At 66.6% G+C, this 46,849-nt stretch carries 41 protein-coding genes; 11 read left to right on the forward strand and 30 right to left on the reverse strand.

The features are described from left to right. The 5 genes from E4L96_RS14155 to E4L96_RS14175 form a co-directional block, all read right to left on the reverse strand. The coding region (locus E4L96_RS14155; RefSeq protein WP_135207872.1) for a tetratricopeptide repeat protein at positions 1–1,718 on the reverse strand (1,718 nt) is incomplete at its 3' end. A gap of 11 nt (positions 1,719–1,729) precedes the next feature. Then, positions 1,730–2,446: a sensor histidine kinase gene (locus E4L96_RS14160; protein WP_135207873.1), complete on the reverse strand. Its 717-nt coding sequence runs from the start codon at positions 2,444–2,446 to the stop codon at positions 1,730–1,732. A gap of 79 nt (positions 2,447–2,525) precedes the next feature. Then, complete coding sequence (mnmC1, locus tag E4L96_RS14165) at positions 2,526–4,160, reverse strand: FAD-dependent 5-carboxymethylaminomethyl-2-thiouridine(34) oxidoreductase MnmC1 (protein WP_135207874.1); 1,635 nt, start codon at positions 4,158–4,160, stop codon at positions 2,526–2,528. Then, complete coding sequence (locus E4L96_RS14170) at positions 4,157–4,735, reverse strand: DNA-3-methyladenine glycosylase I (protein ID WP_135207875.1); 579 nt, start codon at positions 4,733–4,735, stop codon at positions 4,157–4,159. The genes mnmC1 and E4L96_RS14170 overlap by 4 nt, the downstream gene beginning before the upstream one ends. A 67-nt stretch (positions 4,736–4,802) precedes the next feature. Continuing rightward, positions 4,803–5,669, reverse strand: a complete 867-nt coding sequence (locus E4L96_RS14175; protein WP_135207876.1) for a LysR family transcriptional regulator — start codon at positions 5,667–5,669, stop codon at positions 4,803–4,805. 96 nt (positions 5,670–5,765) lie between these two features. On the opposite strand from E4L96_RS14175, the gene E4L96_RS14180 reads away from it, so the two are divergent. Further along, the gene (locus E4L96_RS14180) at positions 5,766–6,251 is read left to right on the forward strand and encodes a lipocalin-like domain-containing protein (RefSeq protein ID WP_135207877.1); all 486 of its coding nucleotides are present in this window, start codon (positions 5,766–5,768) and stop codon (positions 6,249–6,251) included. 10 nt (positions 6,252–6,261) lie between these two features. Here E4L96_RS14180 and pdxR read toward each other — a convergent pair whose 3' ends face one another. Next, positions 6,262–7,767 carry a MocR-like pyridoxine biosynthesis transcription factor PdxR gene (pdxR, locus tag E4L96_RS14185; protein ID WP_135207878.1) on the reverse strand — a complete coding sequence of 502 codons (1,506 nt, stop codon included), beginning with the start codon at positions 7,765–7,767 and terminating at the stop codon, positions 6,262–6,264. 105 nt (positions 7,768–7,872) lie between these two features. Here pdxR and E4L96_RS14190 point away from each other — a divergent pair, with 105 nt between their 5' ends. Both E4L96_RS14190 and E4L96_RS14195 read left to right on the forward strand, forming a co-directional pair. After that, the gene (locus tag E4L96_RS14190; protein WP_135207879.1) at positions 7,873–8,346 is read left to right on the forward strand and encodes an OsmC family protein; all 474 of its coding nucleotides are present in this window, start codon (positions 7,873–7,875) and stop codon (positions 8,344–8,346) included. Beyond that, a complete protein-coding gene (locus tag E4L96_RS14195; RefSeq protein WP_135207880.1) occupies positions 8,339–8,929 on the forward strand; it encodes an FMN-binding negative transcriptional regulator in 591 nt (196 codons plus the stop codon). Before E4L96_RS14190 ends, E4L96_RS14195 begins: the two co-directional genes overlap by 8 nt. A gap of 6 nt (positions 8,930–8,935) precedes the next feature. Here the strand turns inward: E4L96_RS14195 and E4L96_RS14200 are convergent, their stop codons facing one another. Together E4L96_RS14200 and E4L96_RS14205 are read right to left on the reverse strand one after the other, a co-directional pair. Continuing rightward, positions 8,936–11,761 carry a GGDEF domain-containing protein gene (locus E4L96_RS14200; protein WP_229414484.1) on the reverse strand — a complete coding sequence of 942 codons (2,826 nt, stop codon included), beginning with the start codon at positions 11,759–11,761 and terminating at the stop codon, positions 8,936–8,938. Positions 11,762–11,936: 175 nt separating this feature from the next. After that, positions 11,937–12,728, reverse strand: coding sequence for a DUF4142 domain-containing protein (locus tag E4L96_RS14205; protein WP_229414486.1), 792 nt, complete (start codon positions 12,726–12,728; stop codon positions 11,937–11,939). Positions 12,729–12,936: 208 nt separating this feature from the next. Here E4L96_RS14205 and E4L96_RS14210 point away from each other — a divergent pair, with 208 nt between their 5' ends. From E4L96_RS14210 to E4L96_RS14225, 4 genes are all read left to right on the forward strand, one after another. Next, the gene (locus tag E4L96_RS14210) at positions 12,937–14,019 is read left to right on the forward strand and encodes a hypothetical protein (RefSeq protein ID WP_135207881.1); all 1,083 of its coding nucleotides are present in this window, start codon (positions 12,937–12,939) and stop codon (positions 14,017–14,019) included. A gap of 7 nt (positions 14,020–14,026) precedes the next feature. Beyond that, complete coding sequence (locus E4L96_RS14215; RefSeq protein WP_135207882.1) at positions 14,027–14,206, forward strand: hypothetical protein; 180 nt, start codon at positions 14,027–14,029, stop codon at positions 14,204–14,206. A 61-nt stretch (positions 14,207–14,267) separates the two neighbouring features. Then, positions 14,268–17,570 (forward strand): tetratricopeptide repeat protein, encoded by a 3,303-nt coding sequence (locus tag E4L96_RS14220; RefSeq protein WP_135207883.1) that lies wholly within the window; start codon positions 14,268–14,270, stop codon positions 17,568–17,570. Positions 17,571–17,595: 25 nt separating this feature from the next. After that, a complete protein-coding gene (locus tag E4L96_RS14225) occupies positions 17,596–18,882 on the forward strand; it encodes a beta/alpha barrel domain-containing protein (RefSeq protein ID WP_167758693.1) in 1,287 nt (428 codons plus the stop codon). Positions 18,883–18,889: 7 nt separating this feature from the next. Here E4L96_RS14225 and E4L96_RS14230 read toward each other — a convergent pair whose 3' ends face one another. After that, the gene (locus E4L96_RS14230; protein WP_135207885.1) at positions 18,890–19,771 is read right to left on the reverse strand and encodes a helix-turn-helix domain-containing protein; all 882 of its coding nucleotides are present in this window, start codon (positions 19,769–19,771) and stop codon (positions 18,890–18,892) included. 31 nt (positions 19,772–19,802) lie between these two features. Next, positions 19,803–20,633 (reverse strand): alpha/beta fold hydrolase, encoded by an 831-nt coding sequence (locus E4L96_RS14235; RefSeq protein WP_135207886.1) that lies wholly within the window; start codon positions 20,631–20,633, stop codon positions 19,803–19,805. 251 nt (positions 20,634–20,884) lie between these two features. On the opposite strand from E4L96_RS14235, the gene E4L96_RS14240 reads away from it, so the two are divergent. Both E4L96_RS14240 and E4L96_RS14245 read left to right on the forward strand, forming a co-directional pair. Next, entirely contained in the window at positions 20,885–23,866 is a 2,982-nt protein-coding gene (locus E4L96_RS14240; RefSeq protein WP_135207887.1) for a TonB-dependent receptor, read from the forward strand. 112 nt (positions 23,867–23,978) lie between these two features. Continuing rightward, the gene (locus E4L96_RS14245; RefSeq protein ID WP_135207888.1) at positions 23,979–24,584 is read left to right on the forward strand and encodes a transglutaminase-like domain-containing protein; all 606 of its coding nucleotides are present in this window, start codon (positions 23,979–23,981) and stop codon (positions 24,582–24,584) included. On the opposite strand, the gene E4L96_RS14250 is transcribed toward E4L96_RS14245, so the two are convergent. After that, a complete protein-coding gene (locus tag E4L96_RS14250; protein WP_135207889.1) occupies positions 24,581–26,701 on the reverse strand; it encodes a TonB-dependent receptor in 2,121 nt (706 codons plus the stop codon). The genes E4L96_RS14245 and E4L96_RS14250 overlap by 4 nt on opposite strands. A 94-nt stretch (positions 26,702–26,795) precedes the next feature. On the opposite strand from E4L96_RS14250, the gene E4L96_RS14255 reads away from it, so the two are divergent. Beyond that, positions 26,796–27,965, forward strand: a complete 1,170-nt coding sequence (locus E4L96_RS14255) for a PepSY-associated TM helix domain-containing protein (RefSeq protein WP_135207890.1) — start codon at positions 26,796–26,798, stop codon at positions 27,963–27,965. Between the two features lie 41 nt (positions 27,966–28,006). Here E4L96_RS14255 and E4L96_RS14260 read toward each other — a convergent pair whose 3' ends face one another. From E4L96_RS14260 to E4L96_RS14325, 14 genes are all read right to left on the reverse strand, one after another. Then, positions 28,007–28,414, reverse strand: coding sequence for a DUF1801 domain-containing protein (locus E4L96_RS14260; protein ID WP_135207891.1), 408 nt, complete (start codon positions 28,412–28,414; stop codon positions 28,007–28,009). Between the two features lie 51 nt (positions 28,415–28,465). Beyond that, the gene (locus E4L96_RS14265) at positions 28,466–29,245 is read right to left on the reverse strand and encodes an enoyl-CoA hydratase (protein WP_135207892.1); all 780 of its coding nucleotides are present in this window, start codon (positions 29,243–29,245) and stop codon (positions 28,466–28,468) included. 81 nt (positions 29,246–29,326) lie between these two features. After that, a complete protein-coding gene (locus E4L96_RS14270; protein ID WP_135207893.1) occupies positions 29,327–30,523 on the reverse strand; it encodes an acetyl-CoA C-acyltransferase in 1,197 nt (398 codons plus the stop codon). Between the two features lie 33 nt (positions 30,524–30,556). Beyond that, the gene (locus E4L96_RS14275) at positions 30,557–32,956 is read right to left on the reverse strand and encodes a 3-hydroxyacyl-CoA dehydrogenase/enoyl-CoA hydratase family protein (RefSeq protein ID WP_135207894.1); all 2,400 of its coding nucleotides are present in this window, start codon (positions 32,954–32,956) and stop codon (positions 30,557–30,559) included. 88 nt (positions 32,957–33,044) lie between these two features. Beyond that, positions 33,045–34,826: an acyl-CoA dehydrogenase C-terminal domain-containing protein gene (locus E4L96_RS14280; RefSeq protein ID WP_135207895.1), complete on the reverse strand. Its 1,782-nt coding sequence runs from the start codon at positions 34,824–34,826 to the stop codon at positions 33,045–33,047. Positions 34,827–34,895: 69 nt separating this feature from the next. Continuing rightward, positions 34,896–35,507 (reverse strand): TetR/AcrR family transcriptional regulator, encoded by a 612-nt coding sequence (locus tag E4L96_RS14285; protein WP_135207896.1) that lies wholly within the window; start codon positions 35,505–35,507, stop codon positions 34,896–34,898. Between the two features lie 350 nt (positions 35,508–35,857). After that, entirely contained in the window at positions 35,858–36,241 is a 384-nt protein-coding gene (locus tag E4L96_RS14290; protein WP_135207897.1) for an RNA-binding S4 domain-containing protein, read from the reverse strand. Positions 36,242–36,275: 34 nt separating this feature from the next. Then, positions 36,276–37,436, reverse strand: a complete 1,161-nt coding sequence (clsB, locus tag E4L96_RS14295) for a cardiolipin synthase ClsB (protein ID WP_135207898.1) — start codon at positions 37,434–37,436, stop codon at positions 36,276–36,278. A gap of 67 nt (positions 37,437–37,503) precedes the next feature. Continuing rightward, positions 37,504–38,316 carry an endonuclease/exonuclease/phosphatase family protein gene (locus E4L96_RS14300; protein ID WP_135207899.1) on the reverse strand — a complete coding sequence of 271 codons (813 nt, stop codon included), beginning with the start codon at positions 38,314–38,316 and terminating at the stop codon, positions 37,504–37,506. A gap of 68 nt (positions 38,317–38,384) precedes the next feature. After that, positions 38,385–39,113: a substrate-binding periplasmic protein gene (locus E4L96_RS14305; protein ID WP_135207900.1), complete on the reverse strand. Its 729-nt coding sequence runs from the start codon at positions 39,111–39,113 to the stop codon at positions 38,385–38,387. Next, the gene (gene nudB, locus E4L96_RS14310; RefSeq protein WP_135207901.1) at positions 39,110–39,556 is read right to left on the reverse strand and encodes a dihydroneopterin triphosphate diphosphatase; all 447 of its coding nucleotides are present in this window, start codon (positions 39,554–39,556) and stop codon (positions 39,110–39,112) included. Before nudB ends, E4L96_RS14305 begins: the two co-directional genes overlap by 4 nt. A 69-nt stretch (positions 39,557–39,625) precedes the next feature. Continuing rightward, on the reverse strand, positions 39,626–41,422 hold the full coding sequence (gene aspS / locus E4L96_RS14315; protein WP_181017618.1) for an aspartate--tRNA ligase: 1,797 nt from the start codon (positions 41,420–41,422) through the stop codon (positions 39,626–39,628). Positions 41,423–41,486: 64 nt separating this feature from the next. Then, a complete protein-coding gene (locus E4L96_RS14320) occupies positions 41,487–42,110 on the reverse strand; it encodes a DUF502 domain-containing protein (protein ID WP_135207903.1) in 624 nt (207 codons plus the stop codon). 17 nt (positions 42,111–42,127) lie between these two features. Next, on the reverse strand, positions 42,128–42,430 hold the full coding sequence (locus E4L96_RS14325; RefSeq protein WP_135207904.1) for an FmdB family zinc ribbon protein: 303 nt from the start codon (positions 42,428–42,430) through the stop codon (positions 42,128–42,130). Between the two features lie 250 nt (positions 42,431–42,680). Here E4L96_RS14325 and E4L96_RS23750 point away from each other — a divergent pair, with 250 nt between their 5' ends. Next, a complete protein-coding gene (locus tag E4L96_RS23750; RefSeq protein ID WP_167758694.1) occupies positions 42,681–42,842 on the forward strand; it encodes a hypothetical protein in 162 nt (53 codons plus the stop codon). A gap of 43 nt (positions 42,843–42,885) precedes the next feature. Here the strand turns inward: E4L96_RS23750 and E4L96_RS14330 are convergent, their stop codons facing one another. The 5 genes from E4L96_RS14330 to E4L96_RS14350 all read right to left on the reverse strand — a co-directional run. Continuing rightward, a complete protein-coding gene (locus E4L96_RS14330) occupies positions 42,886–43,206 on the reverse strand; it encodes an EthD family reductase (protein WP_135207905.1) in 321 nt (106 codons plus the stop codon). A gap of 26 nt (positions 43,207–43,232) precedes the next feature. Continuing rightward, positions 43,233–43,835, reverse strand: coding sequence for a methyltransferase domain-containing protein (locus E4L96_RS14335; protein ID WP_135207906.1), 603 nt, complete (start codon positions 43,833–43,835; stop codon positions 43,233–43,235). A gap of 19 nt (positions 43,836–43,854) precedes the next feature. Further along, complete coding sequence (ubiB, locus tag E4L96_RS14340) at positions 43,855–45,408, reverse strand: ubiquinone biosynthesis regulatory protein kinase UbiB (RefSeq protein ID WP_135207907.1); 1,554 nt, start codon at positions 45,406–45,408, stop codon at positions 43,855–43,857. Further along, positions 45,405–46,073 (reverse strand): ubiquinone biosynthesis accessory factor UbiJ, encoded by a 669-nt coding sequence (locus E4L96_RS14345; protein ID WP_135207908.1) that lies wholly within the window; start codon positions 46,071–46,073, stop codon positions 45,405–45,407. Before E4L96_RS14345 ends, ubiB begins: the two co-directional genes overlap by 4 nt. A 66-nt stretch (positions 46,074–46,139) precedes the next feature. Then, positions 46,140–46,849: Tim44 domain-containing protein (locus E4L96_RS14350; protein WP_135207909.1), on the reverse strand; the 710-nt coding region annotated here is incomplete at its 5' end.

Raw genomic sequence — 46,849 nt, forward strand, 5'->3', positions numbered from 1 at the left:
GCCGGTGCCACGGCGGCCGGTGCGCCAGCACTCGCCGCGGCTTCCGCCCCTTCGGCCGCAGTCGCTGGCGCGGCCCCGGCCTGCCGCGCGGCGATCATCGCCAGCTGCTCCATCAGCTGAGCAAAGCGCTGCTGCCCCGGGGCGATGCGGTCGACGTGCATCAGCACTTCGGTCGCTTCCTCGTGCAGCTGCTTGCTGTAGCCCTTCTGGTGCATGTGCGAGATCAGGATCTGCGCCGCATTGAAGAGGATGCGCAGGTTGTTGGGCAGCTGCGCGCGTGCCTCGCGCATCCATTCGATGGCCTGCTCCACCTTCCCGGTCTTCCACAGCAGCACGCCCTGGTTCATCAGGTTGGACGCCTCCTTCTTCGACGACATGATGAGCAGGTTGCCCTCGTCCCCCATGCGCGCCTTGTCGAAGATTTGCTGGATCTCGTCCAGCAGCAGCGTGTTGTCGTGGTTGTTCTTGATGACGTAGCAGAGCAGCTCCACTGGTGAATCCTTGACGCCGACCGCAAACAGCAGCGTCGCCATCTCCAGGCAGGTCGGCACGTCCGGCCGCTCGCCGTTCATCTTGAGCAGTTCTTCCAGCTCGTCGCCCGCACGGCGCGCCCGCCGGTAGTCGCCCGACTCGTGGTACACCAGCCCCTCGGTGATCTTGGCGCGCAGCTGGATCTGGTCGGTGGCGAATTCACGCAGCGCGGTGTGCAGCAGCACCAGCGCTTCCTTCGGATCGTTCTTGCGGCCGCAGACGCGTGCGAGGCCCAGGTAAGCATCCGGCGTCTTCATCACCGAGTACTCGCCGATGGCGATGCACTTGCGGAAGGCCTTTTCCGCCATGCCGATGTTGCCCAGCCGGAGGCATACATTGCCCAGGTTGCGCTGGCGCCCCACGGAATTGGGCGACAGCTTGGTCGCGCGTTCCAGGATGCTGCACGACTCCTCGTGCATGCCCATGTTCTGGTAGGCCGCCGCCAGCTGGTCGTAGGCATCGATGTAATAGCGGTTCTCCGCGATCACGCTCTGGAAAATCTGGCGGGCCTGTTCGAACTCGCCGTTGGCCATGCGGATCTTGGCGATGCCCGAGCGCGCCCACTGGTACTCGCGCTGCTCCAGCACGCGCTCGTAGACCTGGCGCGCCTTGTCCGGCTCGCCCGCCTTGGTCAGGAGGTTGGCCTTCATGCGCAGCAGGTCGATCTCGTGCACGCGGTTCAGCGGGATCTGCTCTTCGCACAGGCGCGCGGCGCGCAGGTAGTCCTTTTCCACGTAGGCCTGGTCGATCTCGCGGAACACCTGCTTCTTGTGCCACACGCGGTTCAGGCGCGTGAGCAGCACACCCTCGGTGATCGGCTTGATGAGGTATGCGTCCGGCTGATGCTCGGCCGCGCCCATCACGGATTCCACGCTCTTCTCGGCCGACACCATCAGCCATACGGACGAGGGCAGCAGCAGGTGGCGCAGGCGCGCTTCTTCCAGCACCTGCTGGCCGTTCTTGCCTTCGCCAAGGTTGTAGTCGCACAGGACCACGTCGTAGCGGGTCTTGGCCAGCAGCTGGATCGCCTCGCCGCCGGACGACGCCTGGTCGATGTTCTTGGCGCCCAGGTTACGCAGGCTTTCGCGCAGCAGCTGGCGCACGCCGATGAAGTCATCCACCACCAGGTAGGTTTTTTCACCCCACGAGACGTTGTGGATCGAGGTCGGAAGCTCGTTGTTGAACATGCGCGCACCTGCTAGGGCAAGGTGAGGACAAAGCAGCCGCCCCCAAAGGCGCCGCCATTTTCCAGCCGCAGATGGCCGGTGCGGCCGCGGTGGCGGTGCATCTTCGCCACCTCGCTGGAGAAGTACAGACCGAGGCCGGTGCTGTTGGTCAGGAAGTTCACGCCCTGGCGCTGCGCGGTCATCGCGGCGGCGGAGGCTTCCAGCATGGCGGGCGGGTAGCCACGGCCATTGTCCTCGACGCGGATTTCGAGGCAGTTGTCCACCACCGCGATCGCGAGGCGCACCCGGTCGCGCGTGTAGTGGATGGCGTTGTTGATGGCGTGGCCCACCACGCCGATGATCAGGTCTTCGTCAAAGTGCCACACCAGATGCGGGTCGTAGTCCAGGTCCAGTGCGATGTTCTTCGACTTGAGCAGCACGCGCTCGGCGGAGACCACCTGCTCCACCAGCGCGCCCAGTTCCAGCGGCTGCATGTCGAACGGGTACTCGGGCTTGCCGACCTGCTTGTACAGCGCGAGCAGCTGGATCAGGTTGTCGTTAAGGCGCTTGGTCTGGTAGAGCATGTGCGCCATCTGGGCGTAGTCCTTCGTGGCCGCTTCAGTCTCCGGTGTGGTGCGCGCGAGCAGCCCCTCCAGCGTGCCCGCGAGGACGCTGATGGAGTTCTTCATGTCGTGCGCCGTGGAGGCGAGGAACAGCGACAGGTCGCTGGAGCTTGTCGAATCGTCCATTATGGGAAGCGGCCAAGAAAGTTGCCGTATGCCAATTATATACGGGTGCGCGATGACTGTCGGTCAATACGGCGCAAATTCAGGGCGGAGTGTGGCGCTTGCGCTTCGCCAGCACAAAACGGCCGGGGTCGAGCGCGTCACGCAGCTTGTTTTCAAGGGGAAGTGGCTCGCCTTCCAGCTGCGCAGCAAGGATCTCGGCGCAGTACGGGGACCAGATCAGGCCACGGGAGGCGTAACCGAGCAGCGCGTACAGGCCGGGGTGGCGCGGGACGTCGCGCAGGCGCTCCAGCTTTTGCCCCGCGGCCGAGTCATGGTCGGGGACGGGGCCGACCAGCGGCAGCCGGTCCGGCGGGATGCAGCGGAAGCCCACGCGGCCTGCCAGCGGCGCCTCGGTGCCGAGCGCCGGTTCGCCGAGCAGCGAGCGGGCCTTGCGGATGTTCTCGTGGTGGCTGGAGGGGAGCAGCAGCGGATCGGCGATGTCGTCATAGGTGGCACCGGTGCTGACGACGCCCTCCACGGCGGGCGTCATGTAGGCTTCGCGGCAGACCACGCAGGGCAGGTTCGGGACGGTGGTGGCGTCGAGGTGGGTGACCTGGCCGCGCACGCGCGCCAGCGGCAGGCGTGCGGTCTGGTCCAGTTCCAGCGCGCCTGCGCCGTTGGCGATGATGACGGTGGCGGCGCTGGCGACGAGGTTCTTCTCTTCGTTCTCGATATGCCACTCGTCGTTGACGCGCTTCAGCGTGACGGTGCCGGTATTGAAGATGCGGGTGACGCGGTCACCGGCCGCGCTGAGCATGGCCTCGCACACGCTGGCGGGGCGCGCCCATCCAGCCTGCGGGAACAGCCAGCCGCCATCGGGCGCGGGGTGGCCGAGCAGTTCCCCGGCTTCGTCGCGCTCGAACCATTGGGCGTAGTCCGGCGGATAGCCCCAATGCTCGGCGATCTGGCGCTGCACGCGCGCATGCGCGGCGTCGCGCGCGACCTGCAGCACGCCGCAGCGCTGGCCCAGGAAGGTGTGCCCATCCGCGCCGATGTGGTCCCAGTAGCGCAGCGTGAACAGGAAGGCGGCGCGCGTCAGGCGCGTGCTGATGTTGTCGTCCCTGGACAGTAGCGGCATGAAGATGCCGGCCAGGTTGCCGGAGGCCTCGCTGGCCGGGAGCGGATGGCGTTCGACGAGCGTGACGTGCCAGCCGCGCGCCGTCAGGCGTTCGGCGATGGCGCAGCCGGCGATGCCGGCGCCGATGACGACCGCGCTGCGCTCCGGCAGTGGCGGCGCTGCCGGTTGCGGCTTGCGGCTGGTGTAGACGGCGTGCTGGCCGCCGCCGTTGCCGCTGTCGCTGAAGCGGAAGCCCGTGTCTTCGAACGCCTTGGTCTGCGCGGCGGTGAGCTGCTCCTGCGCGTGCAGTTCGGCGTTGGGCTGGCACAGCTTGGAGAGCCCGCGGATCCAGCCGGTGCCCGCTTCGCTCACGCCGTCCACGTAGAGCGCATCGAAACGGGTGCCCAGCTCCGGCACCAGTTTGTCGATGGCGGCCGAGAACAGATCGACGGTGATGCCGTCCTCGCGCAGCATGCGGTGGCCGCCGGGCAGCTTGCCGTGATCGATACCCACCAGGTGCAGGCGCTCCGCCTTGTGCGCATGCGCGGCGATATGGCGGTTGATGCGTTCTGCGGTGAGCTGCGCATCGAAGACGGTGAAGCGCGCGAGTCGCGTCACTGCGAGCGTCCCCGCTGGTCCACGTGGCAGAAGCAGGACGGATCGTGATCGTCCACCATGCCGATGCCCTGCATGTAGGCGTAGACGATGGTGGAGCCGACGAACTTGAAGCCGCGCTTGGACAGGTCCTTGGACAGCCGGTCAGAAATATCCGTGCGCGCCGGGCGCTCACCCTTGGCCCAGCGGTTGACCAGCGGCTGGCCATCCACCCAGCCCCACAGGTAGCTGTCCAGCGTGTGGCCTTCCTCGCGCATGCGCAGGTAGGCGCGGGCATTGGTGATGGCGGCGTTCACTTTGAGCTTGTTGCGCACGATGCCGGGGTTGGCGAGCAGCTCGGCGATCCTGTCGTCGCCATACTGGGCGATCTTGTACGCATCCCATTGGTCGAAGGCGGCGCGGTAGTTGGCGCGCTTGTTGAGAATCGTTTCCCACGACAGGCCGGCCTGTGCGCCCTCCAGGTTGAGCATCTCGAACAGCCGCAGTTCGTCGTGGCAGGGCACGCCCCACTCTTCGTCGTGGTAGGCGATATACAGGGGGTTGGCCATGTTGGCCCAGCTGCAGCGCGTCTTGCTCATGATGATTGGTGATGGAGATGACCGCGCTATTCTAGCTGGAGGCAGCGCGTCTTGCGGCCCGCCACCGTTACAGCAGCGTGGCCTGCGCGTCGAATACGCCGGTCAGCGCATCCGCCGTGGCGCGCACGCGCGGGGCGCGCCGCACATCCTCGTGCATCACGAGCCACAGCTTGCGCTGCACCGGGCACGGCACGTCCAGCTGCTCCAGGCCGCGCACGTGCTGCGCGACGTAGCTGGGCAGGACGGCGGCGCCCAGGCCCGCGCGCGCGGCTGCGGCCAGCGCCAGCAGATCGTTGGAGCGCATGGCGCAGCGCTGCCCTTGCGCATGGCGCTCAAGCCAGACGGACTGCGGGGCATCCTTCAGGCTCGCGTCGAATCCCAGGTAAGCCCAGCCGCCCTCGCGCGCGCGCCGGGCGGCATAGTGCGGGGCCGCGTACAAGGCGTAGTGCACGGTGCCGAGGCTCTTGGCCACCAGCCCCGGGGCGTCCGGTTTGCGGTAGCGGATCGCAATGTCGGCCTCGCGCCGCTGCACATCGGCGGTGCGGGTTTCGGCCAGCAATTCGAGGCCGATCTGCGGATGCCGCGCCAGCGCGGCGGGCAGCGCCTGTGCCAGCAGGCAGGAGACCAGGGCGGGCGGCGCCGAGACTCGGACCGTGCCCGCGAGCGGCACCTCGGCCTGGGCGGCGCTCAGCAGGGCGAACATCTGGGTCTCGACCGCGCGCGCCGTGGGCACGATGGCTTGCGCTTCCGCCGTCAACGCCCAGCCGCGTGGCAGGCGGTCGAACAGGCGCAGCCCGAGCTGCTGCTCCAGCGCGTCAATGCGGCGCGCCACTGTGGTGTGCTCCACCTGCATGGCGCGTGCAGCCGCGGACACGGAGCCCGCATCCACCACGCCGAGGAAAGTGCGCACATGATCCCAGTCATTCAAGCTCATGGTGCAATTATGCACGGGACCCGTGCATCGGCTGGGATTTTTTCGCGGGCGCGTCATGGCTAATCTGGGCACCTTTTCCCGACACGGAGACTCACCATGTTACGAACCCTCCTGCTGCTCGCCGCATGCTGCGCGAGCGCGCCTTCCTGGGCGGCCGATCCCCTTGCCAACACCAGCTGGACGCTGCGCCGCGTCGACAATATTTATCCCGATGGCCGGGTGCAGGCGCTGTACGGACCGCAGCCCGAGGGCCGCTTGCTATTCGACGGCAGCGGTCACTATGCGATGCAGATCTACCGCCAGCAACGCACCAGGATCGCGGCGGGCGACAAGGCGCACGGGACCCCGGACGAATATCGCGCCGCGGCGCTGGAAGCCAACGCGCATACGGGCAGCTATCAGCTCACGCAGGGCGGCGCGGCCATCGTCTTCCAGATCGCGCAGGCCACCTACGCCAACTGGAACGGCACGGTGCAGGAACGGCCGCTGGAACTGACGGGGGACATCCTGCGCTACACCGTGGCCGCGCCGACGCAAGGCGCCGGCGCGCGCGGTGAAGTGGAATGGCAGCGCGTGCGCTGATCCGGCCTGCTCAGCGCAGGCGGCGCGCGCCCTCCACCGCAGCTGCTGCATCGGCAAGCGCGCCAGCGAGGCGGGGCACGGCGTCCCGGATCGCGTCCGGCGGCACGGACGAGAAGCCCAGCAGGAGGCCAGGCGGGACGTCGCAGGCTTTCACGGCGTTCGGGTTGCGGTAGTAGGCCAGGCCGCGCAGTTCGATGCCGGCGGCAGCGCAGCGCCGCACCACGTCGGCCTCGTCGAGCGGGATGCGGAAGTGCGTGCACAGGTCCAGCCCCGCGTCGGACGGGCCGCACCTCAGCAGGTCCGGCACATGGCGATCGAGTTCGCGCAGCAGCACGGCGCGCCGTTCCGCGTAGGCCGCGCGGGTGCGGCGGATGTGGCGCGCGAAATGGCCTTGCGCGATGAAATCGGCCAGCGCCATCTGCGGCACGATGGGGCTGTGGCGGTCGATCACGGCCTTGGCGCGCGCGATGTCTTCCGCCAGGCCGGGCGGCACCACCAGGTAGCCGAGCCGCAGGCCGGGGAACAGCACCTTGGACAGGGTGCCCACGTAGATCACGCAGCCCGCGTGGTCCAGGCTTTGCAGCGACGGCAGCGGCGGACCGTTGTAGCGGTACTCGCTGTCGTAGTCGTCCTCCACGATCCAGGCGCGGTGGCGGCGCGCCCACGCCAGCAGCTCCAGGCGGCGCGGCAGCGACATCGTCACGCCCAGCGGCAGGTGATGCGAGGGCGTGGTGAACACCAGCCGCGCGGGCGGCAGGCGGCGCTCGGCCCAGGCGAGGTCCAATCCATCCTCGGCGACCGGCACGGTGCGGATGCTGGCCCCGGCCGCGCGCAGCGGTGCGCAGGCGCCCTGGTAGCCGGGCGACTCCAGCCACACTTCGTCACCTTCATCCAGCGTCGTTACCGCCAGCACGTACAGCGCCTGCTGGGAGCCGGAGGTGATGATCACCTGCTCTGGCGTGCATCTCACACCGCGCGCGGCGCCCAGGTATTCGCACAGGCGCTCGCGCAGCGGCAGGTAGCCGGCCGGGTCGCCGTAGCCGAAATGGTGGTCGGGGTGGCGCCGCCGCCGTGCCTCCAGCCGGTTCCACACATCGAACGGGAACAGCTCCAGCGCGGGCATGCTGGCGCGGAAGGCGCGCGCAGGCTGGTCGTGATGGCGCACGCCGCGCATGGAGGCGGCGAAGGCACGGCCACGCGCGGACAGGCCGCGCACCGCACGTGCCGGCTGGGTGGGCGCCTGCGTGCGGCCCGGCAGATGCGCGGCGACGAAGGTGCCACGGCCGACCGTCCCTTCCAAATAGCCTTCGGCGGTCAGCTGTTCGTAAGCGGAGAGCACAGTCTGGCGCGACACGCCCAGCAAGGTGCACAGGGTGCGGGTGGGCGGCAGGCGCATACCGGGCGCGATGGCGCCATCGAGGATGGCGGCGCGGATGCCCGCGCCCAGCTGCTGGAACAGCGGAGCGCGTGCTTGGGCGTCCAGCGGGACGCTGCTCAGGATGTCGGCGATATGCACGGATCGGTAACCAATGATTGGCCTGCCTGCATTGGCCAGAATTGGCTATTTGGACAAGCCAATCCGCAGCGTACCATGAAGGCACGATCAGCAAGGAGAACACCGATGTCCAAGCAGTTCACCGCCACGACCGTCTGGGAGCGTGGCGCCCAGGCTTTCACCGATCAGCGCTACAGCCGCGCCCACGAATGGCGCTTCGATGGCGGCGCGCGCGTGCCCGCGTCCTCGTCACCGCTGTCGGTGCCGCTGCCGATGTCGGACGAGCGGGCCGTCGATCCGGAGGAAGCCCTGGTCGCGGCGGCATCCAGCTGCCATATGCTGTTCTTCCTGTCGCTGGCCGCCGCGCGCGGCTTCGTGGTGGATAGCTATGTGGACGCCGCGGCCGGCACTCTGGATCAGGATGCCGAGGGCAAGCTCGCGATGACGCACATCGCCCTGCGTCCGCGTATCGCGTTCTCCGGCACGGCGCCCACGCAGGAACAGCTGGACCACCTGCACCACATGGCGCACGAGCGCTGCTACGTTGCCAATTCACTCAAGACCGTCATCACCGTCGAGGCACCCGCACACGATGTATAAGCCCGCTTTCACCCCGCACGACAGCGTGCCGGACATGCACGCGCTGATCGAAGCGCATCCGCTGGGCGCTGTCGTCATCCAGACCGAGGACGGCCTGACCGCCGACCATGTCCCCTTCCTGATCCTGCCGCCCAGCGAGGGAGCGCCGTTCGGTACGTTGCGGGCCCACGTCGCGCGTGCCAATCCGCTCTGGCAGCGCACGGGCGGACGGGTGCTGGTGATCTTCCGCGGGCACGATGGCTACGTCACGCCGGCGCTGTACGATGAAAAGACGAAGAGCGGGAAAGTCGTCCCAACCTGGAACTACGCGGTGGTCCACGCGCACGGCACGCTGCGCGCGGTCGACGATCCGCAGGCGGTGCTGACCACGGTAGATGCGCTCACGCGGCGGCACGAGGCGGGGCGCGCGCAGCCGTGGCAGGTCAGGGATACTCCCCAGGAGTATCTGGACAAACTGCTCTCCGCGATCGTCGGCATCGAGATCGACATCGCGCGCATGGAAGGGAAATGGAAGGCATCCCGCAACCGCACCGGCGCGGAGTTCGAGCGCATCAGCGCGGCGGTGCCGGTGCCCTTCGGCTGACGGCTCTTAGTTCAGACCCAGACGCCGCTTCTTGGCGCCCTTCGGCAGCTCCACCTTTTCCAGGCTGGTGACAAGGCGCGCTTCGCCCTCGGCCAGCGCGTCTTCCAGATGGTGCATCAGGTAGTCGAACAGCCCCTCGGTGCGCGACTCGGCGGTCGCGTACACCGCCGCCCAGGCGTTGCGGCCGGAGCGCTTGGCCAGATACAGGCCCTGGTCCGCCAGCTCCACCACCTGCGACCATGACAGCATGCGCGGGTGCGTCGGCAAGAACGGGAAGCACGCGAAACCGATCGAACAAGTCTTGTAGACCTCCGTCCCATCCGGCAGGACAAAGGCACGGCCGGCGACGGCACTGCGGATGCGCTCCGCCACCACCTTCGCTTCGTCTCGGTGCGTGGCGCGCGCCAGCACCAGGAATTCCTCGCCGCCCCAGCGGATCACGTAGTCCGAGTCGCGGAACACTTCGCGCAGGCGCTCCTGCATCTGCACCAGCACGGCGTCGCCCGCGCCGTGGCCGTGGGTGTCGTTGACTTCCTTGAAGTGGTCGATGTCGACCATGAAGAACACCAGGTCACGCCCGGGCGCCGAGGACTCGCCCATGCGCAGCGGATCGTCGTAGCGGCGCAGGCTCATATTCACGTCCGCGTCCACGTGCTGCAGGAAGAAGCGGCGGTTGCGCAGGCCCGTGAGCTGGTCGGTGAGGCTCACCTCCTCCAGCTTCTTGTTGGCGTCTTCCAGCTCCAGGTTCTTGTCGAGGAGCTGGGCCTGGGTCGCGGACAGGGTCTTCAGCGTGGCCGCGACCTGGCGGTAGGCCGCCGCGTTATCCAGCGCGATGGCGCCATACGCGCACAGGGTACGGAAGATCAGCCGCTCGCGCGCGCCGTAGGCATGCGGGTGCAGCGACTGCACGGTCATCACGCCGAGCACGCGGTCGCCTACGGTCAGAGGGGCAAACAGCAGGCTCAGAGTCTGCAAGGTGCCAGGGATCAGTGCGGGCGTGGCTTGGTCTGCGGACAGTTCGATCAGGATCTCGCGCCGCTCGCGCACTGCGCGCGAGGAGTTCGCGTGTTCGTCGTCGATCGAAAAGCGGGTCGGCGGCAGCGCCTTGCCGGCCTCGATGCCGAACGCGCAGCGCAGCGACTGGCCGTCGCCTTCGAGCAGGAAGATCGAGAAGTGGGTCGCATCGAGCAGGCCATGCACGTGGCGGTCCAGCGCGCGGAACACGGCGGCGGCATCGAGGTGCGTGGTGATCTCCTGGCCAATCGCGGACAGGTGCTCAAGCGTGGCGGAGGTCTGGGCCAGCACCTCGGCGCGCTGCGCTTCCGCCGCCGCCAGCTGGCGATGGTGCTCGCCTTCCGTGCGCGCGCGTTCGGTCTGGTACTGCACCTGCATGGCAACCGCGCGGTTGGTGGCTTCGCGGCTGTGGGTCTTGTCGCGCGCGGCGCCGGCTTCCAGCGCCACCTCGTAGGCGCGCTTGTAGTCGCCGAGGTGGGCGTGTTCGTGGGCCACGGCGTCCAGCAGATCGCCCGGAACCGTGTAGCCCTCGATGGTGCCCGCCACCGCGAGCGCCTCCTGCAAGTAGTGCAGCGCGGCGCTGGGCGCGGCCACGCCGGCCGGCAGCGGCAGCGCGTGCTGCGCGTGGATCTGGGCCAGCACCTTGAGCGCGGCGATCTGGTTGTAGGCGTCGCCGTGCTGGCGCGCCATGGCCAGCGCGTCGAGCGCCGCCTCCAGCGCTTCCTGCGGGCGATTCAGCATCGACAGAGCATGCGCCTTGCCGCGCCGCGCGCCGGACTGGAAGTCGGACTGGCGCAGCGCCTCGCCGCGTTCCACCAGCTTGGTGAAGTTGCGCAGGGCGGCTTCGTAGTCGCCCCGGTCGAGCATCAGGTCGCCCTTGTATTCGAGCGCGATGGCGTAGGCGCGGGAGCCGGACAGTGGCTGCAGCGTGGCCAGCGCCTCGCGCAGCAGGTCGAGCGCCGCGTCGCGCTGGCCGAGCTGGCGCAGGGTCTCGGCGGTCTGCATCAAGGCCAGGCCGATGCTCATCGGCCAGCCGGTGGGGCGCGCGAGATCGAGCCCGCGCTGCATCCATTCCAGCGCGGCATGGTGCGCATTCAGGCTCGTGAAGCCGTTGCCGATGTTGGTGGCCACGTTGATGGCGCGCCGCACCTGGCCGGTGGCGACGGCCGCTTCGTAGGTGCGCATCAGCAGGCTGACGGCGCTCCCGAAATCGCTGGCCTGGAAGGCGCTGGTGCCGAGGTAGTCGTGGATCCAGCCCGCGGCGGCGGGGTGCAGTCCGTCCAGGTCCACGGCGAAGCGCGCGTCCCAGCGCTCCTGCGCGGTGCGCAGGTCGCGGAACACGGCAAACAGCGCAGCGGCGGCGTCAAAGACGTCGGTGCGCAGGGTGTCGCCGGCGGCCCGGGCATCTTCAGAGGCCAGCGCCAGCTCGGCGTCGCACAGGGCGGCGCAGCCGCGGTCCATCTCGATCCAGGCGCGCAGCCAGCGGGCGTCGGCGCGGCCGATCGGATCGTGGGCCGCGTCAAAGGCGAAAAAGGCCTGGTCGGCCACGGCGCGCGCGGCATCCAGCGCGCCGGACAGCCACACGGCCTCGCCCTCGACCAGCAGGCAGCGGGCGTCGGCCAGCGTGCGGCCAGGCTCATCCAGAAGATGCAGCTGGGAGCGCGCTTCGGCTACCAGGCTGGCCGCCCGCGCGGGCGCGCGCTGGCGCAGATGCCAGGCAAGCGCAACCAGTTCGCGCTGGCGTTCGCGGCCAAGCAGGGACGGCAATGCCGCTTCGCGCTGCTGTACAGCCTCGTCCAGAACGAACAGATCGAACACGTGGATAACCCGGAAAAGAAACCGCGGGGGTGCGGCGGTATCCACGATTATTTCATAAGTGATGCTGTAGCGAAACTATGTCTTGCAACTAAAAGGCAATGCGCAGACGACAACACGCCACAACCGGGCCGTGAGACCAGGCTGTGGCGGAATCGGCGACCAGGACAGCGCGAGATCAGTGCGCCGGCTGCTTGCCTTGGGCGTGCTCGTTGGCGCCACCCACGTCCGGCGGCATCTTGGCCTTGCCGGTGGAGTCGTGCTTGGCCGCGTTCAGGTGCTGCTCGACCGTCGGGATCATCTTGTCGGCCAGGGCTTTCACGTCCGCATCCTTGGCTTTTTTGGAGATGCCCTTCAGCTTGGCCAGCACCATGGTGTGGTCCTGCACCCCGCCCTTGGCCATGTAGGCCTTGTCGAAGGCCGCGCCCGACATGCCGTTCAGCTTGGCCGCTTCCGCGTTGTGCTTGGCGTCCAGCGAGCCCGGCAGCATGACGTTCTTGGCCTGGGCCAGCTGCTGCACTTCGGTGAGCGCCTTGCTGTGGTCGTCGATCATCTGCTGGGCGAAGCGCTTGACTTCATCGCTGGTGCCCTTGGTCTGGGCCATCTTGCCCATCTCGACCTCGGCCATGTTGGCCATCGCCATGTCCACCACGGCAGCCTGGTCTGCCTTGTTCAGGCTGCTCTTCGCCATGGCCGACGCGGGCGCCGAGCCTGCGGCCGAGGCCTGGCCGGACGCCATGCCGGACGCGCTGGTGCCGCCCGAGCCGCCCATCTGGTTGGTCGGGTCCTTGGCCAGCTTCTGGTTATTGGACTGCGGCGTGCCCGATTCGGTGGCGCCGGCCGCCGTGGTGCCGCGCTGGCCGGTGGTTTGGTTGGGGTTCGCGGGTGCCTGGGCCGTCTGCGCCATTGCCGACATTGCCAGGAACAGAGCCGATGCGCCCACGGCGCCCTGCCACATTGTCTTTGCCATCGTTGTTCTCCTTTGTTATGCGGGTGGTTATCGAGCTGAGTCTAGCGGCGTTGTTGTTCTGACCGCGCGCGTTAGCCGATCAGCAACTATCGGCCGGCGCAGACCGTCTGATACCGAACTGATACGAACGTGATACCGCTCTGGACTGTTGAGCATTTAGTTGCAGCGGGACAATTCACCCCATCAGTTCACCGCACCGGAACCCAGCATGACCAAGCTCACCACCGCCCTCGTCCATGAATTTCGCGCCGCCCGCGAGTCCGGCGCCGGGGGCCGCCGCTTCCAGGCGATTCTCCCCATGAACCGCTGCCTCGGCCTGCAGGACAGCATCGTCTCCGGCAACGGCATGTTCCACGCCCGGCTCAGCGAGGATGGCGTGTTCCGCGTGCTGCGCGGGGCTGACGCGGCCAGCGAACGCGGCTGTCTGTGGGATTCGCGCCGGGCCGGACCCGGCGGCCGCTTTTTCGCCCTGGTCCAGAGCGATGGCAACTTCTGCGTCTACCGTGGGGACGACCTGTCCGCCAACCAGGGCTGGCAGTGGGGCACCCAGATGACGGCCGATGGCGGCCAGTTCTACGCCGTGCTGCGCGACAACGGCGAGTTCTCGATCTGCCGCGGGAGCGGCCCGACCAACTTCGGCGGCGTGGTCTGGAGCACCGGCGTGACCGACCCGGTGCGCGCCATCGACGAGGTGGTACGCATCGACTACGACCTGGACGGCGCCGAGATCGTCCAGTCCCGCCCCTCGGACCTGTACCGCGAAACCGTCCGCAACAACAGCGCCCAGGCGCAAACCAGCCTGATCACCGGCTCCGTGACGGTCTCCGATACCGCGGGCTGGCAGGATGAGCTCGGCTCGGCTGCGGCCTGCAGTCTGGAGATCAAGTCACGCATCCCGATCATGGTCGACGGCAAGGTGATCCTGACGGCCGAGGCGGCTCACCCGTTCACCCGCAACGGCGCCACCACCACCGCCAAGACCTGGGGCTTCAACGCCCCGGCCGCGGTCCAGGCCAATTCGTCCATGATGTGCCTGGTGTCTGCGATGCGTACCACCATCACGGTGCCGTACACGATGTCCGGACTGTTCACCCTGGAGTCCGGGGTCCAGGTCAGCGGGACCATCGGCGGCACCTACACCGGCGCCAACTGCCACGACCTGGCGGTCACCCTGACCACCTTCGACCTCGGGCCGGACGAGAGCTACAGCGTGACCCGCCCGCTGTCGCCGATGCCGCTGATCATCGGCCCGTCGACCCAGCACCCGGCCAACGCCAGCTCCTACTTCTGAGCCCGCCATGTGCAAGGAAGACGACCTTACCCCGGCCACCGGCCTGCCGTTCAGCTGCTGTGGCGGCCACACCGAGGCGGACCAACGCTTGATGGAACTGGGTTTTCAGATTGTCTACACCCGCCTGCGGGCGGCCGAATCATCCCTACTGACCAAGGACGAGACCATGCCCGCCCGTGCCGCCTGAAACCAACAGTCGCCCTGCCCCGTGCTATTAATAGCCGCACGGCAATGTTATAGTCTCCGTTATGAATGCGGAGTCATCCCTGCCAGTCCAGCCCAGCGACGGCCGTATCGTCCTTGACGCCGGACTGCTGAAGGCCCTGCGCAAGACGCGCGGCCTGTCGCAGGATGCCCTCGCCGACCTGTGCTTCAGCCGCCAGGTCCCGGTCTCGATCGCCTCCATCAAGCGCGCCGAAACCGGCAAGCCGGTGCTGTACCGCACCGCGCGCCACCTCGCCTCCATCCTCGACGTCGCCCTCGACGAGCTGCTGCCCGAAGGCGCGCTCGCGCCGGACGACGGCGAGGCGCCCACCCTGCCCGCTCCAAGCGCCCCCAGTGCAGCCGCCGCGCCGCCCGGCGACGCCCTGGTGGTGGCCAGCGAAGGCGTGCGCTACGTGATCCAGCTGCATATCGAACTGTCCTCCGCGCCCGAGCCGGAAGGCGAAACCCTGCACGACATCGCCGGCGTGGCCGGCCAGTACGGCGGCCGCGTGGACAGCATCGACGGCAGCCGCGTGACCTGCGTATTCGGTCTCCCGCAGGCCTACCGCAGCGACGCCGAGCGTGCCGCGCGCTGTGCGCTCGCGCTGGCGCGCCGCCTGGTGGTGCACGGCGGCCGCGCGATGGCCCTGCGCCTGGTGCGCAGGCAGGACGGCGACGGCAGCGGCAGCCCGCTGGACCTGGCGGTGCCCGACCTGCGCCAGTACGGCAGCAGCCAGTTCTCCGCCCTGCCCGTCTACGTGGCCCGCAACCTGAGCGCGCAGCTGCAGCAGCGCTTCGGCATCGCGCAGGCGGCGCACCGCTTCCCCGGCTACCTGGAACTGGGCGCACCGCTGGACACCGACACCGCGCGCACACCCCTCGTCGGCCGCGTGGTCGAAACCCGCCAGTTCGACGTGATCGCTGCCTCGGCCACCGAAATGCAGAGCGGCCAGCTGGTCTACCTGCGCGGCCCGGCCGGGGTAGGCAAATCGCGCCTGGCGCAGGAATGCGCACAGATCGCCCGCACCGCCGGCTTCCGCTGCCACAGCGCGGAAGTGCAGGACACGGGGGCGGACAGCTGGCGCGCCCCGCTCGAGCAGCTGGCCCGCAGCCTGTTCGGCATGAACGCGGGCGAGACCGACGAAGACGCCATCGACGCCACCATGGCCGAACTGCACCTCCCGCGCGACTGGACCATCTTCTACCGCGCCCTGACCGGCGCGCGCATGACGTCCGACCAGCTGACCGTGTATGCCGCCATGAGCCACGCGGTGCGCGACCAGGGCATCGCCACCGCGCTCAATACGCTGATCCTGAAAATGGCGCTGGCGGGCCCCCTGCTGCTCACCATCGAAGACGTGCACTGGGGCGACAGCTACCTGTTCGATGCCCTGGGCGGCCTGGTGGCGCTGTCGCGCGAGGCGCCGCTCGTGTGGGTGCTGACTTCGCGCGTGGAGCACGATCCGCTGGACAGCGCCCTGCGCCCGCACCTGTTCGACCTGCCGGTGGCCGTGTTCGACCTCGCCCCCATGAACCCGCGCGACGCGCTGGCACTCGCGGAGCAGTTCCCCGAACTCGACGAGACCTACCGCCGCCGCTGCGTCGAACGGGCGCAGGGCAATGCGCTGTTCCTCACCCAGCTCCTGGCAAGCCCGGACAACAACCTGCCGGACAGCCTGAAGCACCTGATCCAGGCCCGCCTGGACACCCTGCCGCCGCTGCACCGGCGCGCCCTGCGCACCGCCGCGGTGCTGGGCAATCGCTGGGAGCTGGAGCTGCTGCGCGAAGCCATCGATGACGCGAGCTACGAACCGGAAGGCGCGGGCCGCAACCTGCTGGTGCGGCGCGTGGCGCCCGGCGTGTACGCCTTCGTGCACGACCTGGTCATGCACTGCATCTATGAGTCGATCGATGCGGGCCAGCTGCGCCGCCTGCACCGTGGCGTGGCCGCGCTGTACCGCGAACGCGACCCCGCGGCCGCAGCCCAGCACCTGTACCGCGCCGAGGATCCGGGCGCCTTCGACATGATGCTGCGCGCGATCCGCGACAAGCTCACCGCGCACCAGTACGAGGACGCGCTCGAACTCACGGCCCAGTGCAGCGCCGCCGACTCCACCCGCTATTCGTCCTTCACCTTGGCGCTACTGCAGTCGCAGGCCACCGCCGGCATGGGCCGCATCGCGCAAGCCAGGGAGCGTTACGAGCACGCGCTGATGCTGGCCGGCCGCCCGCAGGAAAAGATCGACGCGGTGATCGGCCTGGCCAGCACCCTCAACATCCTCGATGAACTGGACGAGGAAGAGCGCCTGATCGACGAGACCCTGCCACTGGCGCGTTCCATCAACGCCGACGCGGCGCTCGGCAAGCTGCTGTACCTGAAGGGGAATATCTATTTCCCGCGCGGGAACTACACCGAATGCCGCCGCCATCATGAAGACGCGGTGCGCCATGCGCGCGCGGGCGGCACCACCGAGACCGAGGCCCGCGCCCTCTCCGGCATGGGCGACTCGTACTATGCCCAAGGCCGCATGCAGAAGGCCTACGAGGTGTTCGGCCAGTGCATCGCCATGTGCGAGGAGCACCGGCTGGTGGGCATCGAAGCCTCCAACCGCTCCGCGCTCGGCTCCACCCGCATCTACCTCGGCCAGCCGGATGACGCGGTGGCAGATGCGCTGGAATCGGCCGCCATCGCGCGCAAGGTCGGCAACCGCCGCGCCGAGGTGTTCGCGCGCATGACCGCGGGCTGGGTGCTCACCGCCACCGGCCAGGTCGACCGCGCCACCGAGGAAGTCGAGACCAGCCTGGATATGGCCCGTGCGATCGGCGCCGCGCGCTTCGAAGGGTTCCTGATGGAGAGCCAGGCCCGTTTGGCGTGGCTGCGCGGCGAACGTGGCGAGGCCGAACGCATCATCCGCGACGCTGCCGAATTCGTGGAGCGCCAGAAGCTGCAGCGCTTCATCGGCCCCTGGGTGCTCGGCACCCTGGCCCTGTTCACCAGCGACGCCACCACGCGCAAGAAGGCGCTGCTGCGCGGCGCCTCCCAGCTCACGCAGGACAGCCTCGCACACAACGCCTACCGCTTCTATGTGAACGCGGCGGAGGCGGCGCTGCTCGATGGCGACACCATCACCGCCGAATTCTATGCCGAGCAGCTGGCCGCCAGCGCCGGGCCGGAGTCCTGCCGCTGGGTGGATCACCACACCGCGCTGATCGCGGCCTATGCCCGCTGGGCCGAGCAGCCATCGGGCGAGGCACGAGCCGCGCTGGCATCGCTGCGCGCCGATGGCCACCGCTACGGCTTCGCGCAGGCGACTCCGCGGCTGTTCGAACACCTCGCCGACATCTGATTTCCCCACCGCCGAAAGGATGACCATGACCGACCGCCGCGCCGCCTTCAACGCGCAGCTGGATGCCGCCGCGACCACCCTCGCCAGGCTGCAGCAGCTCAATCCCATGCTGATCGACGTGTCCCTGCGCGAGCCCTGCTTCTCCTCCTATCTCGGGCACACGCTGGAACAGAAGCTGCAGATCCTGCCGCTGGTGGACGGCTTCGGCTTCAAGAACAAGATCGTCGCGACCTTTGACTATCAGGATCCTTTGCACGAGGAAGTCGAGGACCAGTTCCTGGCCTGGCTGAACCAGCACCAGTATGACCTGACCGGCGCGCTGGCCGGGTCGCAGGTCGGCAAGTTCGGTCCTGAGGGCGTGTTCGTCCCGGACGTGAGCATGCAGAAGGTGGTCAGGTACGGCGTGCCGAACACCCTGCACGAGATCTACCTGCTGCCCGCCGGGCAGCCGTTCGACGTGGTCGCGGAACGCGTGCGCGCCAGCCTGGCCTGGCTGCGGGCCAACATGACCGGTGACGGTGGCGGCGCGCCGCGCATCTACATGAACGTGGTGGACCTGGCCGATGCCTTCTTCAAGACCCCGCAGCTGGCCTACGACATGCTGATGCTGCTGGCCGAGGAAAACGTCACCGGCCTCTCGTTCGAGGACGACCGCGGCACCTACTTCCCGTTCCAGATCGGTGCCGTGGTGCGTGCGGCCAAGGCCGTGCTGCGCGAAGGGCAGCAGGTACTGTTCCACTGCCACGCGGGGAACGGCATGGAAAACGCCTCTGCCATCGAGGCGCTGCTGGCGGGGGCCGATGGGTACTGGGGCGGCATGGAGAAGGAATCCTCCACCATCGGCCACGCCTCGCTCGGTGAGCTGATCGCGAACCTGGTCCGCGCGGGGAACGCCAACATGGCGCAGTACCAGCTGGACCAGCTGCTGCCCGTGGCGCACGCCATGCACGAGATCAACCACAACGAACCGACGCCGCGCACCTGGCCGATCGCGGGCACGGATGCGTACCGCGAAATGCTGATCAGCTTCCGCCAGGTGCCGGACCGCTTCATGGATCTCCCGCCCGAGAAAATCGGCGGCAGCTATACCTACCGGATCGCGCCCACCGGCAGCGACGTCGACGCCATCACCGGCCGCGTGGCCGAGCTGCTGGGCACCACCATCAGCGCCACGGTGGCCAACAAGATGATCCTCCTGATGCGCACCGACCTGCTGAACGGCGTGCGCATGTCCTACGACGATACCGCGAGCCTGCGCCAGCTCCTGCACCGCGCGCAGACCCGCCTGCGCATGCCGCTGTCCGAGGTTTGACTTCTATTCAGCGGTCACGGAAGCGGCCGCGGAACCATTGGGCGCTCGCTTCGTCGGCCGGGAAGAAGGATTCGAGGCGCAGTTCGTGGACCGTGACGTCGTGCGGCGTGCCGAGCGTGGTGATGGTCGTGAACAGGTTCAGCTCGACCCCATCGCGCGCGATCGTCAGCGGCATGAAGGGCAAGGCGCGGCGGTCCAGGTTGGGCACATGGCCGACCGAAGGCATGTCGGGGAAGGCGGACAGCTCCGCCAATAGCGCCGTGGCTTCGCTGCCCGGACCATCGGCCATGGCTTCGCGCTGGATCCACAGCAGCGTGTCCGCGCACACGGCCTGCCAGTTCACCAGATGGCGGCGCACGCCGTTCGGGTCCAGCATCAGCTTGAGCACATTGATGGACCCGTCGCGCGGAATCGCCGCCTCCTCCGGCATCCCGAGCAGCCATTTCATCATCCCCGCCGCGGGCTCGTTGAACATCACCAGGTTCCACAAGCGGTCCACCACCAGCGCGGGAAACGGCGCCTGCTGGCGCAGCATGAAGTCGAGGGCCTGCATCACGCTGGCCAGCTCCGGGTCGGACATGCTGCGCTCCTGGTAGGCGGGCGCGAATCCGGCGGACAGCAGCATCGCGTTGCGCTGCCGAAGCGGCACGTCCAGCACGATGCCCAGCTTGAGGATCAGCTCCCGGCTGGGCTGGGAGCGGCCGCTTTCGAGAAAACTCAGGTGGCGCTGCGACACCTCGCTCTCCGTGGACAGGCGCAGCTGGCTGTACCCCCGCTTGGTGCGCCAGTAGCGCAGTGCGGATGCGAAGTCGCTGAAGTAGTTGTCGCCGGCAGCATTGCCGCGCTGGTGTCGTTGCGCGGCCGCGCCGCGAAGGTCTTCTTCCCTCATGAACCCTCCCGTGATCAATGGCGCGCCCAATTTAACCGCCCGCACGGATGAACTCAAGCAGGTCCGCGTTCACGCGGTCGACGTGGGTGATGAACATGCCGTGGGCCGCGCCGTGGTACACCTTCAGTTCCACATCGTGGATCAAGGCGGCGCTGCGGCGCGCGGTGAGCTCCAGGGGAGCCGAGACATCGATGTCGCCGGCGATCAGCAGGACGGGGACGTCGATGGCGCGCAGTTCGTTCACCATATCCGAGGTCTCCACCGCGATATTGCAGTCGTGGAGGGCTTGAAGCGAGCAGCCCATGCACATATTGGTCAGCCAGTTTTTTGTCGTGGCGTTGGCGCCAGGGACGAAAGGCTCGATGTTCGCTTCGATCCATTCGGGCAGATCGCGCATCAGCTGCATGCGGAACTGGGCGAGCAGCGCCGGGTCGATCCCGCTGGGGTTATTGGGGCTGACCGTCACCCCCGGCGTCATGGCGCCCAGCAGGGCCACGCGCGCAATCCGTCCGCTGCCAAAACGCGTGAGGTAGCGGACGATCTCATTGCAGCCCATCGAGTGCCCGACCAGGGTCACGTCGCGCAGGTCCAGCGCTTCGATGACGGCGGCGATGTCGCCGGCCAGCGTGTCGAAGTCGTAGCCGCGGCCCGGGTCGCTGGAGCGGCCATGCCCGCGGCGGTCGAAGGCGATGCAGCGCAGGCCCTGGCGGCTGAGGGCCAGGGTCTGGTAGCCCCATGAATCGGACGGCATGGCCCAGCCGCCGACGAACAGCACCGGGCGGCCATGGCCCCAGTCGCGGTAGAACAGGTGGACGCCGTCTTCGGTGGCGATGAGGTTGGGGGAGTGGATGCGGGCAGTCATGCTGGTCTCCATGGGGTGGCGTGTTCGATGGAGCCATTGTGCAGACCGCGTGCCGTGGCGGCGATTACCTGCCAGGTCATGATCGGCCCGCTTGTCGCTACCAGCCGGAAAGATGAGTAACCCTCCGGCAATACCACTTCATTACCTTTTGTCATAGCGTGGCGATGCAAAGTCATTATTCGCCTGTGGCAAAGTCATCAATACTTGTCCGCAACTGGTCAGAAACCAGTTCAAGACCACAGGAGACAGACATGACTTACGAGAAAAAACCGCTCGCAGTAGCGGTATCGGCTGCTTTGCTGACGCTGGCATCGCAGGCCGCCCCGGCGCAAAGCGCACCCGCCCCGGACCTGGGCCAAGTGCAGACCGTGGAGGTGACGGGTATCCGTGCGTCCATGGAAAAATCCCTGAATGTGAAAAAGAACGCCACCGCCAACGTGGAGGTCGTGACGGCCGAAGACGTCGGCAAGATGCCGGACAAGAACTTGGCCGACTCCCTGCAGCGCCTGCCCGGTGTGGCGGTGAGGACCGACTACGACGAGGCGGAAAAGGTCGCGATGCGGGGCACCAACCCCGACATGACGCTGATTATCTTCAACGGCCACACCGTCTCCGGCGGCGACTGGTATGTGGCTGACCAGGGTTCCAGCAGCCGGTCCACCAGCCTGTCGCTGATGCCGTCTTCGGTGCTGAACCAGGCCCTGGTGTACAAGACCTCGCAGGCCAACATCGCCGACGGCGGCCTGGCGGGCACCGTCAACGTCACCACCCGCAAGCCGCTGGCGCAGAAAGAGCGCTTCTCGGGCGTGCTCAGCGGCGGCATGAGCTACGCCGACCTGCCGGGCAAGAGCGCGCCGGACCTGAATGCCATGTTCAACTGGAAGAACGAGGCCGGCACCATGGGCCTGATCGTCCAGGCCTTCGCCGAAAAGCGCTACGTGCGCCGCGATTCGGCCTCGCGCTTCGCCTACAGCGGCGGCAGCGGCTGGGACGTGATCAACACCGCCACCATGAAGGGCATCACCGACGAGTCGCTGGCCGGTACCGGCCTCAAGGCGGCGGACCTGAACGGCGTACGGATCCCCGGTTCGATGAGCATGGAATTCGTCGAAGGCGTGCGTGACCGCAAGGGCGGCATGTTCTCGCTGGAGTTCAAGCCGAACCAGGACCTCGACGTGACCATGACCGGCTTCCACTCGGGCATGAACGCGAACAATTACGGCCGTTTGAACGCGGGCGCCATGTTCAGCATGCTGCTGGGCCGCGGCGGCGTGCAAGGCGGCGCCACGCCGACCAATTCGAACGGCAAGCAGGTCTACGCGATGATCAAGAATCCGGTCATCGTCAACGAGACCACGATCTATGGCCACCAGCTGAAGGTACTGAAGGCCGCCGACATCGTCTACCCGGACGGCACCACCCCGCAGTACATCGGCGAAACCGAAGGCGCCTACCGCGACGGCGCGCGTGCCACCTCGGCCTTCCTGGACTTGGACGCCAAGTACCGCTTCAGCCAGGACCTGACCGTCAAGACCTTGCTGTCGACCACCAAAGGCGTCGGCAAGACCGGCCTCGACCAGGGCCTGACCTATTCGCGTTACGGCACCGGCGTGTCCTACCGCCTGGGCGACGTGGACGAGGCGCCGTATGTGAAGTGGCTGGGCACCGGCCCCAACGTCCCGGGCCGCAATGCCGACGGCAGCGGCTTTGTGCTGAGCGGCCGCGCCGCATCCGGCATCGTCACCAACGACAAGGAAACCAGCGGCCAGGTCGACGCCGAATACCGCCTCGAGAAAGGCTGGATGCAGTCGCTCGAAGCCGGCGCGCGCTACTCGGACCACCGCCGTGACAGCGCCCGCCGCTATCCGACCTTCCGCACCCCGCTGGACACCAGCAACCTGGCGGTGAGTTCCTTCATCCCCTATCCGGACGATTTCGGCAGCGGCCTGGGCGGCCCGGCGGGCTGGGACAACACCAGCTGGACCATGACCCCGGAAACGATGAAAGCGTACTTCGCGGCCAACACCAAGGCCACCACCGACCAGTGGGAGCGCCGCATCTCGTCCGAGCTGAACATGCGCGAACGCCAGACCGCGGCTTACCTGATGGCGAACCTGGAAGGCGAAGGCTGGTCCGGCAACGTGGGCCTGCGTGCGGTGCGCACGCGCATCAACGCCGACATTCCGATGCCGATCCCGGTCGGCACCTGCGCGCGTTCCGCGCCGGGCCAGGCGCCGATTCCGTGCCCGCAATTCCCCGGCGCGATCACGGACACCAACGAGGGCCAGTCCTACTACGACGACCAGACCAACCCAGCGACCAAGTTCAACCCGCTGGCCGGCCTGACCTACTACAAGCTAGCCAGCGACCGCACCTTCAACAACATCCTGCCGAGCCTGAACCTGCGTTACGAGCTGCAGAAGGATATGGTGGCCCGCTTCGGCGCCAGCAAGACCATCGGCCGCCAGAACTACAACCTGCTGGGCGCCGGCTACGGCACCCCGACTTGCAACGACAACGGCTGCACCGTCACGGGCCCGAACCCGAACCTCGCACCGATGACGGCCAAGAACCTGGACGCCTCGTGGTCGTGGTTCTTCGCCAAGCGTTCGCTGGTGGCGGTGGATGTGTTCTACTCGAAGATCAGCGGCTATCCGAAGACCGGCGTGGGCACCGACACCATCGACCTGCTCGATCCGAAGACCTCGCAGGTGCGCACGTTCAAGGTGCAGACCGCCTCGCAGCAAGGCGCCCGCATCTCCGGCATCGAACTGTCGTACGAGCAGCCGCTGTGGAATTCCGGCTTCGGCTTCACCTCGAACGTCAGCCGCGCCAAGACCAAGGTCGACGACGGCCGTCCGATGGTCGGTGCCTCGGAATGGTCCGCCAACCTGGGCGGCTATTTCGAGAACGACCGGCTGTCGGCGCGCCTGGTGGCGAACTACCGCAGCGAGTACGTGAATACCAGCACGGCGCCGGCGGCGAATGCGAACAGCCAGGGCCTGTCGGTCATCAACGGGATCGAAATGCCGGCGGCGCCGACCATCGCGGCCCCGGTGACCACCGTGGCCTTCAACGCCAGCTACAGCATCACGCCGAACCTGGTGCTGACGTTCGATGCGACCAACCTGACCAACGTCCGCCGCGCGCAATATCGCTACAGCGAGGAAGAGCAGCAGAAGCTGGACGTGATCGGCCGCCAGTACTACGTCAACCTGAAGTACAAGTTCTGAGTCTCCTGGGCGATGCCGCGGCCTGCGCCGCGGTGTCCCGCCCACTTTCAACGCCGGCCTCGTGCCGGCGTTTTTTCATTCCGCCTGCGCTGGCGCAGCTACAATCGGCGGCATGACTTCTTCCCCCTCTGCCATCGATCCGCGCTACCTCGCGACGAGTCCTTATATCGACCACGATCATCCCGCCGTGCGCGCCCGAGCGCGCGAGCTGGCCGCGGGAGCGGAGAATGCCGATGCGATCGCGGAGCGCTGCTTCGTGTTCGTACGCGACGAGATCCGCCATTCGGTGGATTACAAGATGAATCCGGTCACGTGCAAGGCCTCGGATGTGCTGCAGCACCGCACCGGCTACTGCTACGCCAAGAGCCACCTGCTGGCGGCCCTGCTGCGCGCGAACGGCATTGCGGCGGGGCTGTGCTACCAGCGGCTCTCGCTCGGTGACGAGGGCGCGCCCTTCTGCCTGCATGGCCTGAATGCCGTGTACCTCCCGCGGCATGGGTGGTACCGCATCGACCCGCGCGGGAACAAGCCGGGCGTGGACGCGCAATTCACGCCGCCGGTCGAACGGCTGGCCTTCGCCACGCGCGCGCCGCACGAGGCGGACCTGACCGGGATCCACGCCGAGCCTCTGCCCAGCGTGATCGCGGCGCTGGAGTCGCACGGCACCTGGGATGCCGTGCTGGCCAATCTGCCCGACGCGGAGCCCTCTGCCGTTTAGAACGACTTGCTCAGGCTGAGCGAGAAGGTGCGGCCGCGGCCCGCCCAGTAGGCGGTGGGGTCCTTGTAGTTGGCCGACTGCGCGTAGTAGCCGATGTACTGGCGGTCGAACAGGTTCTCGATGCCCGCGCCGATTTTGCCGTAGGCGGTGTCCCAGCTGGCTGCGGTGTCCACCAGCGTGTAGCCGCGGAAGTGCTCTTCCAGGTTCGCGGTCCCGACCACGCGGCCGAAGTTCACATCGCGGTCTTCCAAACGCGTGGCTTGCAGGCGCACCGAGACATCGCTGCGCGGCTGCCAGTTGGTGCCCAGGACCGTCTTGTCCGGCCCCTGCGAACGCGCGCCCAGCGCCAGGTCCATCGGCGCGCCGGCGGTGGCAGCCGTGGTGCCGCGCGTGCGGGCGTGGCTGCCAAACACATTCCACTGTTTCGACAGGCGCGCGTCGCCGGACAGCTCCCAGCCGGTGACCGTGGTCGGCACGCGGTCCAGCACACCGATGCCCGCGGAGTTGATGCGCAAGACGGTGCCCAGCTTGGAGCGCGAGTCGTAGTACGAGGCGCCCAGGCTCCCGGCCTTGCCACGCCAGTTCACGCCGATCTCGTTGTTGCGGGTGACGACCGGCTCCAGCTCGAACAGGCCCGCCACGGACTGGCCCGGGCGGTTCACGGCGCGCAGCACCAGGCCCACGTCCGGCAGGCCAAAGCCTTCCGCGCTGGAGACGAAGGCGGACCAGCCGGGCGCGAAGCGCATCACCACGCCGAGGTTCTTCACCGCCTTGACGAACGAGCGCTCGCCGCCGCCCACCAGCCGGCTGCCATAGGCCGCCAGCGTGGTGTAGCTGTCCACGTTCAGGCGCGCGCGTTCCTGCCGCACGCCGCCCCGCACGGTGAACCTGCCCCATTCGTATTCGAGCTGGGTGAACGGCGCGGTGGAGCGGAAGTCCAGGCGCGGCACCCAGGTGCGCTGGGTCGCTGCCAGGTGCTGTTCGGTGCGATCGCGCAGCACGTCCAGGCCTGCCGTGAGTTCGAGCCCCGTCACCAGCACGTCCGGCCGGACCCAGGTCATCTTCAGGCCCGCCTTGTCGGCCACGATCTCGGACTGGTCGTAAAGCGTGCCCACCGGGGCGATCGCCTTGTCCTGGAAGGTGGAGGTGTTGGTGGCGCCGTACAGGGAGGCGAAGTCCTGCTTGAACACCTGGGCGGTGAAGGCGCCGCCCGCGAGGTCCGCGTGGCGGTAGTCGAAGCTTGCGCTCTTCACTTCATTGCGCGGCGGGGCGCCGGGCGGCGTGCCTTTGACCGCGGTAGTCGGGACGCCCTTCGCCACATCGGCATTCACGTTGCGGTAGTCGCCATCGCCTTCGAAGTGGAAGCGGTTGTACGAGACCTGCAGGCGCTGGTCGCCAATGTTCTTGCCCAGCTTGAGGAAGATGTCGTGGCCACCCGCGTCGTTGGTGTCGCCCTGCACCACATCCAGGCCGAGGCGGCGACCAGCCCCGTCGTAGCCCACGCCGCGGTGCTGGGTGCCGAGGTAACCGAAGAAGTCGAACGCCTCCGACTTGTGCGCCAGGCTGTAGCCGAGCTTCCAGTCCAGCGAGTCGTCGCGGAATTGCGAGGACAGGCGGGCGCTGACGGTGAATTTGGTACCGGGTTCGCGCGGCGTCCTGGTGATGTAGTTGATGATGCCGCCGGTGGCGCCCAGGCCCTGCATGGCGGAGGCGCCGTTGATCACTTCGATGCGTTCGATCACGGCGGTGTCGGCGAAGTAGCCCTCACGCATGCCGGCGCGCAGCGGGTTCGATTGCGGGATGCCGTCCAGCAGGATCAGCGGCTGGCGGCCGCGCAGGGACTCGCCGGTCGAGGTCATCTTCTGGCGGCTGGGCGCATAGCCGGGGATGTACAGGGCCAGTGCCTGGGAAGGGTCGTCCGCCAGCTGGTACTGGCGGTCCAGCTCGGCCTGGCTGATCACGGAGACGGCGCCCGGTATCTTGTCCACGGCCTTGGCGGTGCGGGTGGCGGTGACGACCACCTCGCTGGCGGCAGCAGCCTCCTGGGCCTGCGCGGGCAGGACGGTGGCGAGGCAGGCGGCGGCCGCAGCGCGGGCCAGGACGTGAAGCTGAGGCATCAAATACTCCGAGGAATCTATTGTTGAGAATTGAAATGATAACCATTCTCATTTACAATCTCAAGTATTGTCCTTAAGCTAGTCAGGTTTTTTTATGGTTACCGGTTCCGCCCGCACCTTGCTCCGCCGCGTGCATCTCTGGATTGCGCTGGTGTTCGGGGTGGTGCTGTCGCTGTCCGGGGTGACCGGGGCGGCGCTGGCGTGGATCCATGAGCTGGATGCGGCGCTCAATCCAACGCTGTTCCATGTGCCAGTGAGGGCGCAGGCCCAGGTCGCGCCGGAGCGAGTGCGCGCGCTGGTGGCGATGCTGGAGGCGCGGCCGGGGTATGGCCGGCCAACCCAGCTCTCGCTGCCCGAAGCGGCGGACGAGCCGGTCGTCGCGTGGTACCGCCAGGGCGGCGCCAAGTCGCCATGGAAGGTGGAGGTGTCGCGGCAGGTGATGGTCGATCCGGCGACGCTGGCGATTGCGGGGGAACGCAACTGGGGCGAGGCGGGGTTGTCGCGGCCCCTGCTCATGCCGACGCTATTTCATGTGCACCGCTATCTGCTCAGTGGCGATGTCGGGAAGACGGTGATCGGGGCGCATGGCATCGCCCTGTTCCTGCTCGGTGCCATCGGCGTGGCGCTGTGGTGGCCGGTGCCAACCTGGAAAGGCCTGCGGCAGGCGCTCACGGTGTCCTATCGCGGCTCGTGGCGGCGGTTCAACTTCAGCGCGCACCGGGCTATCGGCTTCGTGGCGGCACCGCTGCTGATGTTCATGGGCTTTTCGGGTGTGTACTTCAATTTGCCGGAGGTGGTAGTGCCGGTGGTGAAGGCGGTCGCGCAAGTCACGCCCGCCGACAAGTTGAAGAATGAGGCCGCGCAGGGCCGCGCGCCAATCGCCGTCGATGCGGCGCTGCGCGCGGTGCAGGAGCGGTTGCCGCAGGCCCGCCTGTCTCGGGTGATCCTGCCGGCCAAGCCGTCCGTGCCTTATGAGGTGCGGGCGCGCCAGCCGGGCGAGGTGCGGCAGGGGGATGGGAACACACGCGTCACGGTGGACGCCTACAGTGGCCGCATCCTGCGCCTGCGCGATCCACTGCATGCGCCGGGCGGCGATGGCTTCTTCAACTGGCTGTTCCCGCTGCATACGGGGGAGGTGCTGGGCAATGCGGGGCGCGTCGCCATCAGCATCCTTGGTCTCACGCCCCTGTTCTTCATGGTGACGGGGACCTGGCTCTGGCTGCAGCGGCGGCGCCCGGCCCCGGCGCCCACCCACGGCGTCTGATTCCCGTGCTTGCGCTACCTGCCCTGATGGTTCGGCGCGTATCAGGTAGCAGCGCTCCTGGCCTTCACGCGTTTCGGCTTCGCGGCCGCCATCGAATTGGCGCTGATGGCGGCAAGGATGAGGGCCTTGAAGGCCTTGGCATCCACCTGCTGGCCTTCAAGGATGTCGATGGCGCGGCGCACGTTGCCTTCGAGGCTGGAGTTGAACAGTTGCTTGGGATCGGGCAGCGCAGCGCCCTTCGGGAAGGTCAGCTTGACTTTCCCTTTGTAGGTCTCCCCGGTGCAGATGATGCCGTCATGCGACCACACCGGGTTCTCCCACTTCCACTCTTCCACGACGTCCGGATCCGCCTCCTGGATCAGCGCCCGCATGCGGGCCAGCGTGTCGGTGCGCCAGTCGCCCAGGCCCGCAATGCGCTTGTCGATCAGTGCAGAAGCTTCGTTACTCATCGCCGTCTCCTTGGTAAGGTGTCGACGGAAGTATAACCCGCTGGTTATGAGTTACGCAAACTTGGTGAAATCGGGCTTGCGCTTTTCGAAGAAGGCGGTGAAGGCTTCCTTGGCTTCGGCGCCCTGCAGCATGGCGAAGAACTTTTCATTTTCGACGGCCATGGTTTCGTTGATCTGCGGGGTGCGGACCCGCTTCATCAGGGCCTTGGTGGCGCGGATGGAGGCGGCGGGCAGAGCCACCAGCTTGGCCGCCTGGGCGTGCGCGAAGGAGCGCAGCTCTTCCTGCGGCAGGACCTTGGCCACCAGGCCCATTTCGAACGCTTCCTGCGCGCCGAAGGCCTCGCCCAGCATCAGCTTCTCCGCCGCGCGGGCGAACCCGGCCAGCTGTGGCAGCAGCAGGGACGATGCAAACTCCGGGCACAGGCCGAGCTGCGAGAACGGCAGCGAGAACTTGGCGTTGTCGGCCGCATAGACCAGGTCGCAGTGCATCAGCATCGTGGTCCCGATGCCGATCGCCGCGCCGGACACCGAGGCCACCACCGGCTTGGTCGACGCCGCCAGCGCGCGCATGAACTGGAAGACGCCACGGTCTTCGTGCGCCTGGCCGGGAACGGGCGCCGAGTTCTTCAGGAAGTCTTCCAGGTCGTTCCCGGCGGTGAAAATCTCCGGCTTGCCGGTAATGAGGATCGCACGCACCGCGGTGTCCTGCTCCGCGTTGCGCAGGGCTTCGGCCACGGTCAGGTACATGGCGTTGGTGATGGCGTTCTTGCGCTCCGGGCGATTGAACTCGATGGTGAGGATGCCGTCGGCAATGGTGGTCAGGGTGTCCATTCAGGTCTCCGTTTGTTCTTTGGATGTGGGAAGGGCGCCGTGTTTGACCACAGGCGCCCTTGGATGCGGCAGCAGTCTGGCTTAGACGCGCTCGAAGATGCCTGCGGCGCCCATGCCGGTGCCGACGCACATGGTCACCATGCCGTACTTCTGGTTGTTGCGGCGCAGGCCGTGGATCACAGTCGCAGCGCGGATCGCGCCGGTGGCGCCGAGCGGGTGGCCGAGAGCGATCGCGCCGCCCATCGGGTTCACCTTGGCCGGGTCCAGGCCCAGGTCGCCGATGACCGCCAGCGCCTGCGCGGCAAAGGCCTCATTCAGCTCGATCCAGTCCAGCTGGTCCTGGGTGATGCCCGCCTTGGCGCAGGCCTCGGGAATCGCGACCTTCGGACCGATACCCATGATCTCCGGCGGCACGCCCTTGACCGCGAACGACGAGAACTTCGCCAGCGGGGTCAGGTTGTGCTCGCGCAGGATGCGCTCGGACACCAGGATCAGCGCACCCGCGCCATCCGACATCTGCGACGAGTTACCGGCCGTGACCGAGCCCTTGGCCGCGAACACCGGCTTCAGTTTGCCCAGCGATTCCATGGTCGAATCGGCGCGCGCGCCTTCGTCGGTGTCCACGGTGCGGGTCTTGATCGACACTTCGCCGGTCGCCAGGTTCGGCGTACGGGTGATGATCTCGATCGGCGTGGTCTCGTCCTTGAACCAGCCGGCCTGTTGGGCGGCGATGGCGCGGCGGTGCGACTCGACCGAGAACGCGTCCTGCGCCTCGCGCGACACCTTCCACTGCTCCGCCACCTTCTCGGCGGTCAGGCCCATGCCGTAGGCCATGCCGATGTTCTCGTCCGTGAACATCTCCAGGTTCATCGACGGATGGTGGCCCATCATCGGCACCATGGACATCGACTCGACGCCACCGGCGATCATCACGTCCGCCTCGCCGACGCGGATGCGGTCCGCCGCCATCGCGATCGCGGTGATGCCCGAGGCGCAGTAGCGGTTGACGGTCACCCCGCCGACGGTCTTCGGCAGGCCGGCCAGCAGCACCGACATGCGGGCGATGTTGAAGCCCTGCTCCGCTTCCGGGAACGAGCAGCCGATGATGGCGTCGTTGATCAGGGCCGGGTCCAGGCCAGGCGCCTGCGCCATGGCCGATTGCAGCACGCGCACCAGCAGGTCGTCCGGACGGGTCGTCTTGAACATGCCGCGCGGCGCCTTGCCGATCGGGGAACGGGTCGCCGCGACGACGTATGCTTCTTGCAGTTGTTTGGTCATGATTAATCTCTCAAAGTTCGGTCGCGTGGCGGATCAGTTGCGCACCGGCTTACCGGTCTGCAGCATGCCCATGATGCGTTCCTGCGTCTTCGGATTGTTCAGCAGTTCAAGGAAGGCCTTGCGCTCCATGTCGAGGAGCCACTGTTCCGACACCAGCGAGCCCTGGTCCACGTCGCCGCCGGAGACGATGGCCGCGATCATCTCGCCCAGCTTGAAGTCGTGCGCGGAGATGAAGCCGCCGTCGCGCATGTTGACCAGCTGCGCCTTGATGGTGCCGAGGGTGTAGCGGCCGCCGACCGGAATCAGCTTCTTCAGCGGCGGACGGTAGCCCGCGTCGAACATCGAACGCGCCTGCACCTTGGCCACGTGCAGCAGCTCGTAGGTGTTGAAGACGATGACGTCGTCTTCTTTCAGGTAGCCCATCGCTTTCGCTTCCAGCGCGGACTTCGACACCGCAGCCATGGCCGCGTTGGTGAAGTGCCCCTTCAGGAACTGCAGGATGTCCGTGCCCTTGGCTTCATTGGCCGCACGCACCGCCGCTTCCTTCAGGCCACCGCCGGCCGGCACCAGGCCGACGCCGACTTCGACGAGACCCATGTAGGACTCGAGAGCCGCTACGCGCTTGGACGCATGCAGCGCCAGCTCCAGGCCACCACCGAGGGCGATGCCCGCGACCGCGGCCACCACCGGCACGTTGGCGTACTTGAGCTGCATGAAGGTGTCCTGCAGCGCTTTCACGGCCGGGTCGATGGCTTTCGCGCCGCCTGCCATGTAGGCCGGCAGGGCTTCTTCCAGGTTCGCACCGGCGGAGAACGGGCCACCGTCGGCGGCATCGGTATTCCAGATGACCAGGCCCTTGAAGTTCTTTTCGGCTTCGGCCAGCGCCAGCTTCAGGCCATCGATCACGCCCTGGCCGATGGTGTGCATCTTGGACTTGAGCGAGATGATGAGCACATCGTCGTTCTGGTGCCAGACGCGGACGTTCGCGTCTTCATGCACGGTGACGCCGGCGGTCTTCGGATCTTCAGCGGCGGCGCCCAGCACCGGAGCGCGGAAGGCCTGGCGCTGGTAGACCGGCAGGTCGGAACGCGGCACGAAGCTGTTGGAGGACGCGGAGTACGAACCCTCGGCGGTATGCACGCCGTTCTGCTGCGCGGGCGGACCGTCCAGCACCCAGGCGGGCAGCGGCGCGTTGGTCAGGGCCTTGCCTTCGGCGATGTCCTGGCTCACCCACTCGGCGATCTGCTTCCAGCCGGCGGCCTGCCAGGTCTCGAACGGGCCGACCGACCAGCCGAAGCCCCAGCGCATGGCGAAGTCGATGTCGCGCGCGTTATCGGCGATGTCCTTCAGGTGCACGGCGATGTAGTGGAAAGCATCGCGGAAGATCGCCCACAGGAACTGCGCCTGCGGGTTGGTCGATTCGCGCATGGCCTTGAACTTCTTGACCGGGTCCTTCTCCTTCAGGATGCGGGCCACGATGTCCGCCGCCTTGCCGCCGCCGGCCACGTAGGTGCCGGTCGCCGGGTCGATGCGCTTGATCTCCTTGCCTTCCTTTTTGTAGAAGCCCGCGCCGGTCTTCTGGCCCAGCGCGCCACCGGCGATCAGCTTGGACAGGATCTCGGGCGTCTTGTACACGCTGAAGAACGGGTCGTCGGCCAGGTTGTCCTGCATGGTCTTGATCACGTGGCCCATGGTGTCCAGGCCCACCACGTCCGCGGTGCGGAAGGTGCCGGACTTGGCGCGGCCCAGCTTCGCGCCGGTCAGGTCGTCGACCACGTCCACGGACAGGCCGAACTTCTCGGCTTCGTGGATGGTGGCCAGCATGCCGAAGATGCCCACGCGGTTGGCGATGAAGTTCGGCGTGTCCTTGGCGCGCACCACGCCCTTGCCGAGCGTGGTGGTCAGGAAGGACTCCAGCTGGTCCAGGATGGCCGGGTTGGTAGACGTGGTCGGGATCAGTTCGACCAAGTGCATGTAGCGCGGCGGGTTGAAGAAGTGGACGCCGCAGAAACGCGCCTTCAGGTTGTCGTCGAAGCCCTCGGCCAGCCTGTTGATCGAGAGGCCCGAGGTGTTGGATGCGAAGATCGCGTTCGGAGCGATGTGCGGGGCGACCTTGGCGTACAGGTCGTGCTTCCAGTCCATGCGCTCGGCGATGGCTTCGATGATCAGGTCACAGCCGGCCAGCACGTCGAGGTTGTCCTCGTAGTTGGCGACTTCGATCAGGGACGCGTCGTCCTTGTTGCCCAGCGGGGCCGGGCTCAGTTTTTTCAGGTTCTCGATGGCGCGCAGGACGATGCCGTTTTTGGGGCCTTCCTTCGCGGGCAGGTCGAACAGCACCACCGGCACCTTGGCGTTGACGCAGTGGGCGGCGATCTGCGCGCCCATCACGCCGGCGCCCAGGACGGCGACTTTCTTGACGATGAAGTTGGTCATTTGGATTCCTTGGTTGAGACGCTCTCCCGTTCACTACTATCCCCGCGCCGCGGGGATACGGAGAGAGCGATCGGCGTGCGTGAGTTGATTAGAACAGGTCTGCGTCCAGCGCCATCAGCGAGGCCGAGCCGGAACGGGCCTGGCGGATCAGCATCGCGGTTTCCGGGTACAGGCGTGCGAAGTAGAAGCGCGCGGTGGCCAGCTTGGCCTTGTAGAAGTCACCTTCCTTGCTCAGCGCGATCTTCGCCATCTGCGCGAAGAAGTACGAGTACACCATGTGGCCGACCACGCGCAGGTAAGGCACGGCGGCGGCGCCCACTTCTTCCGGATTCTGGAAGGCCTTCATGCCGATTTCCATAGTCAGCTTGGTGACCTTGTCACCCAGCTCGCCCAGCGGCGTCACGAACTCGGACAGCGACTCGTCCAGGCCATTCTCTTCGACGAAGGACTTGATCTTCTCCCCGAACTTGCGCAGCTTGGCGCCGTTGTCCATCAGGATCTTGCGGCCCAGGAGGTCGAGCGACTGGATGGTATTGGTGCCTTCGTAGATCAGGTTGATGCGCGCATCGCGCACGTACTGCTCCATGCCCCACTCGGCGATGTAGCCATGGCCGCCGTACACCTGCATGCATTCGGAGGTGGCGATCCAGCCGTTGTCGGTGATGAAGGCCTTGATGATGGGGGTGAGCAGCGCGACTTCGTCGGCGGCTTCCTTGCGCACTTCTTCGTCCGGGTGGTGCAGCTCGCGGTCGATCTGCAGCGCGACGTAGGACGAGAAGGCGCGCGCGCCTTCCGCGTAGGCTTTCGCGGTCAGCAGCATGCGGCGCACGTCCGGGTGCACGATGATCGGGTCGGCCGGCTTGTCCGGCGCCTTCGGGCCCGAGAGGCTGCGCATCTGGATGCGGTCCTTGGCGTAGGCCAGCGCGTTCTGGTAGGCGACTTCGGTCAGGCCCAGCGACTGCATGCCGACGCCCAGGCGGGCCGCGTTCATGAAGACGAACATCGCGTTCAGGCCTTTGTTCGGCTGGCCGATGATCCAGCCCTTGGCGCCGTCCAGGTTCATCTGGCAGGTCGAGTTCCCGTGAATGCCCATCTTTTCTTCGATGGCGCCGCAGGCGATGCCATTGCGCTCGCCCGGCTGGCCGTCCGCGTTGGGAATGAACTTCGGCACCAGGAACAGCGAGATGCCCTTCGAGCCTTCCGGCGCGTCCGGCACGCGGGCCAGCACCAGGTGGATGATGTTCTCAGCCATGTCATGTTCGCCGGCCGAGATGAAGATCTTGTTGCCGGTGATGGACCAGGAGCCGTCGGCCTGCGGGATCGCTTTCGAGCGCAGCATGCCGAGGTCGGTGCCGCAGTGGGCTTCGGTCAGGCACATGGTGCCGGTCCATTCGCCGGTGGCGAGCTTCGGCAGGTAGACTTTCTTCTGCTCGTCGGTGCCGTGCTCCTTCAGGCACTCGTAGGCGCCGTGGGACAGGCCCGGATACATCGACCAGGCCTGGTTGGCCGAGTTGAGCATCTCGTAGAACGAATTATTCAGCACCACCGGCAGGCCCTGGCCGCCGAAGTCGGTGTCGCAGGCCAGGGCGGCCCAGCCGCCGTCCACGTACTGCTTGTACGCGTCCTTGAAGCCCTTCGGCGTGGTCACGGACTTGGTGGCCGGGTCGAAGTGGCAGCCCTCGCGGTCGCCGGAGTGGTTCAGCGGGAAGATGACTTCCTGCGTGAACTTCGCACCCTCTTCGAGCACCTGGTTGATGATGTCCGCGTCGACTTCGGCGTAGTGCGGCATCGCCTTCAGCTCTTCGGTAACGCCCAGGAACTCGTGCAGCACGAATTGCATGTCCCGGATTGGTGCGACGTATTGACCCATGTTTGTTCTCCTGACGGCGTGAGGGTGTGGATTCGGTTAAGTGGGACGCGGTTGTCTCGCAGGACCGCGTCAGGTTGTCGGTGTGCGGTTCTCTACCTGCCGATAGTCGCGCAGCAGGCGCTCGAAGCCGGCCTTGGCGCGGTCGACGCTGCCCGGCATGCGCAGGAAGCGGGCATCGTGGTGCAGGGCCAGGATCAGGCCATACATCTCGTAGACCAGCTGCCCGGCGTCGGTGTCCGGCTTCAGGTCGCCGACCTCGATGGTTTGCTTCACGCAGCGCAGCATGGCGCCCTGCCAGGCCCGCACCATCGCGACCAGTTCATCGCGTATGGGGCCCGGGCGGTCGTCGTACTCCACCGCGCCGCTGATGTAGATGCAGCCCGAGGTGATCTCCACGCTGACCTGGGTGATCCAGCGCGTGAACATCGACGTCAGGCGCGGCAGGCCGCGTGGCTCCTGGACGCTCGGGTAGAACACTTCCTGCTCGAAGCGATGGTGGTACAGCTTCAGCACTTCCAGCTGCAGGTCCTCGCGCGACCCGAAGTGGGCGAAGACGCCGGACTTGCTCATGTTCATCCGGTCGGCCAGCAGGCCGATGGTCAGGCCTTCCAGGCCGTCGCGGCTGGCCAGCTCGAGCGCGACATCGAGAATCGCCGCGCGCGTCATCTCGCCCTTGCGCATGAATTTGGCTGTCGTATTGATGGCTGTACCCGTTGAGGAAAAAATCCGAACGCTCGTACTATTATCCAGCCCTAGCGAAATGTCAAACGCCAACCTAGAGGTGTGGTTCTAGGACCGCCCGCCCCCGCCAATTGTGGCCATTCCGCAAAAAGTTCTCCACAGGGGTCAGGCCGCGAGGTTTCCAAACGTTATCTGAACAGCAATGCACAAGGCTTTGAATTGAAAGGGGAAAATGCGGGTGGGGTCAGGGCTTGTCTATGAGAGGGGTGCCTGACCCCGGGGTGAGTATGAGAGGGGTGCCTGACCCCGGGGTGAGCGGGGTCAAGGTGGGGATGCGGGGAGGGGAACTTTCAGGAATCGTCGCCGGCGCGGTCGATCAGGCGGCGGTCGCGCTTGGTGGGGCGGCCGCCGCGGATGAAGGTGCCGGGCTCGGGATGCAGGCGGCGGGCCTCGGCGTTCATTTCGCGGCGCTTCAGGCTGTCGGCGGTTTCTTCGTACAGCCCGCGCGCCACCGGGGCGGGGCCGCGCTTGTCGGAGAGTGATTTCACGACCACTTCCCAACGGTCGGAGCCGTTGTCGATGTCGTAGGTTTCGCCCTCCTTTACCACGCGCGCAGGCTTGATGCGCTGGCCGTCGACGCGGACGCGGCCGGTGTCGACGGCGTCGGCGGCCAGGGAACGCGTCTTGAAGAAGCGCGCGGCCCACAGCCATTTGTCGATTCGAATCTGGTCCATCTTTTCAGTCACTCATGTCAAGTTCATTGCTGCGTCATGCATAGCCGATGGCGAACACGCGCATGGTCAGTTTGTAGAGGGCATACGCAGCTTCGTAGCCGAGCCGCCGGATCCACCCAATGTTGGCAAATTCTTCCCGCTGGATCACCACGCCCTCGGCCATCGCCAGCTCGATGTGCTGGCGCAGGCTGCGCGCGAAGCCGGCGTCCTTGACGATCACGTTCGCTTCCTGGTTCAGGAACAGCGACAAGCCGTCAAAATTCGATGAGCCCACGGTCGCCCAATCGTCGTCGATCACCGCGACCTTGGCGTGCAGCTGGGTCTTCTGGTACTCGATCACCTGCACGCCCGCCTCCAGCAGCTTGGGATAGAACGAGTGCGCCACCGCGTCCTGCATGAAGAATTCGCCCACGCCGATCAGCAGCTTGACCTCGACCCCGCGCCGCGCCGCGCTGGCCAGTGCGCGCCGGATCTTGCGCCCCGGGGCGAAGTACGGGTTGGCCAGCAGCACCTGCTTCTTGGCCCGCCCGATCGCCTGCAGGTAGGCGCGCTGGATGGTGCGCCGGTTGCGCCAGTTGTCGCGCACCACGAAAGCGGCCATCACCGCGTTGTCGGCCGAGGCCTTCTCCACCTTGCGCATCTCGCGGAACAGCTTGATGCGGTTGACCAGGTTCATGTGCCCGATGCGCGCCCACTGCGCCTGCAGCTCCTTGTGGATCAGCGCCACCAGCGGCCCGCGCACCTGCACCGCAAAGTCCCAGCGCGGAGCGGTCAGCTTGACGCCCGGGTGGTGCTCGCAATACAGGTCGTCGGTGATGTTGATGCCGCCGACAAAGGCGACGACGCGGTCCACCACGCACAGCTTGCGGTGGCTGCGCGCCAGCCCGCGCTTGAACCAGGGGTTGAACACGCGATGCTTGACGCCAGCCTTGGCCAGCTCGATGTCCATCTGCGTCACGCGCTTGTGGCCGGTGCCGAACCAGTCGGTGAGCATGTGCACCGTCACGCCGCGCTGCGCGGCCCGCACGAGCGCGCACTGCACGGCGTCACCGATCTCGTCCGCCGCGAAGATGTACGTCTCAAAGTAAACGTCGTACTGGGCGGCATCGATGGCCGCGATCAGGGCGGGGAAGTAATCGGTTCCGCAATGCAGCAGCTTGACTTCGTTGTGGGCAACAAAATTTACCGCTCGCATGGTGGCTGGAAGATTTCGATTGGGGCAGAGATGGTGTCCATTTTGCCCTTTTTCAACCGGATCAGGTTCAGGCCAGTGTGAGATTCGCGACAATGGGCGCGTGGTCGGACAGCTTGGCCCACAGCGTCCCATGCAGCACTTCCGCCTCTTCGACCTTGAAGCCGCGCACATAGATCCGGTCCAGCCGGAACAGCGGCAGCGCGGCCGGGAAGGTGCGCGCCTGGCGCGGCGGGACGTCCTTGCCGGACAGCGAACGCATCAGCCCGCGCAGGCGCGAATGGCGCTCCAGTTCGTCGAACACCTCGACCACGCCGAGCCCCTTGCGCAACTCGTCCGACAGGGTGTTGCGCCAGTCGTTGAAATCGCCGGCGATGATGACCGGCTCGCCGTTCGGCGCCGAGGTATTGACCGCTTCGATCAGCGACGCGGCCTGGCGTCTCCGGCTGGACTCGAACAGGCCGAGGTGGATCACGTAGCAATGCACCGAGCCCTGCGGCGTGGTCAGCTCGCAGTGCAGGATGCCGCGCTGCTCGTAGGCGTGGTCGGAGACGTCGTGGTTGTGATACTTGTCGATGGGGAAGCGCGACAGCAGCGCGTTGCCGTGGTGGCCATGATCGTACTTGGCGTTCAGGCCGTAGGCGGTGTGGTGGCCGTCATCCGCAAAGAACTCGTGCTGCGCTTTCTCCGGCCAATGGCGGTGGCCGTGGTTGGTGTCGCCATATTTGGCCAGTTTGAGGTCGTGCCGGCCCTGCACTTCCTGCAGGAACACGACATCGGCCTCGAACAGCTGGATGGCCTTTTTGAGGGCCACCACGCGCGGCGAGCTGCGGATGGAGGAGACGCCCTTGTGGATGTTGTAGGTGGCAACGCGGAGCTTCATGGAGGCCATTCTACGCCGTCCGCAAAACCCCGTTCAGTGCGCTGGCGCGCATTCGCGTGGGCGTCGCGTCAGCGCTGCGGGACGTCGTAGCGGACTTCGATAGCGCGGGAGGTGCCGTCGCGCTCCATGGCGGTGAAGGCGGCCGCCAGGCGGCGCACCAAGGCGGCCGGCGTGGCCGGGTGGCAGGCCAGATACAGCTCGACAGAATTGAACATCATGATCGGCGTGATCTCGTTCTGCAGCGACTCGCGCGCCAGCCGCACCTGGGCCGAGCGCGGGCTGGCCACCCACAGATCGATCCGCCCCAGCATCAGCTTGCGGATATTGGCGTCGTCGTTGCTCGCAAAGTCGACCTGGTAGCCGCGCGCCTTCAGGTATTCGCCGCGCACGTCGCCGTTGTAGGCGCCAAAGCGCAGCTGGCGCGCGTCTTCCAGCTTGTGCACGCGGTAGTCGCGGTTGGCCAGGCCGTAAAGCCACCAATCGGTGCGCGCCACCGGCACCACCCAGGTGAACAGCTTCTCGCGCTCGGGCGTGCGGGTGGTGGGGAACACGCAGGTGCCCGGGTCCTGCTGGGCCAGGGTATAGGAGCGCATCCACGGCATCAGTTCGATGCTGAAGGTGATGCCGGCGCGGCGCATCGCCTCGCGCAGTTTTTCGTAGGCGTAGCCGGTGAACCTGCCCTGCTCGACCATCACGGCGGGCAGCGATTCCTCGGTGGTGATGCGCAGCTGCGGCGCCGCGGCCTGGGCGGCCAATGACGTCAGGGACAGGGCCAGCGCGACAGCCACGAGGATCATGGGACATGCCGCGGCAGCTGCAGCACCGCTTCCGCGTTGGAGGGCGAGAAGCAGCGGTCCGCCGCTTCCAGGTAGGGCAGCCACACGTAGTGCGTGTGCTCGCGCGGGCTGAGGATCACCGGCACATCGCGCGGGACGCAGGCGGAGAACACGTGCTCGGTGTTGTGGGTCACGCCGGGCGCATAGCGGTGCCGCCAGACGGGGTAGATCTCGTAGATGTTGGAGAGCTGCCAGTCGCGCAACGCGATCGCCTTTCCGTCGGCGACGATGCCGGTTTCCTCGAACAGTTCGCGGCGCGCCGTCTCGATCAGCGGCTCGTCCAGCGTGTCCTTGGAGCCGGTGACGGACTGCCAGTAGCCCGGCTTGTCCGCGCGTTCGATCAACAGCACGTCCAGGTCCGCGGTGTGGACCACGACCAGGACGGACTCGGGGATCTTATGCATGGCGATGCATCGCGGCGCGCGGAACGCCGCACCAGCCGCGCGGGCCGGTGCGGTGGTACTTGCGCGTGCTTAGGCGACCTTCGGCTCGGCCGCGCGCAGGCGGATGTGCAGCTCCTTGAGCTGCTTCTCGTCGACTTCCGACGGCGCGTTGGTCAAGAGGTCCTGCGCACGCTGGGTCTTCGGGAAGGCGATCACGTCGCGGATCGACTCGGAGCCGGTCATCAGGGTGACCAGGCGGTCCAGGCCAAAGGCCAGGCCACCGTGCGGCGGCGCGCCGTACTGCAGCGCGTCCAGCAGGAAGCCGAACTTGAGCTGCGCTTCCTCGGCGCCGATCTTCAGGGCGCGGAACACCTTGGACTGGACTTCCTCGCGGTGGATACGGATCGAACCGCCGCCCAGCTCCCAGCCGTTCAGCACCATGTCGTAGGCCTTGGCCAAGCAGGCGCCCGGGTTGGACTCCAGCATGTCCTCGTGGCCGTCCTTCGGCGCGGTGAACGGGTGGTGGGTCGCGGTCCAGCGGTCGTCTTCCTCGTCATACTCGAACATCGGGAAGTCCACCACCCACAGCGGCTTCCAGGCGTCGTCGAACAGGCCGGCCTTCTTGCCGAACTCGGAGTGGCCGATCTTGATGCGCAGCGCACCGATGGCGTCGTTGACCACCTTGGCCTTGTCCGCGCCGAAGAAAATCAGGTCGCCGTCTTCGGCGCCGGTGCGCTCGAGGATCTGCGCGAGCGCTGCGTCATCCAGGTTCTTGACGATCGGGGACTGCAGGCCATCGCGGCCCTTGGCCTTTTCGTTGACCTTGATGTAGGCGAGGCCCTTGGCGCCGTAGATGGCGACGAACTGGGTGTAGGCGTCGATCTCGGAACGCGGCATGGAACCGCCCTGAGGCACGCGCAGGCCGACCACGCGGCCGTTCGGCAGGTTGGCGGCGGCGTTGAAGACCTTGAACTCGACGGACTTCATCACGTCGGTCAGTTCGGTGAACTGCAGCTTGACGCGCATGTCCGGCTTGTCCGAACCGTACATGCCCATGGCGGTGGCAAAGTCCATTACGGGGAACGGGTTCGGCAGCTCGATGCCCTTGGTGTTGCGGAAGACGGTGCGCATCATGTCTTCGAACAGGTCGCGGATCTCCTGCTCGGTGAGGAAGGAGGTCTCGCAGTCGATCTGGGTGAATTCCGGCTGGCGGTCGGCGCGCAGGTCTTCGTCGCGGAAGCACTTGGTGATCTGGTAGTAGCGGTCAAAGTTCGACACCATCAGCAGTTGCTTGAACAGCTGCGGCGACTGCGGCAGCGCGAAGAAGTTGCCCGGGTTGACGCGCGACGGCACCAGGTAGTCACGCGCGCCTTCCGGCGTGGACTTGGTCAGCATCGGGGTCTCGATGTCGATGAAGCCCAGCGCGTCCAGATACTTGCGCACTTCCATCGACACGCGGTAGCGCAGGCGCAGGTTGTCCTGCATCTGCTGGCGGCGCAGGTCGAGCACGCGGTGGGTCAGGCGGGTGGTCTCCGACAGGTTGTCGTCGTCCAGCTGGAACGGCACCGGCACGGAAGGATTCAGCACTTCCACGGCGGTGGCGACCACTTCGATCTTGCCGGACTTAAGGTTGTTGTTGATGGTGCCTTCGAGGCGGTTGTTGACGGTGCCGGTGATGCGCAGGCAGTACTCGTTGCGCACATGTTCGGCGGCCTTGAACGCTTCCACCTGGTCCGGATGGCAGACCACCTGCACCAGGCCCTCACGGTCGCGCAGGTCGATAAAGATCACGCCACCGTGATCGCGGCGGCGGTGCACCCAGCCGCACAGGCTCACGGTTTGGCCGAGCAGCTCTTCGGTGACGAGGCCGCAGTATTGAGTACGCATGGAGGACATAGTGGTTATTCGGTGAAGGTTGATGTATGGGGTGCTTCTTATTTTTCGCGACTGCTTATTCTTTGGCGATGACGATGCCCGCCGGGGTCGCGGGCTCGGGGGCGACCACGCCCATCGAGACGATGTACTTGAGCGCCACGTCGACCGACATGTCGAGTTCCACGACGCGGCTCTTTTCCATCATCAGGAAGAAGCCGGAGGTCGGGTTGGGGGTGGTGGGCACGTACACGCTGACCCACTCGCCCTCAAGATGATTGGCCGCGTCCCCGCCCGGCGTGCCGGTCAGGAAGGCGATGGTGCGCGAGTGCTCGTGCGGATACGGGATCAGCACGGCCTTGCGGAAGGCGTTGCCGGACGAGGAGAACAGCGTGTCCGACACCTGCTTCACGCTGGTGTACAGGGAGCTGACCACCGGGATGCGGGTCAGCAGCTTGTCCCACTGGCGCACGACATAGTTGCCGACCAGGTTGTTCGTCAGCAGGCCGGTGAGGAACACGATGGCCAGCGTCAGGATCGCGCCGACGCCCGGGATGTCGAAACCGACCAGCGATTGCGGGCGCCAGGCCTCGGGCAGCAGCACGAGCGACTGGTCCAAGGTGCCGATGATGAAGTTCAGCACCCAGATCGTGGTGGCGATCGGGACCAGGACGAGCAGGCCAGTAAGGAAGTATTTACGCATGTACTTTTGTTAAGACCTCAGACGTCGCTGGAGGCCGTGGACGAGGCCGGCGGAGACGACGATTCGCCGCCGCCCGAACTCCCCCCACCGCTGGTGGGACTGCCCGAACCGGTGGCGGCGGTCGAGCCCGAGCCGCCCTTGTTTCGGAAATCGGTCACGTACCAGCCGGTCCCTTTCAATTGGAAGCCGGGGGCGCTCAACTGCTTGCGGAACGACGGTTTGCCGCAGGACTCGCACAGGGTCAGCGGGGCGTCAGAGATCTTTTGCAACACGTCCTTGGCAAATCCACAGTCGTCGCAACGGTAAGCGTAGATTGGCATGGTTTCTCCGCAAAAAACTTTCAAAAACCCTGAATTATAAAGCTTTTTCAGGCCGGGGTCCCCTAGATGGGGCCGGCCCGCCGGACTTTAAATAGACCTTGACAAACCGGGAGTTCGAGTCGGAAACATTTTTACAACACATAATTCTCTGAAAAAACTTGTGTTGCATTAAGAGTAAGGATAAGATACTTGAACTAGAACAAACTCTTGTAGTCGGAAATCAGTAGTAAATAATCAAGAGGGAAGAAAGATGACAAAGCTGCTTTTTATCGCAATGCTCACCGCAGGCGCTGTCGGCGACTTCACCGCCACCAGCTACAACATCAATCCGCTTCCGGAATCCGTGTCGTGCGCGCTGCTGGCCGCTGCCATCAGCATGATCGGCTACTTCTTCCGCAACAAGCGTAGCTAAGAACACATCCCGTCCCTGAAAAGCCCGCAGCAGCGGGCTTTTTTCATTTGGGACCGGAGCATTGTTTTCCGAGCAGGATGGTCGGTTCGATGTCGGTGAAGTTGGCGAGATCGGCCCGCAGCGCTCCCCGATCCGGCGCGCTCAAGGCGGCGTTCAGCGCGCCGAGGGAGGCGAATTCGAAGTGGGCGATCATCACGAAAGGCGGCGCGGCGCCGCCCATCGGTACACCTTCAATAAGGGTCACCCGGGCGGGGTGGAAGATCCTCTGCACCAGCGGGATGTGGGTCTCCCGGTAGTAGTGCGTATCGAAGCGCGCACCCTCGCGGTTCGGGTAGATCACGTTGAAACTCATGGTCGCTTCCACGGCGGCCTCCTGGTCGGGTGTGAGGCTCACCTGCGTTGCCAGACCTGCCAGCGTTCCTTGCCCACAAAGACGGGAATGGAATCGGTGACTTCGAGGTCTTCGAGGCGCGTGAAATAGGGGGACAGGAGCGCGTCGAGCTGCTCGGGGAGGATGCCGAAAGGTGGGCCCTTGGGACTGGGGTCGAAGTAGAAGAAGCCGCCCAGGAGCGCGCCCGGCTTGAGCAGCGCGGCCCAGCGGGCCGCCACCTGCTCGCGCATCGACGGCGGCAGCGCACACAAAAAGGCGCGCTCGTAGATGAAGTCCAGCTCCGCGCCCGGTTGCGGCGTCCACTTGAAAAAGTCAGCCTGCTCGATGCGCCCGGCCCACAGCCCTGCCCCTTGCTTCGCCAGCGCCACCGCTTCCGGCGCGAAGTCGATCGCGGTCACCGGCCAGCCGGACTCGGACAAATGCACCAGTTCATACGCGGTGCCACAGCCGGGGATCAGGGTCGCGAGCGGCCGGTCGTTGCGGGCCACGAAGGTGTGCAGCGCCTGCGGCACGCCGCCCCGGTCCCAGGGCGTGAAACGGCGCGCAAAGCGTTCATCCCAGAACGCGGGCGAGAGCGGGTCGCGGGTCGCGAAGTCGGCCATCGAGTCGCTCCGATGCAGGTCAGATCAGCTTCAGGTAGTGCAGCAGGTAGGCGCCTCCCGCCCCCGCACCGGCGATCATCATCACCATCAGCAGGCGGTTCATGCGCTGCTGCTCCAAAATCAGGAGGCGCAGCAGGGCGCTGTCCGCGCGCTCCAGCTCCACGGCCTGGCATAGGGCCTGGTGCACGAGGCGCGGGATCACGGGCATGATGTGGGCGAAGCGCGGCGCTTCTTCCTTCAGCTTTTCCAGCAGGCCGGGGATGCCGATCTGCTCGGACATCCAGCGTTCCAGGTAAGGCTTGGCGGTCTTCCACAGGTCGAGATTGGGGTCGAGCTGGCGTCCCAGGCCTTCGATATTCAGAAGGGTCTTCTGCAGCAGCACCAGCTGCGGCTGGACCTCCACGTTGAAGCGGCGCGAGGTCTGGAACAGCCGCAGGAGCACCTGGCCGAACGAGATGTCCTTCAGCGGCCGGTCGAAAATCGGCTCGCAGCAGGCGCGCACCGCGGACTCCAGTTCGTCGACGCGGGTGTCCTTGGGCGCCCAGCCCGATTCGATGTGCGCTTGTGCCACCCGCTTGTAGTCGCGCCGGAAGAAGGCCAGGAAGTTCTGCGACAGGTAGTCCTTGTCGAAGTCATTGAGGGTGCCGACGATGCCGAAATCCAGCGCGATGTAGCGTCCGAAGGTCTCCGGCTTCACCGACACCAGGATGTTCCCGGGGTGCATATCGGCGTGGAAGAAGCCGTCGCGGAACACCTGGGTGAAGAAGATCTCGACGCCATCGCGCGACAGCTTGGCCAGGTCCACGCCCTCGGCGATCAGGCGCTCGGTCTGCGACACCGGAATGCCGTGCATGCGCTCCATGGTGATCACGCTTGGCGAGCAGTAGTCCCAGTACATCTCCGGCACCAGCAGCAGGCTGGAATTGGCGAAGTTGCGGCGCAGCTGGCTGGCGTTGGCCGCCTCGCGCATCAGGTCCAGCTCATCGTGCAGGTACTTGTCGAATTCGGCGATCACCTCCTTCGGCTTGAGGCGCTTGGACTCGGACCACACGCGCGTGAGCAGGTCGGCGGCCGTGTGCATCAAGGCCACGTCCTCGTCGATGAACTGTTTCATGCCCGGCCGCAGGACCTTCACCGCGACTTCGCGGCCGTCCTTCAGGGTCGCGAAGTGGACCTGGGCGATGGAGGCCGAGGCCACCGGCTCGCGCTCGAAGCTCGCGAACAGCAGGTCGGGGTGCGCGCCCAGGGAGCGCGTGATCTGCGCGATCGCCAGCTCGGAGGAGAACGGCGGCACGCGGTCCTGCAGCAGCGCCAGTTCGTCGACGATGTCGGGCGGGATCAGGTCGCGCCGGGTGGACAGCACCTGCCCGAACTTGACGAAGATCGGCCCCAGCTCCTCGAGCGCCATGCGCAGGCGCGTGCCGCGCGGGGCGGAGATGTCGCGCCACCAGAACAGGCGGTCGAACAGTTTGCTGGTGCGGGGGACGGGAAGTCCAGAGAGTGCGATTTCGTCGAGACCGTACTTGATCGCGACGCGCAGGATCTTCAGGAGGCGCAGGAATTTCCGAATCATTCAAGGTCCAGGGTGTGTTGGCTGGCGGGAGTGACCGGCTCCGGCCGTGCAGCGCGGGCGCGCTGCGCCAGCTGCTGTTCGATGCGGGCGATGCGCTTGGCGGTGCGTTCGACGTCGTCGCGCAGGCGGACCACGTCGGCGCCAAAGTCCTCGATGGCGGCGTGCTTCATGAGCAGCGGCTGCTCCTCGGTGAGGAATTCGGCGACGTTCTCGGCGAACTTGCGGTTGATGATGCGGGCCGTGTCCACAGCGGCGCGGGCGCCGCCGGCCAGGCGGGTCGCAGCCATCGGGCCGACCAGTTTTTCCAGGTCGGCCTCAGCCTCCCAGCGCAGGCCCTTGGACAGCTGCGAAATCGTGTTGGCGAATTCCGCGTCGCCCTCGATCTGCACGTACGAGAACGCGCGGTCGCGGTTCTGCAGGATCAGCGGCAGGTCGGACAGCTTGACGCGGATGGTGACGTTGGCCGGGCCTTCGCCGTTCGAGCTCTCGATCATGCCGTCGCGCGCGGCGCGCAGGCGCAGGGCGAAGCTGCCCACGTCAATCACGGCCTCCTTGCCCGCGTGGCGGGCCAGCGCATCGCGCGCCCACGCCTCCTGGGCCAGCAAGTGATTGATGGTGGCGGCGACCGGCGCGGTCAAGGCATTCAACGGGGGAGAGGCTGGCATGGACTCATTCGGCAAAAAAAAACCGCCCGGCTCGTACGCGGGCGGCTTGATCTTACCAGACTGGCATCACGATAGCTGCTGGATTCCTGCGAGAACCCAGCCACCGGTGCCGGACTTGGGTTTCACCATGTTCCAGACCTCGGCGAAAGGTTCTGGCTGGGCGGTCGGCGCGGACTTGATCATGCCGTTGAAACGCACGCTCGCCATATACTCCCCACCAGTATCCTCGATGCCCAGCAGTTCGGCGTCGATCGAGACCACGTCGGTGAAGTCAGGCGACTGGCGCTCGGTGATCTGCATGCGCAGCTCGGCGAAGACTTCAGGTGCGGTGAACTCGTGCAGGTCGGAGACGTCGCCCTTGTCCCAGGCGGCCTGCATGCGGATGAAGGTGGACTTGGCCTGGCGCAGGAAGGCGTCCTTGTCGAAGTCGGCGGGCAGGCCCCAGGTCGGTTCATCGGCCGGCTTACCGAGATTGATGGTGCCGCCGGGCTGCTGCACCGGCTCGAAAGCGCTGCGCTGCTGGTTCAGGCCGGAGCCGATGTCGGGCGTGGTGCTGCCGCCGTAGGCCGGCTGGGGCGCGCGGTTGAAGTTGGAGAAGCTCTGGTTGGCCGGGGTGTCCTTGCGGCGGAACATGCGGATGATGAAGGTGACCGCGAAGAACAGCAGCGCCAGCATCAGGACGGTGCCGAGCATGGAGCCGAGGGCGCTGGACAGGCCGAAGTGCGAGAACAGCGCGCCCAGGCCAAGGCCCAGCAGCGCGCCGCCCAGGATGCCGC

This window comes from Zemynaea arenosa, assembly GCF_004614185.1.
GTDB classification, from domain to species: Bacteria; Pseudomonadota; Gammaproteobacteria; order Burkholderiales; family Burkholderiaceae_D; genus Telluria; species Telluria arenosa.

Excerpts from the sequence above, each read along its gene's own strand:
- E4L96_RS14160 (WP_135207873.1), bottom strand. The coding sequence starts at position 2,446 with ATGGACGATTCGACAAGCTCCAGCGACCTGTCGCTGTTCCTCGCCTCC.
- E4L96_RS14170 (WP_135207875.1), bottom strand. The coding sequence starts at position 4,735 with ATGAGCAAGACGCGCTGCAGCTGGGCCAACATGGCCAACCCCCTGTAT.
- E4L96_RS14175 (WP_135207876.1), bottom strand. The coding sequence starts at position 5,669 with ATGAGCTTGAATGACTGGGATCATGTGCGCACTTTCCTCGGCGTGGTG.
- E4L96_RS14180 (WP_135207877.1), top strand. The coding sequence starts at position 5,766 with ATGTTACGAACCCTCCTGCTGCTCGCCGCATGCTGCGCGAGCGCGCCT.
- E4L96_RS14190 (WP_135207879.1), top strand. The coding sequence starts at position 7,873 with ATGTCCAAGCAGTTCACCGCCACGACCGTCTGGGAGCGTGGCGCCCAG.
- E4L96_RS14195 (WP_135207880.1), top strand. The coding sequence starts at position 8,339 with ATGTATAAGCCCGCTTTCACCCCGCACGACAGCGTGCCGGACATGCAC.
- E4L96_RS14205 (WP_229414486.1), bottom strand. The coding sequence starts at position 12,728 with ATGGCAAAGACAATGTGGCAGGGCGCCGTGGGCGCATCGGCTCTGTTC.
- E4L96_RS14210 (WP_135207881.1), top strand. The coding sequence starts at position 12,937 with ATGACCAAGCTCACCACCGCCCTCGTCCATGAATTTCGCGCCGCCCGC.
- E4L96_RS14215 (WP_135207882.1), top strand. The coding sequence starts at position 14,027 with ATGTGCAAGGAAGACGACCTTACCCCGGCCACCGGCCTGCCGTTCAGC.
- E4L96_RS14220 (WP_135207883.1), top strand. The coding sequence starts at position 14,268 with ATGAATGCGGAGTCATCCCTGCCAGTCCAGCCCAGCGACGGCCGTATC.
- E4L96_RS14225 (WP_167758693.1), top strand. The coding sequence starts at position 17,596 with ATGACCGACCGCCGCGCCGCCTTCAACGCGCAGCTGGATGCCGCCGCG.
- E4L96_RS14230 (WP_135207885.1), bottom strand. The coding sequence starts at position 19,771 with ATGAGGGAAGAAGACCTTCGCGGCGCGGCCGCGCAACGACACCAGCGC.
- E4L96_RS14235 (WP_135207886.1), bottom strand. The coding sequence starts at position 20,633 with ATGACTGCCCGCATCCACTCCCCCAACCTCATCGCCACCGAAGACGGC.
- E4L96_RS14240 (WP_135207887.1), top strand. The coding sequence starts at position 20,885 with ATGACTTACGAGAAAAAACCGCTCGCAGTAGCGGTATCGGCTGCTTTG.
- E4L96_RS14245 (WP_135207888.1), top strand. The coding sequence starts at position 23,979 with ATGACTTCTTCCCCCTCTGCCATCGATCCGCGCTACCTCGCGACGAGT.
- E4L96_RS14250 (WP_135207889.1), bottom strand. The coding sequence starts at position 26,701 with ATGCCTCAGCTTCACGTCCTGGCCCGCGCTGCGGCCGCCGCCTGCCTC.
- E4L96_RS14255 (WP_135207890.1), top strand. The coding sequence starts at position 26,796 with ATGGTTACCGGTTCCGCCCGCACCTTGCTCCGCCGCGTGCATCTCTGG.
- E4L96_RS14260 (WP_135207891.1), bottom strand. The coding sequence starts at position 28,414 with ATGAGTAACGAAGCTTCTGCACTGATCGACAAGCGCATTGCGGGCCTG.
- E4L96_RS14265 (WP_135207892.1), bottom strand. The coding sequence starts at position 29,245 with ATGGACACCCTGACCACCATTGCCGACGGCATCCTCACCATCGAGTTC.
- E4L96_RS14270 (WP_135207893.1), bottom strand. The coding sequence starts at position 30,523 with ATGACCAAACAACTGCAAGAAGCATACGTCGTCGCGGCGACCCGTTCC.
- E4L96_RS14275 (WP_135207894.1), bottom strand. The coding sequence starts at position 32,956 with ATGACCAACTTCATCGTCAAGAAAGTCGCCGTCCTGGGCGCCGGCGTG.
- E4L96_RS14280 (WP_135207895.1), bottom strand. The coding sequence starts at position 34,826 with ATGGGTCAATACGTCGCACCAATCCGGGACATGCAATTCGTGCTGCAC.
- E4L96_RS14285 (WP_135207896.1), bottom strand. The coding sequence starts at position 35,507 with ATGCGCAAGGGCGAGATGACGCGCGCGGCGATTCTCGATGTCGCGCTC.
- E4L96_RS14290 (WP_135207897.1), bottom strand. The coding sequence starts at position 36,241 with ATGGACCAGATTCGAATCGACAAATGGCTGTGGGCCGCGCGCTTCTTC.
- clsB (WP_135207898.1), bottom strand. The coding sequence starts at position 37,436 with ATGCGAGCGGTAAATTTTGTTGCCCACAACGAAGTCAAGCTGCTGCAT.
- E4L96_RS14300 (WP_135207899.1), bottom strand. The coding sequence starts at position 38,316 with ATGAAGCTCCGCGTTGCCACCTACAACATCCACAAGGGCGTCTCCTCC.
- E4L96_RS14305 (WP_135207900.1), bottom strand. The coding sequence starts at position 39,113 with ATGATCCTCGTGGCTGTCGCGCTGGCCCTGTCCCTGACGTCATTGGCC.
- nudB (WP_135207901.1), bottom strand. The coding sequence starts at position 39,556 with ATGCATAAGATCCCCGAGTCCGTCCTGGTCGTGGTCCACACCGCGGAC.
- aspS (WP_181017618.1), bottom strand. The coding sequence starts at position 41,422 with ATGCGTACTCAATACTGCGGCCTCGTCACCGAAGAGCTGCTCGGCCAA.
- E4L96_RS14320 (WP_135207903.1), bottom strand. The coding sequence starts at position 42,110 with ATGCGTAAATACTTCCTTACTGGCCTGCTCGTCCTGGTCCCGATCGCC.
- E4L96_RS14325 (WP_135207904.1), bottom strand. The coding sequence starts at position 42,430 with ATGCCAATCTACGCTTACCGTTGCGACGACTGTGGATTTGCCAAGGAC.
- E4L96_RS23750 (WP_167758694.1), top strand. The coding sequence starts at position 42,681 with ATGACAAAGCTGCTTTTTATCGCAATGCTCACCGCAGGCGCTGTCGGC.
- E4L96_RS14335 (WP_135207906.1), bottom strand. The coding sequence starts at position 43,835 with ATGGCCGACTTCGCGACCCGCGACCCGCTCTCGCCCGCGTTCTGGGAT.
- ubiB (WP_135207907.1), bottom strand. The coding sequence starts at position 45,408 with ATGATTCGGAAATTCCTGCGCCTCCTGAAGATCCTGCGCGTCGCGATC.
- E4L96_RS14345 (WP_135207908.1), bottom strand. The coding sequence starts at position 46,073 with ATGCCAGCCTCTCCCCCGTTGAATGCCTTGACCGCGCCGGTCGCCGCC.